Origin of the sequence: Polynucleobacter sp. HIN9, from assembly GCF_030297635.1 — a bacterium.
Taxonomy (GTDB): Bacteria; Pseudomonadota; Gammaproteobacteria; order Burkholderiales; family Burkholderiaceae; genus Polynucleobacter.
In genome coordinates this window covers 1-57,671 of sequence record NZ_AP028140.1, presented here as the reverse complement: position 1 = coordinate 57,671, position 57,671 = coordinate 1, and the positions used below count along the sequence as shown (strand labels likewise).

The following is a 57,671-nucleotide window of genomic DNA, read 5'->3' as shown; positions in this document are numbered from 1 at the left end:
TTAAGCGCTAAGCGTCGCGCCAGTGGTTTTTAAGTAACGCACTTTTTTGCCATCAACTAACTTAATGCCAACACGCGATGGTTTGCCGTTCGCATCAACCAATGCAATATTAGAAGCAGCGATTGGCATCGTCTTATCAACAGTTCCACCAGTAGTTCCATCATTAGGATTGGGCTTTACATTCTTTTTGTAAATATTGACGCCCTCAACCACAAATTTGTTTTCAAGAATTCCGGTGACCGTTCCTTTTTTACCTTTATCACGCCCAGTAATAACAATCACGGAGTCGCCTTTACGAATCTTTTTCATAGTGACCTCTTTAAATAACTTCTGGGGCAAGCGAAACGATTTTCATGAAACGCTCTGTACGGAGCTCACGCGTAACTGGTCCAAAAATACGGGTGCCAATTGGCTCAAGCTTTGCATTTAGCAAAACAGCGGCGTTTTCATCAAATTTAATTAAGGACCCGTCGGGACGACGAACGCCTTTTGCGGTACGAACAACCACGGCGTTGTAAATGTCACCCTTTTTTACACGACCACGAGGAGCGGCAGCTTTCACGCTAACCTTAATCACGTCACCAATATTGGCATAACGGCGCTTTGAGCCGCCCAATACCTTGATGCACAAAACTTCGCTCGCGCCAGTGTTATCGGCGACTTGCAACCTGCTTTCAGTCTGAATCATTTTGTCTAATCCCCAACTTGTACGCCAATGGCGTCAGTCTTGGTTCCGTCTATGAGCCTTTTGCATTGCTGCAAAATAGCTCGGATTTAATAAAAATTACTTATAAATCAACAACTTAATAAAACTTTATATTTCCGTCATTTAGTATTTTTAATCACGGAAAGCCTTTGATTCTACTACGAAAAACTCTGTTTTGACAATCTCTTGTCAAAATTTCAAGTTAAATTCCCTTGGAGGCCTCAACCAAGCGGGTCACCACCCAGGCCTTTGTTTTGGCCATTGGCTTGCCTTCCGTAATTTCCACGGTGTCGCCCATCTTGTATTGATTGGTCTCATCATGTGCGTGATACTTTTTTGATTTACCAACGTATTTACCAATTACAGGGTGCTTCACTTGGCGCTCAACTTGAACAGTCACAGTTTTTTGCATTTTGTCGCTAACAACACGACCAACCAAGGTGCGGCGCAAGGGTTTGGAGATTTCTGTCATATCTCGATCCTAATTATTTCTGAATAGTCTTTTGGGTGATAAAGGTTTTAACGCGAGCAATATCACGCTTGACCTGTCCCAATTGACTGGTATTTTGGAGTTGCTGAGTTGCTTTTTGCATACGCAGCTTGAAATGGGTTTTTAGCAATTCAGATAGCTCTTGATTAAGAGCACCTAAATCTTTACTTTGCAGTTCTTTGCTTTTCATGATGGATTCCTGATTAAGCGCCGATTTGACGAATCACAAACGTGGTTTGAATAGGCAACTTGGATGCGGCTAGACGGAATGCCTCTCTTGCCAGAGTTTCATCAACACCGTCCATCTCATACAAAACTTTGCCTGGCTGAATCTCGGCTACATAATATTCTGGGTTACCTTTTCCGTTACCCATACGAACTTCAGCAGGCTTTTGAGAAATGGGCTTGTCTGGGAAAATACGAATCCAAATTCGTCCGCCACGCTTAATATGACGCGTCATGGCGCGACGTGCAGATTCAATTTGACGGGCCGTTAAACGACCGCGGCCAACCGCCTTCAATCCAAAGTCTCCGAAGGCAACCGAACTGCCACGTGTTGCAACACCGGTGTTGCGACCCTTTTGTTCTTTACGATATTTGCGACGCTTTGGTTGCAGCATGCTTACTCTCCTGCCTTCTTCGTTTCTGTGCTAGCTGCAGCTTTACGAACCCGCTTTACAGTGGGCTTCACCGCTGGCTTCTCTTCACCGGGCTTCGCTGAGACATCAGCGCCGGCTGCACGTCGCACAGTCTTTGCTGGTGCACGACGTGGTTTTTTCTCTTCAGCAACTGGGGCTTCTGGTGCCGCATTTTGGGTCAATTGGGCGTCTGCGCCACGACCTAAGGTGTCGCCCTTATAAACCCAAACTTTAACGCCAATGATTCCATAAGTTGTTTCCGCCTCAGATGTAGCGTAATCAATATCCGCCTTCAAAGTATGGAGTGGAACGCGACCCTCGCGATACCATTCGCGGCGTGCAATTTCAGCACCGTTCAAACGGCCAGAGGACATAATCTTGATGCCTTGAGCTCCAAGACGCATTGCACTTTGCATTGCACGCTTCATGGCACGACGGAACATAATGCGCTTTTCAAGCTGTTGAGTGATTGAGTCTGCAATCAACTGGGCATCCACTTCGGGCTTGCGAATCTCTTCAATATTGACATGAACAGGTACGCCCATCCGCTTTTGTAATTCTTTACGGAGAACTTCAATGTCCTCACCCTTCTTACCAATTACAACGCCAGGACGCGAACTAAAAATGGTAATTCGTGCGTTCTTAGCAGGGCGCTCAATTAAAACCTTGCTAACAGAAGCATTCTTCAGCTTCTTCTTCAAATAATTGCGAACCTCAACATCCTCTTTGAGCATGTTGGCAAAATCATTGCTATTGGCATACCAACGGGATGTCCAGTTACGGCTTACCGATAGACGAAATCCATTTGGATTAATTTTTTGGCCCATGTCTTTCCTTAATTACTCAGGGTCACGCTAATGTGACAACTTTGTTTCTCGATACGATTACCGCGGCCCTTGGCCCGAGCAGTAAAACGCTTTAATGATGTTGCTTTATCAACAATCACAGCGGACACTTTGAGCTCATCAATGTCGGCACCTTTATTGTGTTCGGCATTGGCGATGGCGGATTCAACCACCTTCTTCATGATGAAAGCAGCTTTTTTGGGGCTGAAATTCAAAATGTTCATAGCACGAGAAATCGGCAAGCCACGAATTTGATCTGCCACTAAACGTGTTTTTTGTGCAGAAATTCGTGCGCCGCGGTGAATAGCTTTAACTTCCATCATCATCCCCTTACTTCTTCACTACTTTCTTGTCGGCAGAGTGTCCCTTGAACGTACGCGTCAAAGCAAACTCACCAAGCTTGTGTCCAACCATGTTTTCAGAAACATAGACTGGAACGTGCTGCTTACCGTTGTGAACAGCAATTGTTAATCCAATGAAGTCAGGAAGAATGGTCGAACGACGTGACCATGTCTTAATTGGCTTCTTATCTTTATTGGCCTGAGCAGTCTCAACCTTTTTCACAAGGCTGGCATCGCAGAAAGGGCCTTTTTTCGCAGAACGAGTCATTTATCTATTCCTTATCCATTAACGCTTTTGACGACGCTGAACAATCATGGTCGTTGTACGTTTATTGCGACGGGTACGATAGCCCTTCGTTGGGGTTCCCCATGGAGAGACAGGCACACGGCCCTCGCCAGTTCGTCCTTCGCCACCACCATGTGGGTGGTCGATTGGGTTCATGGCTACACCGCGAACTGTTGGACGAATACCGCGCCAACGGGTTGCACCTGCTTTACCAATCTGACGCAAGCTATGCTCTTCATTGCCAACTTCGCCAATGGTGGCACGGCAATCGATCAAAATACGACGTACCTCACCCGAGCGCAAACGAACCTGGCCATACACACCTTCGCGGGCCAACAATACTGCTGAGCTACCAGCAGAGCGAGCGATCTGCGCACCCTTTCCAGGCAACATCTCAACACAATGGATCGTGCTACCAATTGGAATATTGCGAATCGGTAAATTATTTCCTGCTTTGATGGGAGCCTCGGCACCATTCATCACTTGCTGTCCAACTGTCATTCCCTTAGAAGCAATGATGTAGCGACGTTCACCATCAGCAAAAACGAGAAGGGCAATATTTGCACTACGATTTGGATCGTATTCTAGGCGCTCAACCTTAGCGGCAATGCCATCTTTATCGTTGCGCTTGAAGTCAACCACGCGGTAGTGATGCTTATGACCGCCTCCCTTGTGACGTGTCGTAATGTGACCATTATTGTTACGACCAGCTTTTTGGAACTGTGGCTCAACCAATCCTGCAAAAGGTTTGCCTTTATGCAGATCAGGATTAACCACCTTGACCATTGAACGACGACCTGGTGAGGTCGGTTTAGTTTTCATGAGCGGCATAATTAATTTGCCTCCGCTTCAAAGTTAATTTCTTGGCCAGGCTTCAGATTGACATAAGCCTTCTTGGCGTGATCGCGTCGACCCTCAAATCGGCCAAAGCGCTTTGGTTTACCTTTTTGGTTGACGATTTGCACAGACTCGACTTGAACTTTGAAAAGCAATTCAACGGCTTGCTTCACATCAAGCTTGTTTGCGTCACGCGCAACTTGGAAAATCACTTGCTCATTCTTTTCGGCTACCATCGTTGCTTTTTCAGAAACAATGGGTCCAAGCAAAATTTGCATGAGACGATGATCGTTTTTACGTGTTTGGCTCATTTCAGCAACTCCTCCATCTTGGCGATCGCTGCTTTGCTCACCAATACTTTTTGAAACTGAACTAATGACAAGGGGTCTGCATGCTGAGGTTCAACCACAGCAACTTTGTGCAAATTGCGCGATGCAAGATAAAGATTCTCGCTAACCTCATCCAAAATAATTAATACCGACTCAAGACCCATACCCTTGACTTTCTCAGCCAACAACTTGGTCTTGGGCGCATCCAAATTAAATTGGTCGACCACATTTAAACGACCTTCGCGCGCCAACTGAGAAAGGATCGAGCGCATACCAGCGCGATACATTTTCTTGTTGACCTTGTGCGAAAAATTTTCTTCTGGAGAGTTCGGGAATATCCGACCGCCTCCACGCCACAATGGCGAAGAGCTCATACCAGCACGGGCACGGCCGGTACCTTTTTGGCGCCATGGTTTTTTTGTGCTGTGCTTTACTTGCTCACGATCTTTTTGTGCGCGATTACCACTTCGTGCATTTGCTTGATACGCAACCACGATCTGATGAACAAGTGCTTCGTTGTACTCACGCTCAAATACTTCGGGTGAAGCTTGTACACCAGCACCTAGCTGGCCGTTGTCTTGGAGAAGTTTCAGTTCCATGTCCTCTCCTTATTTCTTAGCTACAGCTTTAACAGCTGGAGTAACAAGTACTTTTCCACCAGGAGCGCCGGGAATAGCGCCCTTGACCATAATGAGATTGCGCTCCGCATCAATGCGAGCAATCACCAGATTCTGAACGGTACGGGTTACATCACCCAAATGACCGGTCATGCGCTTACCAGGAAAAACACGGCCTGGATCTTGCGCCATACCAATAGAGCCTGGAACATTGTGTGAACGGGAATTACCATGACTCGCACGACCAGACGCAAAGTGATAGCGCTTAATTGTTCCAGCGTAGCCCTTACCAATCGTTACACCTTGCACATCCACCTTTTGACCGGCAGCAAAAACATCAACGCCAACGACTTGACCAGGCTTCATCTCGGCCAATTTTTCAGCATCAACATGGAATTCATTTAAGGCATTGCCAGCCATCACACCTGCTTTTGCAAAGTGTCCAGCCATCGCCTTGGTTACGCGGCTAGCGCGGCGTGTTCCGTGAGCTAACTGAACAGCATCATAGCCATCCGTTGCCTGGGTTTTCACTTGAGCAACCCGGTTATCGCTCACATCAATCACGGTGACAGGGATAGCTTCCCCTTCATCCGTAAACAGACGGGTCATGCCGACCTTACGGCCGATCAAGCCTAAGCTCATATTCTTACTCCAATGCTGACTTCGATTGGTCAGCGGAAATTTAATTTAACCTGTTTTAAATAAAAATGTTTATATAAAACAAGCACTTACAATTTATGTACTACAAACCTAGCTTTTCAAAACTACGAAAAGCCTTCAATTCTAGCCTAAAAAGGCAAAACTAACAAACTTTTGCGCAATCTACCTTACTGCAACTTGATTTCAACATCCACGCCGGCAGGCAAATCCAACTTCATCAGGGCGTCCACCGTTTTCTCAGTTGGATCCACAATGTCCATCAAACGTAAATGGGTGCGGATCTCCATTTGATCGCGTGAAGTCTTGTTCACATGGGGCGAGCGCAACAAATCAAAACGCTCAATACGGGTTGGCAAAGGAATTGGGCCCTTGACAACAGCGCCAGTGCGCTTTGCAGTATCTACAATCTCAGCAGCAGATTGATCGATCAATCGATAATCAAACGCTTTCAAACGAATTCTAATTTTCTGGTTTTGCATATTTATTCCAAAGAGCAGTGCGGTGCTGCCGCGTTAATCATCCAACTAAAGAACAAGGGAATATCTGCAGCACAAATATTCCCAATCGTGCAAAACAATTAAGCCAAAATCTTCGCAACCACACCCGCACCGACGGTACGACCGCCTTCACGGATTGCAAAGCGCAAGCCCTCTTCCATCGCGATGGGGGCAATAAGCTTTACGGTGATGGTGACGTTATCGCCAGGCATCACCATCTCTTTGTCCTTAGGCAACTCAATTGAGCCGGTGACATCGGTGGTACGGAAGTAAAACTGAGGGCGGTAGTTGTTAAAGAAGGGGGTGTGACGACCGCCCTCATCTTTGGACAACACATAAACCTCAGCAGTAAAGTGGGTGTGGGGGGTAATCGAGCCGGGCTTAGCTAATACTTGGCCACGCTCGACTTCCTCGCGCTTGGTGCCGCGCAAGAGGATACCGACGTTATCACCTGCTTGACCTTGATCGAGCAGTTTACGGAACATCTCTACGCCAGTGCAGGTGGTTTTGAGGGTGGGCTTAATACCGACGATCTCAATCTCTTCACCGACTTTAATAATGCCGCGCTCAACACGACCGGTCACCACCGTGCCACGACCAGAGATCGAGAACACGTCTTCGACTGGCATCAAGAATGCGCCATCAATCGCACGCTCAGGATTGGGGATATAGCTATCTAAAGCTTCAGCAAGCTTCATGATGGCGCCTTCGCCCAACTCACCCTTGTCGCCTTCTAAGGCGAGCTTGGCAGAGCCCTTGACAATGGGGGTATCGTCGCCTGGGAACTCATACTTGGAGAGCAGCTCACGCACTTCCATCTCCACGAGCTCTAAGAGTTCAGCGTCGTCGACCATATCGCATTTGTTCATAAACACGATGATGTAAGGCACGCCTACTTGGCGGGCCAAGAGGATGTGCTCACGGGTTTGGGGCATGGGGCCATCGGCTGCCGAGACCACCAAAATAGCGCCGTCCATCTGGGCAGCACCAGTAATCATGTTCTTCACATAGTCGGCGTGACCTGGGCAATCGACGTGCGCGTAGTGACGGTTCTTGGTCTCGTACTCGACGTGGGCGGTATTAATCGTAATACCACGGGCCTTCTCTTCAGGGGCCGCATCGATCTGATCGTAGGCTTTTGCTTCGCCACCAAAGAGCTTGGAGAGCACGGTGGTGATTGCCGCGGTTAGCGTGGTCTTACCGTGGTCGACGTGACCAATGGTGCCAACGTTCACATGGGGTTTAGTCCGTTCAAATTTTTCTTTTGCCATTTTGGGTGCCTTTTATTTAGCTAATCAATGTTCAAAAATTTACTTTGCTTTTGCTGCAATCACAGCATCAGCCACGTTCTTCGGTGCTTCTGAATAATGCTTAAATTCCATGGTGTAGGTCGCGCGACCTTGGGTTAGTGAGCGCAAGCCGGTTGAATATCCAAACATTTCTGCAAGGGGAACCTCAGCGCGCACAATCTTGCCGCCACCAGGGATATCATCCATGCCTTGCATGATGCCGCGACGAGAAGATAAATCACCCATCACATTACCCATGAAATCTTCTGGCGTTTCAACTTCTACCGCCATCATTGGCTCAAGTAGAACTGGGCTTGCTTTACGCATACCGTCTTTGAATGCCATCGACGCCGCCATTTTGAATGCATTCTCATTCGAGTCAACATCGTGATAGGAACCAAAGAACAGGGTTGCCTTTACGTCAACCACTGGGTAGCCAGCAAGGACTCCGGCATTGAGCGTCTCCACGATACCCTTTTCAACCGCAGGAATGTATTCACGAGGAACAACTCCACCCTTGATCGCATCAACAAACTCAAAGCCCTTACCTGGGTCTTGTGGCTCAAGTTTCAATACCACATGACCATATTGACCACGGCCACCAGATTGCTTAACAAATTTGCCTTCGATTTCGTCGCAAACCTTACGAATGGTTTCACGATAAGCAACTTGTGGTTTACCAACCGTTGCCTCAACGCCGAACTCGCGCTTCATGCGATCAACAATAATCTCAAGGTGTAGCTCGCCCATTCCAGAAATAATCGTCTGACCAGATTCTTCATCGGTCTTGACGCGGAATGATGGATCTTCTTGTGCAAGGCGATTGAGCGCTAAGCCCATCTTCTCTTGGTCAGCCTTCGTTTTTGGCTCAACGGCCTGAGAGATCACGGGCTCTGGGAACACCATGCGCTCTAAGATCAAAATATTATCTGGGTCGCAAAGAGTTTCACCAGTGGTGGCTTCTTTTAAACCAACCGCTGCGGCAATGTCGCCAGCACGAACTTCTTTAATTTCTTCGCGCTGATTGGCATGCATCTGCAGTAGACGACCGATACGCTCTTTTTTGCCCTTGATGGGGTTATAAATCGTGTCACCAGAATTCACAACGCCAGAGTAGACGCGGAAGAAAATCAACTGGCCCACAAAGGGATCAGTCATGATCTTAAATGCAAGTGCCGAGAACTTTTCATCATCACTGGCTTTACGACTGGTTTCACTACCGTCTTCTTTTTCGCCTTTGACCGGAGGAATATCAACGGGTGAGGGCAAGAAATCAACAACCGCATCCAACATTGCTTGGACGCCTTTATTTTTGAAAGCGCTGCCACAAAGCATGGGAACGATTTCACCAGCGATGGTCCGTTGACGGAGTGCCTTCTTGATGTCTTCCTCTGTCAGAGTTTCGCCGCCAAGGTACTTGTCCATCATTTCCTCAGAGCTCTCAGCCGCAGCCTCAAGCATTTTCTCGCGCCACTCTTCAGCGATTTCTTTCAATTCAGCAGGGATATCACCGTACTCAAACTTAGTTCCCTGAGAAGCATCATCCCAAATGATGGCTTTCATCTTGATTAAGTCAATCACGCCCTGGAAGTTTTCCTCGGCACCAATTGGAACCTGAATTGGAATCGGGTTTGCCTTTAGGCGCGATCTCATCTGGTCGTAGACCTTAAAGAAGTTAGCACCGGTACGATCCATTTTGTTCACAAAGGCTAAACGTGGCACTTTGTATTTATTTGCTTGGCGCCAAACGGTCTCAGACTGTGGCTGAACACCGCCCACCGCACAGTAAACCATGCAAGCACCATCCAATACACGCATTGAGCGCTCCACTTCAATCGTGAAGTCAACGTGTCCTGGTGTATCAATGATGTTGATGCGATGCTCTGGATAATTACCAGCCATACCTTTCCAGAAAGCGGTGGTAGCAGCTGAGGTGATGGTAATCCCTCGCTCTTGCTCTTGCTCCATCCAGTCCATCGTGGCAGCGCCATCATGAACTTCGCCGATTTTGTGATTTACGCCGGTATAAAACAACACGCGCTCGGTTGTGGTTGTTTTGCCAGCATCGATGTGTGCAGAGATACCAATATTTCGATAGCGCTCAATGGGGGTTTTACGTGCCACTTTTTCCTCTTTCGGTTAGAGCGTTAGAAACGGAAATGCGAGAAGGCTTTGTTGGCTTCAGCCATACGATGAACCTCTTCACGCTTCTTCATTGCGCCGCCACGACCTTCAGCGGCTTCTAGTAATTCGTTTGCCAAACGCTGTGCCATAGACTTTTCACCACGCTTCTTGGCAGCCTCTCTTAGCCAGCGCATTGCCAAGGCAGATCGACGCGATGGACGAACTTCAACGGGCACCTGATAGTTAGCGCCACCAACCCGGCGACTTTTGACCTCAACCATGGGTTTTACATTTCCCATCGCGGTCGAGAAAATCTCGAGGGGCTCTTTATTGGCTTTTTTCTCAATGTGTTCAAAGGCACCATAGACGATGCGCTCTGCAACGGACTTTTTACCGTCAAGCATTAAGACGTTCATGAACTTAGCTACTTCCACATTCCCAAATTTTGGGTCAGGAAGAATTTCCCGTTTCGGGACTTCGCGACGACGCGGCATAACAACTCCTATCTATTCAGTTAGGGAACATTCCCTTGGTTACCTAACAACTTTGCAAACAAAGCGAAGTAACCACTTACTTGCCAAAATGGCCTTTACTACAAAACTACTACTTCAAATTACGCTTTCTTAGCACGCTTTGCGCCATACTTAGAACGAGCTTGCTTACGATCTTTAACGCCCTGCAAGTCAAGAGATCCGCGAACAATGTGATAGCGCACACCAGGCAAATCCTTCACACGACCACCACGAATCAGCACAACCGAGTGCTCCTGAAGGTTATGGCCTTCACCGCCGATATATGAGATCACCTCAAAACCATTGGTTAAGCGCACCTTTGCCACTTTACGCAATGCCGAATTTGGCTTTTTTGGCGTCGTCGTGTAAACACGGGTGCAAACACCGCGGCGCTGGGGGCTATTCTGCAACGCTGGGCTTTTGCTCTTAACCACTAGACGTGAGCGCGGCTTTCGCAGCAGCTGATTAATTGTTGGCATAAATTTATACTCGCTTATTACTTTTATCTTTAAAATCAATAACTTATAAAATTAACCTGCTATTTTCTTAAGTAATTGATTTTCTTATGAATTAGTAGAACTCAGCATTCTAACTTGACCAGCCCTTCCCGTCAACTTCCAGGAGAAAGACTGGTCAATGTGTTGAATTACAACCCCTAACTTTGTTCGGCCTCACCTTCAGGCGTTGCTGCAGCCTCAACTTGCTCCGCTACGGCGCCAGCCTCCAACGCTAAAGCCTCCTCGGCTGCAATCATCTGAGCACGATCGCGCTCAAATTGCTCACGTACTTTTCTAGCACGACGATAGGCCAAGCCAGTTCCGGCAGGAATCAAACGCCCAATAATGACGTTTTCCTTGAGGCCTCTCAAGGTATCAACTTTGCCCATAATGGCAGCTTCTGTTAATACACGAGTGGTTTCTTGGAAGGATGCCGCTGAAATAAAGCTGTCGGTTGACAAGGATGCCTTGGTAATTCCGAGCAGAATGTTTTCGAACTGAGCAGGTTGCTTGCCTTCAGCAATCACACGATCGTTTTCGTCATAAAGCTTGGAACGCTCCACTTGCTCACCAGTAATGAAGTTGGTGTCGCCAGGATTGGTGATCTGAACACGACGCAACATTTGACGCACGATTACTTCAATGTGCTTGTCATTAATCTTTACGCCTTGCAGTCGATAAACGTCTTGCACCTCATCAACGATGTAGATCGCTAACTCTTCGATTCCCTTGAGATGCAAAATATCGTGTGGATCTGCTGGACCCTCCACAATCATCTCGCCCTTGTTCACGACTTGGCCGTCATGAACCAGAACCTGCTTCTCTTTTGGAATGAGGAACTCGCTGCTTTCACCATCCATATCAGTAATCACCAAACGCTGCTTACCTTTGGTTTCCTTACCGAACGAAACTGTTCCAGTTACCTTGGCCAAAATCGCCGCATCTTTGGGTGAACGGGCTTCAAATAATTCAGCAACTCGTGGCAAGCCACCGGTAATGTCGCGAGTCTTCTGCGACTCAATTGGAATACGCGCCAACACCTCACCAACTTCGATCTTCTGACCATCTTTTACGGTGATCAATGCGCCGACCTGAAGACCGATCGTTACGGGATGATCAGTACCAGCAATCTTGGTTTGATTTCCCTGCTCATCGAGTAACTGGATTACAGGACGCAAACCTTTGCTTGCTGCTGAACGGCGCTTACCATCGATCACCACCAAGGTTGATAAGCCGGTGACTTCATCAACTTGCTTGGCAACGGTGACGCCCTCTTCAACATTCTCAAAGCGTGCAATGCCTGCATACTCAGAAATAATTGGGCGAGTTAAAGGATCCCAGGTTGCAATACTGGTACCGGCTTTTACGCTTGCGCCTTCCTTCACGAGCAAGGTCGCTCCGTACGGAATCTTGTGACGCTCGCGCTCGCGACCGTTGTCATCCAAGACCAAGGCCTCGCCTGAACGAGATATCACCACTGGCTCGCCCTTCGCATTCGTTACAAATCGCATAGTGGAGGAGAACTTCAATGAACCGTTTGACTTCACCTCAACATTACTTGCAACCAATGCACGTGATGCGGCTCCACCAATGTGGAAAGTACGCATCGTTAACTGGGTACCGGGCTCACCAATCGACTGAGCCGCGATTACTCCAACTGCCTCACCCACGTTAACGAGACCGCCACGACCTAGATCACGTCCATAGCACTTAGCACATAGTCCATAGCGCGTCTCACAGGTTAGAACAGTACGAACCTTGACTTCATCAATACCTAAATCAACGATTTGATCGACATGATCTTCTTCTAGCAAGGTATCGTGGGGAACAATGACCTCTTGAGTGTCTGGATGCAAGATATCGCCAATGCATACGCGGCCTAAAATGCGATCGCGCAGGGCTTCAATAATTTCGCCACCTTCCACTAGGGCACGCATCGTTACACCATTACTTGCGCCACAATCTTCTTCAACCACAACCAGATCTTGCGTCACATCGCACAAACGACGCGTCAAGTAGCCAGAGTTTGCAGTCTTCAACGCAGTATCTGCGAGGCCCTTACGAGCACCGTGGGTGGAAATGAAGTACTGCAACACATTCAAGCCTTCACGGAAGTTCGCTGTAATCGGTGTTTCAATGATTGAGCCATCGGGCTTCGCCATCAAGCCTCGCATACCAGCAAGCTGACGAATCTGTGCTGCTGAACCACGCGCTCCAGAATCAGCCATCATGTAAATGGAGTTGAAGGACTCCTGGCGTACCGGCTTGCCGTTGCGATCAGTTACATCAACATGCGACAACTCGTCCATCATCGCCTTGCCAACCTGATCACCAGCGGCACCCCAAATATCAACCACGTTGTTGTAACGCTCTTGATTGGTTACCAAGCCTGACATAAATTGCTTGTCATACTCTTTCACTTTGCCGGCAGCTTCGTTAATGATTCCGTCTTTCGAGCTTGGAATCAGCATGTCATCGATCGCAATCGAAATACCTGCCTTGGTTGCCAAACGGAAACCTGCCTGCAACAAACGGTCGGCAAAAATAACGGTTTCACGCAAGCCGCACTTCCGGAAGGAAGTATTAATCAGCCGTGAGATTTCTTTTTTCTTCAGCGGCTTATTAATTTCCGCAAATGCCATACCTTTTGGCAAAATCTCAGACAAAATTGCCCGGCCTACCGACGTATGCTGAACCGATGTCTTGGCAACAAAGCGCTCATCGCCCTCGGCATTTTTGTTCACTACTTCATACTCAGTGACGCGTACCGCAATCCGCGATGCAAGCTCAACAGTTCCAGCCTCATACGCCCGAATCACTTCTGGAATATTGGCAAATACCATGCCTTCGCCCTTACCGTTAATCTTATCGCGCGTCGCGTAATATAAACCTAGCACTACGTCTTGGGACGGAACAATGGATGGCTCGCCGTTCGCAGGGAAAAGCACATTGTTAGAGGCCAACATTAAGGTGCGGGCTTCCATTTGCGCCTCGAGAGAGAGCGGGACGTGAACAGCCATTTGGTCGCCGTCAAAGTCAGCATTGAACGCAGCGCATACCAGGGGGTGCAACTGAATTGCTTTGCCCTCAATTAACATCGGTTCAAACGCTTGAATACCAAGACGATGCAAGGTCGGCGCACGATTTAACAGAATCGGATGTTCCCGAATGACCTCTTCCAAAATATCCCAAACGATTGGGGTTTGGCTTTCGACCTCTTTCTTGGCGGCCTTAATGGTGGTTGCAATGCCGAGTGTCTCAAGCTTATTAAAAATAAATGGCTTGAATAACTCCAATGCCATCAATTTTGGCAGACCGCACTGATGCAATTTCAGCGTTGGGCCCACTACGATCACCGAACGACCGGAGTAGTCAACACGCTTACCTAATAAGTTTTGACGGAAACGACCGCTCTTACCTTTAATCATCTCAGCAAGCGACTTCAACGGACGCTTATTCGCACCCGTCATTGCCTTACCGCGACGACCGTTATCCAATAAGGAGTCAACCGCTTCTTGCAACATGCGTTTTTCGTTACGAACGATAATCTCGGGGGCGCGCAACTCCAAAAGGCGGCGTAGACGATTATTACGATTAATAACGCGACGATACAGATCGTTCAAATCGGAGGTTGCAAAACGACCGCCATCCAATGGCACCAATGGACGCAACTCAGGAGGCAATACTGGCAAGACCTCCATGATCATCCAATCAGGCTTGATGCCCGAACTTTGGAAGGCCTCTAGTACCTTGAGACGCTTGGCGTACTTTTTAATCTTAGCGTCGCTGCCGGTTGCCTTCAACTCTGAACGAATCGATTCAACCTCACGATCAATATTGATGGTGCGCAATAGCTCCCGAATACCTTCGGCCCCCATAATGGCAGTAAAGGCGCCCTCGCCAAATTCTTCGACCTTAGCGTTGTACTCATCCTCGGACATAATTTGACCGCGCTTCATCGCGCCCTCAGGCGTTAAGCCTGGATCAACAACGACATATGCTTCAAAGTACAGAACGCGCTCAATATCACGCAAGGTCATGTCTAATACCATTCCCAAACGGGATGGCAAGGACTTCAAAAACCAAATATGCGCAACCGGGGCAGCGAGTTCAATATGCCCCATGCGCTCACGGCGCACCTTGGCCAGTGTGACCTCGACGCCGCACTTTTCACAAATAACACCGCGGAATTTGAGACGCTTGTACTTACCACACAAGCACTCATAGTCTTTAATGGGTCCAAAGATCTTGGCACAAAAAAGGCCGTCTCTCTCTGGTTTGAAGGTACGGTAATTAATCGTCTCAGGCTTACGAACTTCTCCGAAAGACCACGAACGAATCTTCTCGGGAGAGGCTAAGCCAATTTTGATAGCATCAAATTGCTCCTCGCCAGAGGTTTGCTTAAATAGATCGAGCAATGCTTTCATATCAGTTACGCTCCATGTCAATGTCAATACCCAACGATCGGATTTCCTTCACCAGAACGTTGAACGATTCGGGCATGCCAGCATCAATCGTGTGCTCACCCTTGACGATGTTTTCATAAACTTTGGTTCGGCCAGTGACGTCGTCAGACTTCACAGTGAGCATCTCTTGCAAGACATAGGAGGCGCCATACGCTTCTAGGGCCCAAACTTCCATCTCACCAAAGCGCTGTCCACCAAACTGGGCTTTTCCGCCCAGAGGTTGCTGGGTGACCAAGGAGTACGGACCAGTTGAGCGAGCATGCATCTTGTCATCCACTAAATGGTGCAATTTCAAGACATGCATCACACCAACGGTGACTGGGCGCTCAAAAGCATCACCAGTTCGCCCGTCATACAAGGTGATTTGCTGACGCGAGGGAGTCATGTGCAAGCTCTTAGCTTGATCATCGGGATAAGCAAACTCCAGCATCTTGCCAATCTCGTTTTCTGTAGCCCCATCAAAAACAGGGGTTGCAAATGGCAAGCCATTCTTCAGATTGCTCGCAAGCTCCAGAATCTGCTCATCACTAAACTCATCAATGTTTTCTTGACGACCAGTCTCGTTATAGAGAGTCTTAAAGAACTTCCTGAGATCGGCTACCTTGGCTTGCTCTTTGAGCATGGCATCAATGCGCTTACCAATTCCCTGCGCAGCCCAACCCAAGTGAGTTTCCAAAATCTGACCAACGTTCATCCGTGATGGGACGCCCAAGGGATTCAGCACGATATCAACCGAACGACCATCGGCCATATATGGCATATCTTCGACTGGAACAATCTTGGATACAACACCCTTATTGCCATGACGTCCTGCCATCTTGTCGCCAGGCTGCAAGCGGCGCTTAACCGCCAAATACACCTTAACCATCTTGGTAACGCCTGGAGGCAATTCATCGCCTTGGGTCAGCTTCTTCCGCTTTTCCTCAAACGCTGCATCAAACTGCTTACGCTTTGCCTCAATCGAGGCTTTAATGGCTTCGATTTGGGTTGCTACCTCCTCATCAGCTGGACGAATATCAAACCAGTGATAACGATCCAATTCCGACAAATACTCTTTCGTAATCTTGCTACCTTTGGCCAATTTCTTAGGGCCGCCATTCGCAGTTTTGTTTAAGAGTAATTTTTGCAAACGATCAAACGCATCGCCCTCAACAATACGCAACTGATCATTCAGATCTAAACGATAGCGTTGGAGCTCTTCAGCAATAATCGATTGAGCACGTGCATCACGCTCGATACCCTCGCGGGTAAATACCTGAACGTCGATAACAGTTCCGCTCATGCCCGATGGTACACGCAGGGAAGTATCTTTAACGTCAGAGGCTTTTTCACCAAAGATTGCGCGTAATAGCTTCTCTTCTGGAGTTAAGGTGGTCTCGCCTTTTGGCGTTACCTTACCGACCAATACGTCGCCAGCCTCAACTTCAGCACCGATGTAGACAATACCGCTTTCATCGAGGCGCGCCAATTGCGATTCGGCCAAATTGGAAATATCTCTTGAAATCTCTTCCGAGCCCAGCTTGGTATCTCGCGCTACAACCGATAGCTCCTCAATATGAATCGAGGTATAGCGATCATCCGCCACAACCTTCTCAGAAATCAAAATAGAGTCTTCGAAGTTATAACCGTTCCAAGGCATAAAGGCGACGGTCATATTTTGACCCAAAGCCAATTCACCTAAATCGGTTGAGGCACCGTCCGCAACCACATCACCACGTTTGACATGATCGCCCACTTGTACGATTGGACGTTGATTAATGTTGGTATTTTGATTCGAGCGAGTGTATTTAGTGAGGTTATAAATATCCACACCCACTTCACCGGCTGCGGTCTCATCATCATTCACGCGAATCACGATGCGGTTTGCATCCACATAATCAACCACACCACCACGCGTTGCCATCACAACAGTGCCTGAGTCCAAAGCCACAATGCGCTCGAGGCCCGTTCCAACCAGTGGCTTATCAGGACGCAAACAAGGAACCGCTTGACGCTGCATGTTTGCACCCATCAATGCGCGGTTTGCATCGTCATGCTCCAAGAATGGCACGAGGGAAGCTGCCGCAGAAACGATTTGGCTTGGTGCGACATCAATGTAATCAATACGCTCTGGTCCAACCATCATGGTCTCGCCCGCTTGGCGTGCAGAAACCAATTCATCCGCTAACTTACCGTTTTTATCGATGGTCGCATTCGCCTGAGCAATCGTGTACTTCGCTTCTTCAATCGCCGACAAATATTCCACTTGATCGGTTACCTTGCCATTGCTTACCTTACGGTATGGCGTCTCAAGAAAACCATGCTCATTTAATCGAGCAAATAGAGCGAGTGAGTTAATCAACCCAATGTTTGGTCCCTCTGGGGTTTCAATTGGGCAAACACGGCCATAATGAGTTGGATGCACGTCGCGTACCTCAAAGCCGGCACGCTCACGTGTTAATCCACCCGGTCCCAATGCTGAGATACGGCGCTTATGGGTAATCTCAGACAATGGATTAGTTTGATCCATAAATTGCGATAGCTGCGATGAGCCAAAGAATTCACGAATTGCCGAGGAAATTGGTTTGCTGTTGATTAAATCATGAGGCATCAAATTCTCGGTCTCGGCCTGACCAAGGCGCTCTTTAACAGCGCGCTCAACACGCGATAAACCGGCACGAAACTGATTTTCTGCCAATTCACCAACACAGCGGACACGACGATTACCAAGGTGATCGATATCGTCAACCTCGCCCTTACCATTACGCAGATCAACCAAAATCTTGATGGTATCCATGATGTCTTCATTCGAGAGCACCATGGGGCCTTCCATATCGCTGCGACCCAAACGACTATTGACCTTCATGCGACCAACTCGCGAGAGGTCATAAGAGTCTTCGCTGTAGAACAAGCGTTGGAACAAAGCCTCAACAGCATCTTCGGTGGGCGGCTCACCAGGACGCATCATGCGGTAAATGGCAATGCGAGCAGCGGTTTGATCAACTGTCTCATCCATGCGCAAGGTCTGCGAGATATAAGCACCGCAATCTAAGTCATTGGTATAAATGGTCTCAAATTGCTTGATGCCACTTTCACGAAGTTTGGCCAACAGGTCTTCGGTAATCTCGTCATTCGCGCTTGCTAATACTTCGCCAGAATCCGGATCGACAATATTTTTAGCGACCACACGACCAATTAAAGAATCATCCGGGACGGTAATAATTTTGGTTTTAGCAGCCTCAAGCTCACGAATATGCTTTGCATTGATGCGCTTGTCTTTTTGAACAACTACAACGCCGTTCTTGTCCACAATATCAAATCGAGCAACTTCACCACGCAAACGCTCTGGGACAAATTCCATCGATGCGCCGGATTGCGAGAGTGTGAAGTGGTCAAAATTAAAGAAGTTCGCCAAAATTTGCTCATTGTTTAAGCCAATCGCTTTGAGCAAAATGGTGACCGGCATCTTACGCCGACGGTCTACCCGGAAGTACAAAATATCTTTAGGGTCGAACTCAAAATCCAACCACGATCCACGATAAGGAATAATGCGCGCGGAGAACAAAAGCTTCCCTGAGCTATGAGTTTTGCCTTTGTCATGTTCAAAAAATACACCGGGTGAACGATGCAACTGAGAAACGATCACGCGCTCGGTGCCGTTGATCACAAATGAGCCGGTATCGGTCATCAAAGGGATTTCACCCATGTAGACTTCTTGCTCTTTAACCTCTTTTACCTTGTGCGGCGCTTCACGGTCATTAATGATTAAGCGAACTTTGGCGCGCAAGGCGGAGTGATAGGTCAAGCCACGCTGTTGACACTCTTTGACGTCAAATGGTGGTGGCGATAATTGATACGAAACATATTCCATGCGCGCATATCCATTGTTAGATACGATCGGGAATATTGACGTAAATGCAGACTGAAGTCCTTCGTTCGCTCTTGCAGTTGCAGGTTTATCAGCCTGCAAAAATTTGGCATAGGACTCGAGCTGGGTTGTAAGCAGGTATGGAACCTGGTGATTATTGGGTCGCTTAGCAAAACTCTTACGGATGCGCTTGCGTTCGGTGAAGCTATAGTTCATTTCATCTCCGATGGCAGCGACTGAGCAAAGATTTGGCGGCTGGCCTCTACCAGCCTCTGGCGGACAGCAAAACAATATAAATTGTTATGCCCGACCAAACTTGTCTTCTGCAGTCGTATCAGAAGGCAAACCAGATTTCAGACTTACATTTGTAAATATGAGATCTGGTTTGACCACTGAGGATCAAACCGCGGAGAGCCCGTGAGCCCTCCGGCAATCTCAAAATTACTTGAGTTCGGCTTTTGCGCCAGCGTCTTCGAGCTTTTTCTTAGCCTCTTCCGCTGTTTTCTTATCAACACCTTCTTTAATTGGTTTTGGTGCACCATCGACCAAGTCTTTGGCTTCTTTCAAGCCAAGGCCGGTGATCTCACGAACCGCCTTAATGACACCAACCTTGTTGGCACCAGCCTCGAGGAGATTTACAGTGAACTCAGTTTTTTCTTCAGCAGCAGCTGCACCACCGCCGCCGCCAGCAGGTCCTGCTACAGCCATTGCTGCTGCAGAAACACCAAACTTCTCTTCGAATGCTTTGACCAAGTCATTCAAATCCATTACGGACATATTGCCAACTGCTTCAATAATTTCTTCTTTAGTAATTGCCATTTTTAGCTCCTAAACTGTATTGGTTAATCCTGCGCATTAAGCAGCAGGAGTTGGGTTGTCTTGCTCGGGTGCAGCACTGACCTCAGGCGCTGGCTCTGCGGTGGCTTCGGCAACCGGTGCAGCGGCCGCAGCCGGCGCTCCACTTGCTTTTTGCTCTGCCACAGCACCAAGAACACGAGCCATTGCCGATACAGGCGCCTTCATCACTCCCAATAACTTCGAGAGCAATTCTTCGCGTGACGGAATTGTCGCTAGTTCTTTAACACCGTTTACATCTAGTACTTTGCCGTTATAAAAGCCTGCCTTGATGACCAACTGGTCTTGGCCTTTGGAAAACTGATGCAGTACCTTTGCCGGAGCAACAGGATCTGCAGAGATTCCATAAATCAAAGGTCCAACCATTGAGTCGCCAAGTTGCTCAAACGGTGTTCCCTGCGCAGCACGACGCGCCAAGGTGTTCTTCAATACACGAAGATAAACACCTTGGGATCGTGCGTTCGCACGCAAGGTGGTTAACTCGCCCACGGGAATCCCGCGATACTCGGCAAGCACCACTGTTTGAGCCGCAGCCAATTGAGCGCCGACATCAGCCACAATCGCTTTTTTGTCTTCTACATTCAAAGGCACGGTTTAACTCCTTCTCATTCCGACTGTTTCCAATCGGGGTTACACACCAGCGTCTGATTTGTCTATCACGGGGTGTGCCCGAAATATCCTTACAGGGTCGCCATCTAGGTTGGTTATCGCTCTCGCAACAATTAAGAACTCGTAAACGACACTTTGTTCACCAACGGTCTTTGATGTTCGAGTGCCAAGGCACTCGACCCAAAGTTTGTTTACTACAGACTTATGCGGCCTGCAGTGAAGCTTGATCGACACGCACACCAGCACCCATCGTGCTGCTCAGTGCGATCTTTCTTAAATAAATCCCCTTTGATGCGCTTGGCTTGGCCTTATTTAAGGCATCAAGCAAGGCTAGCAAATTGGTCTTGAGTGCGGTTGGCTCAAAAGAACGACGGCCAATCGAAGCATGCACAATTCCGGCTTTATCAACTCGGAACTGGACCTGGCCAGCCTTGGCGTTCTTAATGGCAGTAACCACATCAGGGGTCACAGTGCCCACCTTTGGATTGGGCATCAAACCACGTGGGCCTAACACCTGTCCTAAGGTACCAACAATCTTCATCGTGTCTGGGGATGCAATCAGCACATCAAAGTTGATGTTGCCACCCTTGATCTGTTCTGCCAAATCTTCCATGCCTACGATTTCGGCTCCAGCCGCTTTTGCTTGCTCGGCTTTTTCACCTTGAGCAAATACGGCAACACGCACATGCTTACCGGTACCCGCTGGCAGCACAACTGCGCCACGAACAACCTGGTCAGATTTCTTTGCATCAATGCCTAGCTGAACAGCAACATCGATTGACTCATCAAACTTTGCCGTTGCACACTCTTTCACCAATGCTAAAGCATCATCTAATGGATAAAATTTATTACGATCAACCTTGGACTGAATCGCTTTCACGCGCTTTGATAATTTAGGCATGTTTAGACTCCTTCCACAGTAATGCCCATCGAACGGGCGCTGCCTGCCACAGTGCGAACAGCAGCATCTAAATCAGCGGCTGTTAAGTCAGGCATTTTTAACTTGGCAATCTCTTCTGCTTGTGAACGAGTAATCTTGCCAACCTTATCGGTATGAGGCCGGGGTGAACCCTTCTCAATTTTCGCTGCCTTCTTAATCAAAATGGTTGCGGGGGGAGTCTTCATCACAAATGAGAAGCTCTTGTCCGCAAAAGCAGTAATTACAACTGGAATTGGTAAGCCGGGCTCCATGCTCTGAGTTTGAGCATTAAACGCCTTACAGAACTCCATGATATTGAGGCCGCGCTGACCCAGAGCGGGACCAACGGGTGGGGATGGATTTGCTTTACCAGCAGGAATCTGCAACTTGATAAAGCCAATAATTTTCTTTGCCATACTTGCTCCAAAAAAGCGCGCTAACCAATTGTGTTAACCGCTGTTGAGTAAACGCTTCACCAGAATTGGCGTGTTCTGGATCCGCTCCTCGCTAACTACTTGATACTTCTACAAATTACATCTTCTCCACTTGGCCGAATTCAAGCTCAACGGGAGTACCACGACCAAAAATTGTAACAGAAACGCGGAGTTTTGACTTCTCATAGTTCACTTCTTCCACATTTCCATTGAAATCGGTAAATGGGCCTTCTTTGACACGAACCATCTCACCCACCTCAAATAGGGTCTTAGGCTTAGGCTTATCTACCCCGGCCTGCATTTGATCCATGATTTTGCTGACTTCTGCAGTCGAAATTGGGGATGGGCGATTGCGAACACCGCCCACGAAACCGGTAACCTTGGGCGTATTTTTGACTAAATGCCAGGTTTCATCGGTCATTTCCATCTCAATTAATACATAACCGGGGAAAAAACGACGCTCAGAAACAGCCTTTTGGCCTGATTTAACTTCTACCACTTCCTCGGATGGAACCAATATACGGCCAAACTTTTCAGCCATTCCGGAGCGCGCAATGCGCTCTTCGAGCCCCTTCTTTACACTCTTTTCCATACCAGAATAGGCGTGGATTACATACCAGCGCATATTGCCAGTTGCCTGAGGGTTGGAAACCATATCAGTATCAACCATATTGCCTCACTTCCAGCCTAAAAAGATTGAGAACACGAGCCATTCGACCAATTTATCAATTAACCATAAAAAAAGCGCCATGATTAGAACAAAGCCGAATACAACGAGAGTCATGCGAGTTGATTCTTGGCGGGTCGGCCAAACTACTTTTTTTACCTCTAGCCAAGAGTCTTTGCTATAAGCTATAAAACGCTTACCATCGGCTGAAAATGCCATCAAAATAACCGCGAGAGCAATTCCGCCCAATAACGCAGCAAGACGAACCCAATAGCCTTGGTCAATCAGGGTGTAATAAAGAACCAGCGCAGCGATCACAATAGCAACCGCTACAAGGCTGACCCAACCTGATTTCTGCTCCGAGCTATCTATCGTTTGTTGTGACATTTACAAATCCACTTACAAAAAAATGCTGGCAGGGGCGGAGGGCATCGAACCCCCAACCTTTGGTTTTGGAGACCAACGCTCTGCCAATTGAGCTACGCCCCTAATTCCTTCTTAAGCCAAAATCTTCGCAACCACACCCGCACCGACGGTACGACCGCCTTCACGGATTGCAAAGCGCAAGCCCTCTTCCATCGCGATGGGGGCAATAAGCTTTACGGTGATGGTGACGTTATCGCCAGGCATCACCATCTCTTTGTCCTTAGGCAACTCAATTGAGCCGGTGACATCGGTGGTACGGAAGTAAAACTGAGGGCGGTAGTTGTTAAAGAAGGGGGTGTGACGACCGCCCTCATCTTTGGACAACACATAAACCTCAGCAGTAAAGTGGGTGTGGGGGGTAATCGAGCCGGGCTTAGCTAATACTTGGCCACGCTCGACTTCCTCGCGCTTGGTGCCGCGCAAGAGGATACCGACGTTATCACCTGCTTGACCTTGATCGAGCAGTTTACGGAACATCTCTACGCCAGTGCAGGTGGTTTTGAGGGTGGGCTTAATACCGACGATCTCAATCTCTTCACCGACTTTAATAATGCCGCGCTCAACACGACCGGTCACCACCGTGCCACGACCAGAGATCGAGAACACGTCTTCGACTGGCATCAAGAATGCGCCATCAATCGCACGCTCAGGATTGGGGATATAGCTATCTAAAGCTTCAGCAAGCTTCATGATGGCGCCTTCGCCCAACTCACCCTTGTCGCCTTCTAAGGCGAGCTTGGCAGAGCCCTTGACAATGGGGGTATCGTCGCCTGGGAACTCATACTTGGAGAGCAGCTCACGCACTTCCATCTCCACGAGCTCTAAGAGTTCAGCGTCGTCGACCATATCGCATTTGTTCATAAACACGATGATGTAAGGCACGCCTACTTGGCGGGCCAAGAGGATGTGCTCACGGGTTTGGGGCATGGGGCCATCGGCTGCCGAGACCACCAAAATAGCGCCGTCCATCTGGGCAGCACCAGTAATCATGTTCTTCACATAGTCGGCGTGACCTGGGCAATCGACGTGCGCGTAGTGACGGTTCTTGGTCTCGTACTCGACGTGGGCGGTATTAATCGTAATACCACGGGCCTTCTCTTCAGGGGCCGCATCGATCTGATCGTAGGCTTTTGCTTCGCCACCAAAGAGCTTGGAGAGCACGGTGGTGATTGCCGCGGTTAGCGTGGTCTTACCGTGGTCGACGTGACCAATGGTGCCAACGTTCACATGGGGTTTAGTCCGTTCAAATTTTTCTTTTGCCATTTTGGGTGCCTTGTAATCTACTTAAATCAAATTGAGTCACACTAAAAAATTAACCACAAAAACTGGTGCCCATGGGCAGGATCGAACTGCCGACCTCTCCCTTACCAAGGGAGTGCTCTACCACTGAGCCACATGGGCAGCGCTCTTACATCACACTGCGTCAATACTGCACATGAACTACAAAAGCTGGAGCGGGTGAAGGGAATCGAACCCTCGTCATAAGCTTGGAAGGCTTCAGCTCTACCATTGAGCTACACCCGCAGTAAATACTGCTTAATTACATCCACTCATACTTCACTTATTCCGCTCTTACTTCTTTTACTACCAATTCATCTGGTGGAGAGAGTTGGATTCGAACCAACGTAGGCGTAAGCCAACAGATTTACAGTCTGCCCCCTTTAGCCGCTCGGGCATCTCTCCGAGAACCGTACATTTTCTCTTGTTCGGTCACTGCTGTCAATCTGCAAGTCCTTCTTCCACAAGTGAAAACGCCCAGACCGTAGGGGTCTGGGCGTCACACATTGGTGCCCGGCAATTACCTACTTTCACACGGGTAATCCGCACTATCATCGGCGTTGAGTCGTTTCACGGTCCTGTTCGGGATGGGAAGGGGTGGTTCCAACTCGCTATGGTCACCGGGCGTAGAGGATAGGCTGTTTCAAAAGAAACAACCCAATTTGAGCAAGCAATGTATTACTTAATATCGATAGTGACTTGAATCACGCAAACTTCAGCACAATGGTGCTGGTTATAGGATCAAGCCTAACGGGCAATTAGTATCAGTTAGCTTAACGCATTACTGCGCTTCCACACCTGACCTATCAACGTTGTGGTCTTCAACGACCCTTTATGGAGGTTAAACCTCCGGGAGATCTTATCTTCAGGCAAGTTTCCCGCTTAGATGCTTTCAGCGGTTATCTCTTCCGTACATAGCTACCCTGCGATGCTTCTGGCGAAACAACAGGTACACCAGCGGTACGTCCACTCCGGTCCTCTCGTACTAGGAGCAGCCCCCGTCAAATCTCCAACGCCCACGGCAGATAGGGACCAAACTGTCTCACGACGTTTTAAACCCAGCTCACGTACCTCTTTAAATGGCGAACAGCCATACCCTTGGGACCGGCTACAGCCCCAGGATGAGATGAGCCGACATCGAGGTGCCAAACACCGCCGTCGATATGAACTCTTGGGCGGTATCAGCCTGTTATCCCCAGAGTACCTTTTATCCGTTGAGCGATGGCCCTTCCATACAGAACCACCGGATCACTATGACCTGCTTTCGCACCTGCTCGACTTGTCGGTCTCGCAGTTAAGCACGCTTTTGCCATTGCACTTTAGGCACGATGTCCGACCGTGCCAAGCGTACCTTCGTACTCCTCCGTTACACTTTGGGAGGAGACCGCCCCAGTCAAACTGCCTACCATGCACTGTTCCCGACCCGGATAACGGGCCAAGGTTAGAACCTCAAATAAATCAGGGTGGTATTTCAAGGTTGGCTCCACCAGAACTAGCATCCTGGTTTCAAAGCCTCCCACCTATCCTACACAGACCGATTCAAAGTCCAATGCAAAGCTACAGTAAAGGTTCATGGGGTCTTTCCGTCTAGCCGCGGGTAGATTGCATCATCACAAACATTTCAACTTCGCTGAGTCTCAGGAGGAGACAGTGTGGCCATCGTTACGCCATTCGTGCAGGTCGGAACTTACCCGACAAGGAATTTCGCTACCTTAGGACCGTTATAGTTACGGCCGCCGTTTACTGGGACTTCAATCAAGAGCTTGCACCCCATCATTTAATCTTCCAGCACCGGGCAGGCGTCACACCCTATACGTCCACTTTCGTGTTTGCAGAGTGCTGTGTTTTTATTAAACAGTCGCAGCCACCATTTTATTGCAACCCTTTTGCCCTTCTGTTGTTCACAGTCAAGCTACTTGGGCGTACCTTATCCCGAAGTTACGGTACCAATTTGCCGAGTTCCTTCTCCTGAGTTCTCTCAAGCGCCTTAGAATACTCATCTCGCCCACCTGTGTCGGTTTGCGGTACGGTCTCGTTAGACTGAAGCTTAGAGGCTTTTCTTGGAACCACTTCCAATTGCTTCGTGAGCAAGCTCACTCGTCCCACACCCTTGATTTACGCTACCGGATTTACCTAATAGCCATCTCCAATGCAGGAACCGGGACATCCAACACCCGGACAACTCTCCGCGATCCGTCCCCCCATCGCATCTAACGACGGTCAAGGAATATTAACCTTGTTCCCATCAGCTACGCATCTCTGCCTCGCCTTAGGGGCCGACTCACCCTACGCCGATGAACGTTGCGTAGGAAACCTTGGGCTTACGGCGAGGGGGCTTTTCACCCCCTTTATCGCTACTCATGTCAGCATTCGCACTTCTGATACCTCCAGCATGCTTTACAACACACCTTCGCAGGCTTACAGAACGCTCTCCTACCATCACTTACGTGATTCGCAGCTTCGGTAACTGGCTTAGCCCCGTTACATCTTCCGCGCGGGACGACTCGATCAGTGAGCTATTACGCTTTCTTTAAAGGGTGGCTGCTTCTAAGCCAACCTCCTGACTGTTTTAGCCTTCCCACTTCGTTTCCCACTTAGCCAATTTTAGGGACCTTAGCTGGCGATCTGGGTTGTTTCCCTCTTGACACCGGACGTTAGCACCCGATGTCTGTCTCCCGTGCTGACACTCAAAGGTATTCGGAGTTTGCTATGGCGCGGTAATCCGCAATGGACCCCACAACCATTACAGTGCTCTACCCCCTTTGGTGATACACGAGGCACTACCTAAATAGTTTTCGGAGAGAACCAGCTATTTCCAGTTTTGTTTAGCCTTTCACCCCTATCCACAGCTCATCCCCTAACTTTTCAACGTTAGTGGGTTCGGTCCTCCAGTACGTGTTACCGCACCTTCAACCTGGCCATGGATAGATCAACTGGTTTCGGGTCTACACCCAGCAACTAACGCCCTATTCGGACTCGCTTTCGCTACGCCTTCCCTATGCGGTTAAGCTTGCTACTGAATGTAAGTCGCTGACCCATTATACAAAAGGTACGCAGTCACCCCTTGCGGGGCTCCTACTGTTTGTATGCATGCGATTTCAGGATCTATTTCACTCCCCTCCCGGGGTTCTTTTCGCCTTTCCCTCACGGTACTTGTTCACTATCGGTCGATTACGAGTATTTAGCCTTGGAGGATGGTCCCCCCATATTCAGACAGGATTTCACGTGTCCCGCCCTACTTGTCTCTAGCCTAGTACCACACATCACCTTTCGCATACGGGGCTATCACCCTTTATTGCCGGACTTTCCATTCCGTTCTGCTAAATGTTGTGTTATCACTAGAAGGCTGCTCCCATTTCGCTCGCCACTACTTTGGGAATCTCGGTTGATGTCTTTTCCTCTCGCTACTTAGATGTTTCAGTTCACGAGGTTCGCTCCACACACCCTATGTATTCAGATGTGGGTGCCGCAAAAGCGGCGGGTTTCCCCATTCGGAAATCTTCGGATCAAAGCTTGTTTGCCAGCTCCCCGAAGCTTATCGCAGGCTACAACGTCCTTCATCGCCTGTAATCGCCAAGGCATCCATCACATGCACTTATTCACTTGATCCTATAACGAGCACCATTACTGATACCTGTTACAGGTTTTACTTCTGACATGTTTGCCGTAATCCAAACTTGATAAAACTCATTTGTATTACTGATGATTCAATCACTACCCATACTACTTGTTGTTTGATGCACTCTCAAAGATGCATCAAACGCATTGCTTACTCAAATTGTTAAAGAACAGCCATAAATGGCAAAACAAAACACTGCATCAATGCTTTGTTTTGACATTTAATGATGGTGGAGGATGACGGGATCGAACCGACGACCCCCTGCTTGCAAAGCAGGTGCTCTCCCAGCTGAGCTAATCCCCCATCGACCGCAGTCTGTACCGCCGCTTGATGGTGGGTCTGGTAGGACTTGAACCTACGACCCCCGCCTTATCAAGACGGTGCTCTAACCAGCTGAGCTACAGACCCGTGGCGTTTTTCGTCAACCGATAAGTGTGGGTACTAAAGTTTTAGCATCATTCTCTAGAAAGGAGGTGATCCAGCCGCACCTTCCGATACGGCTACCTTGTTACGACTTCACCCCAGTCATGAACCCTGCCGTGGCAATCGCCCTCCTTGCGGTTAGGCTAACTGCTTCTGGCAAAACCCACTCCCATGGTGTGACGGGCGGTGTGTACAAGACCCGGGAACGTATTCACCGCGACATGCTGATCCGCGATTACTAGCGATTCCAGCTTCACGTAGTCGAGTTGCAGACTACGATCCGGACTACGATGCGTTTTAAGAGATTAGCTCCCCCTCGCGGGTTGGCAACCCTCTGTACGCACCATTGTATGACGTGTGAAGCCCTACCCATAAGGGCCATGAGGACTTGACGTCATCCCCACCTTCCTCCGGTTTGTCACCGGCAGTCTCTTTAGAGTGCTCTTGCGTAGCAACTAAAGACAAGGGTTGCGCTCGTTGCGGGACTTAACCCAACATCTCACGACACGAGCTGACGACAGCCATGCAGCACCTGTGTTCACTTTCCCTTACGGGCACCTAATGTATCTCTACTTCGTTAGTGACATGTCAAGGGTAGGTAAGGTTTTTCGCGTTGCATCGAATTAATCCACATCATCCACCGCTTGTGCGGGTCCCCGTCAATTCCTTTGAGTTTTAATCTTGCGACCGTACTCCCCAGGCGGCTGACTTCACGCGTTAGCTACGTTACTGAGAATGTAAATTCCCAACAACTAGTCAGCATCGTTTAGGGCGTGGACTACCAGGGTATCTAATCCTGTTTGCTCCCCACGCTTTCGTGCATGAGCGTCAGTGTTATCCCAGGGGGCTGCCTTCGCCATTGGTGTTCCTCCACATATCTACGCATTTCACTGCTACACGTGGAATTCCACCCCCCTCTGACACACTCTAGCTATACAGTCACAGACGCCATTCCCAGGTTAAGCCCGGGGATTTCACGCCTGTCTTGTATAACCGCCTGCGCACGCTTTACGCCCAGTAATTCCGATTAACGCTCGCACCCTACGTATTACCGCGGCTGCTGGCACGTAGTTAGCCGGTGCTTATTCTTCAGGTACCGTCATTCGCAAACTGTGTTAGAGCTGCTGTTTCTTCCCTGACAAAAGAGCTTTACAACCCGAAGGCCTTCTTCACTCACGCGGCATTGCTGGATCAGGGTTGCCCCCATTGTCCAAAATTCCCCACTGCTGCCTCCCGTAGGAGTCTGGGCCGTGTCTCAGTCCCAGTGTGGCTGATCGTCCTCTCAGACCAGCTACTGATCATCGCCTTGGTGAGCTTTTACCTCACCAACAAGCTAATCAGACATCGGCCGCTCTAATCGCGCGAGGCCTTACGGTCCCCCGCTTTCCCCCTCAGGGCGTATGCGGTATTAGCGCAACTTTCGCTGCGTTATCCCCCACGATAAGGTACGTTCCGATGTATTACTCACCCGTTCGCCACTCGCCACCAGGTGCAAGCACCCGTGCTGCCGTTCGACTTGCATGTGTAAGGCATGCCGCCAGCGTTCAATCTGAGCCAGGATCAAACTCTTCAGTTCAATTCCTGTGAACCTTGCGGTTCGTCGCACTCATTTAAGAAATTGACTTGGTAAAAAACCAAATCATTTTTACTGTCTATGAGTACTGTTTATTTACATCTGTCCCGAAGGACTGGATGCCTCTACTCAGTACCCACAATTATCGGTTGACTAATTTTTAAAGAAGGCTGTCCCCAGAGACAATTCATGGGAATTCAGCGAAGTCCATAACTATGACATACCCTTAGAAGGATGTCAACACCTTCTTACAAATATTTTTATGCCGCCGGACCCCCAAATTAGCCCCATCAATTTGGGCTACAATAAAATCAATGGCTTAGAAAGCCCCCTAGGCCAATTCTTTAAACTCATATAAGGCGCTAGCTCTAGATATTAGGGTAAATACTAATTAATTGGGATCAAAAAGCATCCGAATTTAGTTTGGGGCAGGATTCGTATCTGGTTGCGAGGTTCTTGCCTTGCCTTCTTGCTCAAGGCGCTGCTTCTCAGCCTCCGAAATAATGTCAAAGAAGGCAAATACCTGCTTCACGCCGCTTACCTTGCTGACAATTTGCTTGGCTTTGTCAGCTTCTTGCTGAGTCAATATGCCCATTAGGTAAACCCTGCCACTCTCAACCGAAATGTTCATAGAATTTGAGGGAACATCAGGGCTAAAAATAAGTTGGGTTTTAATGTTTGAGGCTAAATAAGCATCGCTTGCCCGTTGACCCAATGAGCTATTGGGCCCGATCACAATTTCATTAAATAAAGAGCGAACGTTCTTCATCGCCTTCACATCGTTACCTGCCTGAGCTTTGATGGTCTCGTCTTTCGCCTCGCCGATTAGGAGAACTTTTTGGTTAAAAGAAACAACGACAATGTGCGCAGAGTCCCCGAACTTTCTGGAGAGCTGACTATTGGCCTCAATCTCAATTCCCAAATCAATTGCCTGAACTGCGGGCGTTCTGCGATCAGCCAGTATTGTTACGCCACCGACCATGCCGCCAACCACTAACACGCCGCAAGCAGATAGTTGCAGGGCAATTAAGGCGGTACAAACTATTTTGATGAGTCGCATCATTTCAATCCTCGTTAAACAAAACGTGATCAACGCCATCGCAAAGGCAGTGCAATAAAAGTAGATGAGTTTCTTGGATGCGTGCAGTACGGGTCGCTGGAACACATAAATGAACATCTTCTCCGCTGAGTAGCACAGCAATCTTTCCCCCGCCATTACCTGTCATCGCAACAATATGAATGCCAATCTTTTTCGCTGCTTCAATCGCTTTGACGACATTCTTTGAGTTCCCAGATGTTGATATAGCAATCAATACATCGCCCGGGCGCCCGATGCCGCGCACCTGCTTGCTAAATACTTCCTCATAGCTGTAATCATTTCCGATGGCTGTCAATATGGATGAGTCGGTTGTGAGTGCAAGCGCAGCAAGCTCGCGGCGCTCACGTTCAAAGCGACCCATTAGTTCGGCTGCAAAATGTTGTGCGTCTGCCGCAGATCCACCATTTCCGCAGGCCATTATTTTTCCGCCCGCTTCAATCGATTGCGTGATCAAAAGAATGGCGCGCGCAATTTCTGAAGGCAGGGCCTTGGCCCCTAACTGCTTTGTCGCAATACTATCAACAAAATGCTGTTGTGCTCTGGCTTTTAGCTCATCGATTGGTTTTGTTTTCATCACAATATTATGCTCTGTTTTGCCATCCCCAAATGCTGCTCCATATGGTTTCATTTCAATACATTTGCAGGGATAATTAATTCTAAAGGGGTTCTTCATGCTGGAAATACCATCACTCGATGCATTGCAAAAGCAAGACTTTCCAATCGCCAGTTTGTATGTCGTAGCAACCCCGATCGGAAATCTAGGGGATATCACACTAAGGGCGTTACATGTGCTGAACCTTGTCGACGGCATTGCCTGTGAAGACAAACGTCATAGCCTATTGCTTCTCAAGCATTATGGAATTAGCAAACCAATGATGGCCATTCATGAGCACAACGAACTTGAGGCATCAAAAAAACTAATAGATCGTCTTAAAGCGGGAGAGCGTTGGGCCTATCTATCAGACGCTGGCACCCCGGGAGTCTCGGATCCTGGGGCTCGTTTGGTCGCCGAAGTTCAAAAGAACGGTTATCGAACCATTCCCATTCCAGGAGCAAGCGCACTGACAGCAGTTCTTTCGATTGCCGGGGGTGTACTACAAGCAGCCCATGGGCAATTTCAGTTTCTTGGTTTTTTGCCTAGCTCAAAAAATGAGGTGGAAGAGACACTTCGTTTAATGATTGAGAGCCCGATTCCAACTGTGTTTTACGAAAGCCCCCATCGCCTAACCAAGACCTTAACTCGATTGAGTGAGCTTCTGAGTAATGATCGACGATTAATCATTGGGCGGGAGCTTAGTAAAAAATTTGAGAGTCTTTTTTTATTACGGCCCAACGAAATCTCGGCCTGGCTAGACAACCCTAATCACCTAAAGGGGGAATTTGTCTTTGTTCTTGAGGGCAGGGATCGCAAAATCGTCATTGAAAGCAATGCGCCTTTACGCTTAGCTCAATTGCTTAGCAAGCAATTGAGCAGCAAAGATCTCTCAGCAGTTTTGCAGTCGATGTATGGCCTACAAAAAAATGAGGCCTACGAACTTGCCCTTGCAGTGAAGAAGGGGGGCGAGTAATTACTTCGCTGGCTCTGCTGCTGGCGTAGGAGCGGGGGCCTTGGGCTCAGCAAATTTTCCACCCGCTGAATTCGCTAGATAAACAACCGATCGAGCAATTTCATAATCGCTCACATCTGCAGGACTTGCGCCGCCACGAGCGGGCATCGCGCCCTTGCCCTTCATAACCGATGCATAGAGCGCATCATAGCCCTTGGCGATTCTGCCACCCCAGGTAGATGGATCGCCATACTTGGGAGCGCCAGCAGCGCCCGAATTATGGCAAGAAGCGCACACTGCTTTGTAAACTGCCTCACCCGTTTGAACTTCGCGAGGAGCGCTTGCATCTTTGAAATTCAATTTACCAACTGGCTTGATCAAGGTCTCCGTACTCTTCTCTGAGGCCACATTTTCTTTATTTTTCCCACTGCTGACATAAACAATCAACAGGAAAATGATGATTAGGGGTACAAAAAAACTAGCAATTACCGCAATACTTAATTGCTTTGTATTTTTGATTAAATTACCGTGCTCTTCACTCATAATGGCTCGAAAAAAGGGTGGTTAATTAAGAATGCATTGAATTATACCGAGAGCAACCTGGTTTCAGGCACTTACAATACATACTGAATTATTTTGATTGCGCCCGTAGCTCAGTGGATAGAGTATTGGCCTCCGAAGCCAAGGGTCGCAGGTTCGATTCCTGCCGGGCGCGCCACTTTCATCATTCTGTAATACCGAAATCCCAAAAAACCACTATGATTCAAGGATCTTAAGAAAGTCACTGTGTCAGAGCTAAATAGCGCCCTCCAATCCAATCAAGTATTGGTTAATCCGGCACCCCTAAGCCCAGATCTTCCCCTTCCTCACCGCAAGGTTATTCGCTCATGGTTGAGCCCAATGACCGAGGGAAACACGGTTCGGGCCATTTCTCTTTTGATCCTAGATTCGTTCTTGTGGGTTCTTAGTATTGCCGCTACGGTTTACTTTGAGAACATTCTGATCAAAATTCTATTTGGTGTGATCGCCGGTTTTGTGACTGGACGAATCTTTATCTTGGGCCATGATGCCTGTCACCAGAGCTTTACCCCTCATCGAACCTTAAACAAAGTGCTTGGTCGGATTGCCTTCTTACCATCCCTTACCCCGTACAGCCTTTGGGATATCGGGCACAACGTAGTTCATCATGGACAAACCAATCTCAAAGGCTTTGATTTCGTTTGGGCGCCCCTTTCAAAATCAGAATATGACGCCCTTCCCAAATGGCGTCAATTTCTAGAGCGGCACTATCGGAGTGGTTGGGGGCCCATCGCCTACTATTTGATTGAAATTTGGTGGAACAAAATGTTCTTCCCCAATAAAAAATACCGCCCTGCGGACCGTTCTATTTTTCTAAAAGATAACCTTCTGGTGAGCGCATTTGCCCTGATCTGGATTGGGCTTTTGAGCTTTTTTGCCATCAACACGGGGCAATCTGTTCTGGTCGCATTGTTATGCGGCTTTGTCCTTCCTTATTTATTCTGGAACGGGATGATTGGGTTTGTAGTCTATGTCCACCATACCCACCCAGCAGTTTGTTGGTACGACAATAAATCAGAGTGGTTAAGGGCACAGCCTTTTGTATCGACCACGGTTCACTTGACCTTTGGTTTCTATTGGGGAGCCCTGATGCATCACATCATGGAACATACGGCGCATCACGTTGATATGAGCGTTCCCCTGTATAACCTTCCGGCCGCCCAAAATCGCCTGGAAACCCTTCTACCAGAGAGAATTATTGTTCAGCCGTTTTCTTGGAAGTGGTATTTTGATACCGCCAAAGCCTGCAAACTCTACGACTTTAATGAGAAAGCCTGGCTCGATTTTGATGGCAATAAAACCGCGAACTCCGTTCGGGTTCTGCTTACCCCCTCTAACAATGGGGAAACAAGGTAAAATAATGGTTTCGAGAAGATTTATCAGATTCCGTTATGACCACGTCAACCACTCCAACCCCTACCCAAGATACTTCTCCTAGCCTTAAGTTTTGCTCTTCATGCAGCCGGGAAAAAAGGCTAGAAGGGGGCACCTGGATCCCTACGAGCAATCGTAAACAGCGTTGGATTTGCGCAAGCTGCCTTTACAATCGCACACACCGCACTGGTTCAGCTAAAACCTAAGCCCTATCCCCAACATAGGGGTTATTTTGTCTCTCGCGGCCAAAAGTCGACATGGGGCCATGGCCTGGCACAAAATGTACATCGTTGCCTAAAGGCCATAACTTTGTTTTGATGGCGTGTATTAGGTCTGCGTGATTACCTTTTGGAAAATCTGTGCGGCCAATCGATCCAGCAAATAAGACATCGCCAACAAAAGCAAGGCGAGTAGGCTCGTCATAGAACACGATGTGCCCAGGCGTGTGTCCTGGGCAATGAAATACCTTTAATTCATGCTCTCCAAGAGAAACCGTATCCCCGTCGAGTAACCAACGATCCGGCTCAAAAGGTTCGGCCTCCCCAAAACCAAAACGGACGGTTTGCTCTGGAAGTTGATCAAGCCAAAATTTTTCAAGAGGGTGGGGGCCCTCAATGGGAACCTGCCATTTCTTAGCAAGCTCTTTCGCCCCAGCGCAATGATCCAAATGGCCATGAGTTAATAGGACTTTACGAAGTTTGACATTCAGCTTCGATAAGGCGTCTTCGATTTTTTCTAAATCTCCACCTGGATCAACAACTGCCGCCTCTTTAGTTTTCTCACAAAACACGATTGAGCAATTTTGCTCAAATGGGGTCACAGGAACAATTGAGAGCTTTAAGGTCATGTCGATATGATCAAATTCTTGGTTAGTGTCGTTAAAATATTCTAATGAATATTCCAAACGATCTTTTGTTTGCACAAACCCATGAATGGGTAAGGCATGGTGATGACGGTCAATATTGGGTTGGCATTAGTAATCATGCTCAAGAGGCCTTGGGGGATATTCTTTTTCTAAAGCTTCCTGAACCTGGGTCTTCATTGAAACAGGGTCAGGCTTGCGCTACGATTGAATCGCTCAAAGCAGCAAGCGATATTCATGCGCCAATTAGTGGGATCATTAGCGAAATTAATGTAGCGGCAGTAGAAAAACCAGAAAGCATCAACACCCAACCCTATGATGTTTGGCTTTTCAAAATTCAGACAAAAGATGAGGCGCTGTCTGTTAACGAGCTTGCGTTATTACAAAGCCCCGATCAATACGAGACTGGCGTTAGTGGCTAAATAAATAGCGGGTCGCGCTCAATTGACCAGCGCACTTTGCCCACTTTTGAAATTCGTCCGACTGACTGTTGCCGCAAATAATGCTCAAGCTCATTAAGCAGGGCTTGGAGCGGTGCCCGTTGACGCGACTCAATTAATAATTGTGAACGCTCCCATCCTCCTAGGCGAGCGATGGACTTCGGAACTGGATCAAAGACGGTGATTCCGGTTTGTAAATGAGCGGTTTTCTGCAAAAATTGTTTTGCATGATTTAGCCATGTCAATACTTCTTTCTTCTGCTTTGCTTCCGCATGCACTAACGCTTGATAACTAAATGGCGGCAGACCTGCCTCTTGACGAGCAGCCATTAAATGCTCCATGAATCCAGCTAGATCGAATGTTTTTATATATTGATACACGGGATCATCGGGATATCGAGTTTCAATCAATATCTGGGTGGACTCACCACTAAAACGCCCAGCCCGCCCAGCCACCTGAACAAGTTGAGCAAATAAATGTTCTGGCGCCATATAGTCATTGGAATACAACCTTGCATCGGCATCCAGAACACAAACTAGGCCGATATTTTGATAATCGTGCCCCTTCGCAAGCATTTGTGTACCAACAATAATTTGTGCTGAACCAGCATGTATCTCTTGAAACAGCGCCTCGGTCTTTTTGCTCGTGCGTGCAGTATCGGCGTCAACGCGTAGTACCGTTGCTTGTGGGAACAGTGCTTGTAATTGATCCTCGACTTTTTGGGTTCCCCTCCCGAGCGGCTGCAAATCAACATCACCACACCTTGGGCATCCTTGTGGAACAACTTTCATCAGGCCGCAATGATGGCAGCACAACATAGGCTTTTTAAAGTGCCCTAACTGTCGATGCATCACCATATAACTGGAACACTGGTCACACTCACTTAACCAATTACACGATGAACAACTAAGAACGGGCGCCAATCCCCGCCGGTTGATCAATATTAGACTCTGTCGACCTTTGTGAAGATTCTGTTCAAGCGCCCTGATCATTAAAGGACTGATGGTGATTGAACGCGAGGACTTACTAGGGGCTACCAGCTCGACATTGGGCATTTGAAAACCCCCGGCTCGATTGGTCAATTGAATTTCCTGATACCGACCTTCTTTTACTGCCTGCCAGGTTTGCGAGGAGGGGGTTGCTGAAACTAAAACAATTGGCAGGCGTTCGTTTTTAGCACGCCACACGGCTAAGTCGCGCGCTGAATAGGCCATACCTTCTTGCTGCTTAAAGGAGCTGTCATTTTCCTCATCGACCACAATCCCTACCAATTTTGGTAGGGGGGTCATAATCGATAGTCGCGTACCCAATACGATGCGGGCAAGCCCCGTCATTGCAAGGTACCAAGCAATGCCACGCTGCTTCTCCGTTAATCCACTGTGAAGAACGGCCAGAATCTCTTGGGGGAAATATTCTTGAATCCGCCTTTGTAATTGCGGAGTTAGATTAATTTCGGGCAGCATGATTAAAACTTGAGCCGCGGGGTCTTGCTTGAGCAAAGTTTCGATAAACGTAAGGTAAACGGCTGTTTTGCCACTACCGGTCACCCCGTTGAGAAGGAATGTATTAAATGTCCCCTGCTGATGGCCGTTTAGGATCTGAATTGCTTGTCTTTGATCATCATTGAGCTCCTCAAGAGAGAGTTTTTTCTCCTTGGCTTTTGATTCGGTTGCGTCCTTTGTTTTGAGATTTAAATAATCAAGTGGCTTATTCCAGTTGCTGGCAGTGCGCCACCATTTCGGTATCGCTGACACAATTGTTTCGCCAAGCCCATGAAGATAATATTGGGAAGCAAAATGCGCTAATTCCATCAAGCGATTATCGATCGGGTTTAGGGGCGCAATCTGAAGTACTTTCTTTAATTTTGAATCATTTAAATGAGAGTAAGTAGTTACTTCAATAACTATACCTGGTAGATTTGTTCGTCCAAAGGGAACCTCAACCAACATCCCGACCTGGGGTATGGCGCGAAGCGTTTCTTTATCCCATAGGTAATCAAAGGCCTCCGGAAGAGGCCGATCGACAACAACTTTAACGATGATTGGCGCTGATTGATTCAATAAAGTAGTGTATTGATTAGTCTGTGGATAACTTTGTGGACAACCGCTACTTAGGCTAATAAATAACAAGAGTGATAGCGGGCCCTAACTTTCTTATATCCATTGAAAATTAAAAAATATTTAACCAAATCAATAGCTTATAGGATAAAGTCAAACTATGATCTGCGGTATATTGATAATCTCCATGAAATCCAATAGACCGACACTATTTGTGCATAAGTCTACCCCTAAACCTACTGAAGCAAAGGGATAAAACGGGTTAATTAAGCCTTACGTAGATATTCTGAATACTCGATAACGGTCTTGGCCAGTACAGTTACGCTATCTGGATTTGTGAACTGAGAGATTCCGTGCCCCAAATTGAAAATGTGTGCATCAAGGGGGTGGAGGTCCGCCTTCAAAGCGGGAGCCTTGTTGAGGCCATCCAAGATTTTCTTGGCCTGAGCCTCAATTTGTTCCGGGTTAGCAAATAAAGCGAGCGGGTCAAGATTGCCTTGAAGCGCAATGGACTTATTTTTTTCGACTAAGCGAGCTCTTGCCTTGGCGACCGACATTGTCCAATCGAGCCCAATCACATCAGCTCCAGATTCTGCCATGTCATCGAGCCACAGACCGCCGCCCTTAGTAAAAATAATGATTGGCACCTTTTGCCCATTTAATTCCTGAGGAAGCTGGTCAATCACCTTACGCATACTTGCCAATGAGATTTCTTGGTACCAACCATCAGGCAATAACCCACCCCAAGTATCAAAAATCATGAGCGCCTGAGCGCCTGAGCGTAATTGTTCCGTCAAATATGCAGCTACCGATTGAACGTTAATGTCGAGAATGTGCTTGAGCAAATCCGGGCGATTAAACATCATGGTCTTTGCATGTCGAAAATCATCCGAACCTGAGCCATCTATCATGTAACAAGCTAAGGTCCATGGACTGCCCGAGAATCCAATTAGCGGAACGCGCTGCTTGCCGTCTTGGATCAACGATTTCCTAATTTGGGCCACCGCATCAAACACATATTGCAGTTGATGAAGGTCTGCAGGCCTTAAATTTTTAACAGCCTCCTCCGTGCGCAAGGGGTGAGTAAAGCTTGGGCCTTCGCCCGCAGCAAACTGGAGGCCCAAACCCATCGCATCAGGGATGGTCAAAATATCAGAAAACAAAATGGCCGCATCTAAGGGATAGCGGTCTAATGGCTGTAAAGTAACCTCTGTTGCATACGCAGGATTTTTAGCAAGGCCCAAAAAACTACCAGCCTTTGCACGCGTTGCATTGTATTCAGGTAGATACCGACCTGCCTGACGCATGAGCCACAAAGGGGTGCGGTCTGTTTTTTGACCCAAACAGGCCCGAAGGAAGCGATCGTTTGCTAACAATTGAGCTTACTTCTTACGACGCAAGCGCGCAATTGCAGCCAATTGAGCTGCGGCCATTGCAAATTCAGACTGGGCGTAGGCAATATCAAAATCACCGGCACGATTTTGCATGGCTTCTTCAGCACGCCTTTTTGCCTCAAGCGCCTTAGCCTCATCCAGATCATGGCCACGGATTGCGGTATCAGCCAAAACCGTAACGCAATCTGGCTGAACCTCTAAATAACCGCCGGCAACAAAGACAAACTCTTCATCGCCATCCGCCTTTTCAATTCGCACCGAACCAGGCCGAATGCGAGTAATTAAAGGGGTGTGGCCATGCAGAATTCCAAGCTCACCTGATTCGCCTGGAAGGGCTACAAATTTAGCCTCGCCACTAAAAATTGACTGCTCTGCACTCACGACATCAACATGAATGGTTGCCATTAGAGTTTCTTCGCTTTCTCAATGGCCTCATCAATTGAACCAACCATATAAAAGGCCTGCTCTGGCAAATGGTCAAGTTCACCACTAACAATCATCTTAAAGCCACGAATTGTCTCTTTTAGTGGAACGTATTTTCCAGGTGAGCCGGTGAAAACTTCAGCAACGTGGAAAGGCTGGGACAAGAAACGCTGAATCTTACGAGCACGGGCAACAGCTAACTTATCTTCGGGAGAGAGCTCGTCCATACCCAAAATCGCAATGATGTCTCGCAATTCTTTATAACGTTGCAAGGTCATTTGCACACCGCGCGCAACTTCATAATGCTCAGCTCCCACCACCTGCGGGTCAAGCTGTCGGCTTGTTGAGTCCAAAGGATCAACCGCCGGATAAATACCCAAAGCTGCGATGTCACGGGATAACACGACCGTGGAATCCAAGTGCAAGAAGGTAGTGGCTGGCGATGGATCGGTTAAGTCGTCAGCTGGAACATAAACGGCCTGAATCGACGTAATCGAGCCTGTTTTAGTTGAGGTGATTCGCTCTTGGAGCTTTCCCATCTCTTCAGCCAAGGTGGGCTGATATCCCACAGCGGATGGCATTCGGCCTAATAGAGCGGATACTTCGGTACCCGCAAGGGTATAGCGGTAAATATTGTCAACGAAGAACAGAATGTCACGGCCTTCGTCACGGAATGCTTCAGCCATTGTCAGGCCTGTTAAAGCGACACGCAAACGGTTGCCTGGGGGCTCGTTCATCTGACCAAAAACCATGGCCACCTTATCGATCACGTTTGACTCTTTCATTTCATGATAGAAGTCGTTACCTTCACGAGTGCGCTCACCGACTCCCGCAAACACCGACAAACCGGAGTGTTGTTTTGCAATATTGTTGATGAGTTCCATCATGTTCACGGTTTTTCCAACGCCCGCGCCACCGAAGAGTCCGACCTTACCACCTTTAGCGAATGGGCAGACGAGGTCAATCACCTTAATACCGGTTTCAAGCAAATCCACCGATGGCGATAACTCATCAAACTTTGGTGCGGATTGATGAATGGAGCGCCGCTCTTGGGTCGCAATTGGACCGGCGTCATCGATCGGACGACCTAATACATCCATGATGCGGCCCAAGGTTGCGGGGCCAACTGGTACAGAAATTCCCGCGCCGGTCGCCTTCACCTCCATGCCCCGACGTAGGCCGTCACTAGCGCCCATCGCAATCGCGCGAACCACGCCGTCGCCAATTTGCTGTTGAACTTCAAAGGTCAATCCTTTTTCGGCAAATGAAGCCTCATCGCTTTCGACCAAAGTTAATGCGTCATAGATATTGGGCATCTTATCTCGGGGGAACTGAATATCCACCACCGCACCAATACACTGAACAATATTTCCGATGCTCATCACATTTCTCCGCTATTTAATCTTTAAAAATCTTTACTTAAACCGCCGCCGCTCCGCCGACGATCTCGGAAAGCTCCTTGGTAATCGCTGCTTGACGGGTTTTGTTATAAATCAGCTGCAATTCACCGATCACATTCTTTGCGTTATCAGACGCGGCTTTCATGGCCACCATCCTCGCTGATTGCTCTGACGCCATATTCTCTGCCACCGCCTGATAAATCAACGCCTCAATGTAGCGCTTCAAAAGGCCATTCAATACTGATTCCGCATCAGGCTCATAGATGTAATCCCAACCATGGCCTGTATTTGCTCCTTGGCTTAAGTCGTCAGACTCAAGCGGCAAGAGCTTTTCTAAGACTGGCTCTTGTTTCATGGTGTTGATAAATCGGGTATAGGCCAAATACACCGCATCCACCTCGCCGCGCTCAAATGCATCAAGCTGTGCAGTAATTGCACCGATTAAGCTATCCATATGCGGGGTGTCGCCCAACAAAATAGATTGAGATAAAAGCTTAGCCTTGGTTCGGTTTAAAAATTGCAAGCCCTTTGAACCAATTGCAGTGAACTCAACAGAAATATTCTTCTCGCCAAAGTCCCGCATCTGATTCGTGACCAAACGAAGGACGTTGGTATTTAAACCGCCGCACAATCCCTTATCAGTGCTTACTAAAATCAGGCCCACCTTCTTAATCTCACGCACAGCCATATACACCGGACGGTATTCTGGATTTGCTTTTGATAGATTGGCGGTGATTGCCCGAATTTTTTCAGAGTAAGGTCTTGCTGAGCGCATGCGCTCTTGAGCACGCCGCATCTTGGAAGCGGCGACCATTTCCATCGCTTTAGTGATCTTGCGCGTATTCTGAACGCTCTTGATCTTGGTGCGTATTTCTTTTGTGCCGGCCATGATTGCCTATCTTAAAAAGTGCCAGCGCGTTTAAAGTCTTCAATGGCAGAGCGAAGAGCAGCCTCATCGTCTTTACTCAAATCTTTGGTGTCCTCAATGCGGCCAACCAAATCAGCGTATTTTGACTTTAAATGCTCGTGCAGACCCTTTTCGAATGGCAGAACCTGTTTAATCTCTAAGTCGTCAAAAAAGCCATTGTTCACTGCATATAAGGAGGCGGCCATTTGCCATACTTGCATGGGCAAATACTGGGGCTGCTTTAGCAATTCAGTAACTCGACGACCGCGCTCTAATTGCTTACGGGTTGCTTCGTCAAGATCGGAAGCAAATTGGGCAAAAGCTGCTAATTCACGATATTGGGCAAGGTCTGTACGAATACCACCCGATAATTTTTTAATCACTTTGGTTTGTGCCGCGCCACCTACGCGCGATACTGAAATACCGGCATTAATTGCTGGACGAATACCTGCATTAAACAAATCAGTTTCTAGGAAGATCTGACCGTCCGTAATCGAAATCACATTGGTTGGCACGAAAGCCGATACGTCGCCAGCTTGGGTCTCAATCACCGGCAAAGCGGTTAAAGATCCCGTTTTTCCTTTAACGGCGCCGTTGGTGAATTTCTCCACATAATCTGCGTTCACGCGGGCAGCGCGCTCTAACAAGCGGGAGTGTAAATAGAAAACATCGCCAGGATATGCTTCGCGACCTGGGGGACGACGTAACAAAAGAGAAATTTGACGATAAGCAACCGCCTGCTTCGTTAAATCGTCATAAATAATCAGGGCATCCTCACCGCGATCACGGAAATACTCGCCCATCGTGCAGCCGGCATAAGCCGATAAATACTGCATCGCTGGGGACTCTGACGCGCTTGCCGCAACCACGATGGTGTATTCCATCGCACCAAGCTCGGTCAACTTGCGAACCACGTTTGCAATTGTCGACGCCTTCTGACCGATCGCAACATAAATACAGAAAACGCCCTTACCCTTTTGATTGATGATGGCATCGACAGCAACGGCGGTTTTACCAGTTTGACGATCGCCAATAATGAGCTCGCGTTGACCGCGACCAATTGGCACCATCGCATCAATCGCCTTTAGGCCAGTTTGCACCGGCTGACTAACCGATTGACGTGCAATCACGCCGGGAGCAACTTTTTCAATAAAGTCAGTCAGCTTAGTATTGACGGGGCCCTTGCCGTCGATAGGCTGGCCGAGAGCATTAACAACTCGACCGAGGAGCTCTGGTCCAACGGGAACCTCAAGAATACGGCCAGTACATTTAACGGCATCACCTTCTTTAATATGAGTGTATTCACCCAATACCACGGCACCGACGGAATCGCGCTCTAGGTTTAATGCCAAACCAATGGTGCCACCAGGAAACTCAAGCATCTCACCTTGCATGACCCCAGATAAACCATAAATACGACAAATGCCGTCGGTTACCGAAATCACGGTTCCCTCGTTACGAATCTTTGAATCAACGCCTAATTCGTTAATTCGGCTTTTGATCAGTTCGCTGATCTCGGAAGGGTTTAGTTGCATCAATTACTCCTAGATATAAATCGAATATTCTTAATAAATCCCTGCGTTAAGCAATCAACCGATCGTGCATATGGCTAAGCTGTGCTCTCACGGAGCCATCCAACACCTCGTCGCCCACTTGGACACGAACGCCGCCAATTAAATTAGGATTGATCACCACCGTTGGGCGTAATTCTTTTCCACCAAAACGTTTTTTTAGGGCGGAGAGCAAATCATTTAGTGCGGCGCCCTCGAGAGGAAAGGCCGAGGTAATGAGAGCTTCTGCGGCACCCTCGCTTTTGTTTTTCATCGCCGAAAACTGCTTCGCAATCTCGGGCAAGACGATGAGGCGATGATTATTCGCTAAAAGCTTAATAAAAGAGCTAATTGACTCATCGGGTTTTGATTTAAGAAAACCTAAAACTAGCTTAGCAAGCTCGTCAGCACCTAATTTTGGGTTGCTAACAAGCGTTAGAAGCTCGTTGTTTTCTAAATATCTAGCAAGCTCATTGAGCTGCTTTTCCCATGATGACAAATCATTTGGCTTGGCGCTTGCAAACAAGGCCTCAGCGTAAGGGCGGGCAATGGTGGCAATATCAGCCATTTATAGTTCTGCCTTTAGTTGGTCAAGCAATGCAGCATGCGCTTTGGGATCAACCTCGCGTCGTAAAATTTGCTCTGCACCTCTGACAGCTAAGCTGGCGACCTGATTGCGTAACTCGTCACGAGCCTTACCGACCTGTTGCTCCGCGTCAGCCTTAGCCTGGACAATAATCCTAGCTGCTTCCGCCTGGGCATTCGCCTTAATTTCTTCCGCCGCTAACTGAGCGCGCTTTTCAGCTTCTGCAACACGCTGAATACTTTCTTGACGAGCAGAGCTCATAGCCTCTTCTGCCTTTTTCGTCGCATTCTCAAGATCTAATTTTCCCCGCTCAGCGGCGGCAAGACCTTCTGCCACTTTAGCGGCTCGCTCATCAAGCGCCTTCACCAATGGGGGCCACACAAAACGAGCCACGACCCACCATAAAACGAAGAAAACGATCATTTGCGCGAATAGAGTCGCGTTTAAATTCACGATATTCCTTTCAAAACTTGTTGCAGTAATGGGTCATCGACCCACAACTAAATTACTTAATAACAGCAAGCAATGGATTGGCAAATGCGAACAACATCGCAACACCAACACCGATCAGGAAGGCCGCGTCGATCAAGCCGGCCAATAAAAACATTTTGGTTTGTAATGGCTCCATGAGCTCAGGCTGGCGAGCACAAGCTTCAATATATTTTCCACCCATTAGGGCGATACCCAAACAGGCTCCGATTGCGCCTAGGCCAATAATGATGCCGATTGCAATGGCGGTTAATCCTTGAATGTTGGCGAGAAATTCTTGCATGTTGCTAACTCCTAAGTTTAAGTGTGTAAAAAATAAAAATTAATGATGGCTGTGCGCCTGACCAATGTAGACCAATGTCAACATCATAAAAATAAAGGCCTGCAAAAGGATGACCAAAATATGAAAAATGGCCCAAGCAGATCCTGCAATCACATGCCCAACCAAGCCAAAAACACTGAGGTCAAGACTAAAGGTCCAGATGCTACCGAGCAATGCGATTAACAAGAACAGGAGCTCACCTGCATACATATTGCCAAAAAGTCGCATCCCAAGAGAAACGCCCTTGGCAACAAATTCAATCATGTTAAGAACGAGATTAAATGGGGCTAAATACCACTTCGCACCAAAGGGGGCTGAAATCAATTCGTGAAGGAAGCCGCCAACGCCCTTGATCTTAAAACTGTAGAAAAAAACCAGCAAAATAACAGCAAAGGACATTCCCAAGGTTGCGTTCAAATCCGTAGTGGGTACTAATTTGTGATGCGGCACGTGCACGCCAAAATTTTCTAAGAAGTGGTTAAATCCAACCACCCAATCCACCGGCACCAAATCGAGCGCATTTAACAAAATAATCCAGCAAAAAACGAGCAAAGCCAAAGGTGCAATATAGCTACGGTCTCCATGAACAATGGTTTTTGATTGCGTCTCAACCATGTCGACCATCATCTCTACAAATGCCTGAAAGCGCCCTGGAACACCAGAGGTTGCGCGTCGAGCAGCAATCAATAAAAAAGTGACCACAATCAGGCCCATCAAAATCGACCAAAACAAGGTGTCAAGATTAATAACACTAAAGTCAACGACGGAGCTCTGCGCACCACCGATATTGTTTAAATTCTGTAAATGCTCGGCAATATATGCGGTCGGGGTTAGAGGCTCTGTTGATGCCCCGTGTGCTGCGCTAGCCATTTCTAGATCATTCCTTCTCTACGCCAATTAAAGCTGCTCACCGCAACACCCACGCCAACCAATAGCTCATTAGCGTAAGCACGTATGTGACCAGCAACGGTAACCACTGCAGGTTGGGAATAACAAGTGCTACCCCCAAAAACAACCCGATTGTTAAGGCGATCTTCATCAGTTCGCCAGACACAATCGCCGACAACATTCTTCCAGGGCTTGGGTTTTTCATGCTTCGCGACATTCGAACGCGCAGAGCAAATACCAGTACCGGAAAAAATCCGATAAACCCACCCCAAAAAGCCGAATAAGTATAAAGGGTTCGCCCCTCCATCGGATCTGCAAATATTGACCAAAAAAGGATGCAAATACCGGTCATTAGCAGCTGAATACGCACAACTAGCCACGGCGAAATCGTTGCAAATGCCTTTTTATTGTTGCCAAAAAGGGCTTTTGCCTCGTCTCGACTGAGGGTTCGATACACATCTACTTCTTGATCGTCCTCTTCCCAAGACCGGGATTGCATTGATTGATCTTTTTTGGGAATCAATTAAGCCTCAAGATTTTAGTATTTACCCTAGTGAAGGTCAATTGTTTTAGACACTTTTATTAAGAATGATCCTTAATTCCCAGTTTTTTTATCAGCGAATCAAGCTCATCAAAGTGGCTAAAGTAAAAGCGTAACTCTCCGCCCCTTTTATTGGTCTTAAAAACAGCCTCTAGCCCAACTAAATCAGCCAGAGCTTGAGCAAGGCGTTTGTAATCTTGGTCTTGGCTGATTAAGTGCTTCTTTTTTCCCTTTGTGGGAGTATTTCGGGATAAATCGCCCGCAGCCAGGGCCGCCGAACTCGCCAATCGCTCTGCCTCACGAACTGAAAGGCCTTGGGCAACAATTTTTTGGGCCAAGGCAACTTGGCTTGCGCCCGGCAGGGACAAGAGCGCCCTTGCATGGCCCATATCCAAATCACCAGATAAAAGCATCGCTTGAACCGCTCCGGAGAGTTGCGATAGGCGAAGCAGGTTAGTAATGGCGCTTCTCGATTTACCAACGGCTTTTGCGGCCTGCTCATGAGTAAAGCTGAATTCATGAATCAGACGAGATAGTCCTCGCGACTCTTCTAGGGGATTTAAATCCTCCCGCTGCATGTTCTCAATGAGGGCAATCGCAGCTGCGGCCTGGTCGTCGACCTCTAAGATTCGTACGGGCACCTCATCAAGACCCGCTAGTTTTGCAGCTCGAAATCGTCGTTCACCCGCAATAATTTCGTAGCGACCACCTTCAATTTCACGAACCAAGAGGGGCTGCATCACACCGCGCTCTCGAATACTGTCAGCCAATTCTTTTAGTGGCTCATCAGCCATAATGGTTCGAGGCTGATATTTACCCGCCTGCAAACGCTGCAGTACTAGCGACTGCAGTGCCTTGTCGGCAACAGGGTCCGCATCGCCCGCCTTGCTACTAGCACTCAATAACGCGTCAAGGCCGCGCCCCAATCCCTTTTTCTTATTCACACCCATTGTTCACCTACATCGTTTTAATTCGTTGAACCATTTCACCCGCAAACTCAATATAGGCCTGAGCGCCTCGAGATGATTTGTCAAAAATTACGCCCGGCAAGCCAAATGAAGGGGCCTCGGCTAAGCGCACATTACGAGGAATAATGGTCTTAAACACCTTGTCGCCAAAATGTGAATTGAGCTGCTCTGAAACCTGTTGCTGTAAGGTAACCCGGGTATCAAACATAACCCTTAGAAGCCCAATGATTTTCAAGTCTGGGTTTAAGTTGGCATGAACTTGTTTAATGGTATTAACCAAATCAGAAAGTCCCTCTAGAGCAAAGTATTCACACTGCATGGGGACCACTACGCCATTAGCTGCGCATAAACCATTTAGGGTCAACAAAGACAGCGCGGGAGGGCAATCAATCAATATGAAATCGTATTGATCAGCAACCTCATTTAATGCGTTTTTTAGTCTTGCCTCCCGACCCTCCAAATCAACCAATTCAACCTCGGCTCCGGCCAATTCGCGATTTGCAGGCAAAACACTGTAACCAGATTCTTTTGCGAACTGAATTGCTTCGCTTGCAGAAGCCATTCCGATCAGCACGTGATAAACGCCGCTTGTGATCGTCGACTTATCAATTCCTGAGCCCATGGTGGCATTTCCTTGGGGGTCCAAATCCACCAAAAGCACGCGCTGTCTCTGGGCAACCAGTCCGGCGGCCAGATTAACTGCGGTAGTTGTTTTTCCAACCCCGCCCTTTTGATTTGCGATGCAAAAAGTTTTAGCCATAGTAACTATTGTTGGTACTGAAAAACCAAGAGTCGGCGATCAAGAGTTTGCCCGGGCAAGGATAATTCACACTCCTCAAGTAGCGTCCAGTCTTTGCTCGATACCTCAGAAATTTCCTCTTCGCTTTGTTGACTCTTCATCGCAAATACAAACCCCGATGATTTTAATAAAGGGGCTGAAAGGTCTAGCAGTTTATGAAGACGCGTAAATGCTCTTGCAGTAATGGCATCAAAAAATGCCCGGTGGGTCTTGGCCACATTTTCAACACGACTTGCCATAATTTGAAGATGACCTAGGCCCAAACCGCCACGAACATGCTGTAAAAATGCGGCCTTTTTCTTGCTTGACTCAATCAAACTAAAAAACCATGTGGGCTGAAGGATTGCCAGCGGAATGCCCGGCAAGCCGCCCCCCGACCCCAGGTCAGCAATTTGAATCGGCGCCCCACTGGTCCGCGAGTGAGCCTGTAAATATCGCCGCAATATCGGCAAAACGACAATTGAATCAATAAGATGCAAATGAAATGCGGCCTCAGTCTCATCAATAGCGGTGAGGTTATGGACCCGATTCCAGCGTAGCAGCTCGCCTAAAAAATATTGCATTGCAGCAGCCTCCTCCGGGGAAAGGCCGGCCGCCTTTAGGCCCTCACCAACCTCAGGGCTCATGACACTATTTGGGTTTTGCCAATACCCTTTTTTAAGTGGACCAAAAGCAAGGATATGGCGGCCGGCGTTACCCCTGAAATTCGCGATGCCTGGCCTAAGGTTTCCGGTTGATGCAAATTCAGCTTTTGCCAAACCTCAACTGACAGGCCCTTAACCAAGGAATAGTCCAGGTCCCCAGGCAAACGAAGTGTTTCGTAATGCTCATGTCGCTCGATTTCAACGCGTTGGCGCTCAATATAGCCCTCGTATTTAATGGAAACCTCTACCTGATCAAAAACCTGGCGCCCCAAATGAGGGTCTTCAAGGCTTGGGGAGTCCTGCACAAAAACCGGATCAACTTTCATTAACGAGCGGTAATCAACCTCGGGTCGTCTTAAGATCTCTGCCAAGCTACACTCATGCGCCAAGGCTTGCCCAAGAAATGCCTCCAGTTGTTGAGCGGTGTGATGCTTTGGCCCAACCCGGAAGGAGCGTAAGCGCGATGTTTCACGTGAAACATGCTCCTGCTTTCGTTGAAAAAACTCCCACTGCTCATCACCCACCAGACCAAGGCCTCGTCCAATTTCGGTAAGCCGCGTATCGGCATTATCCTCCCGCAAACTCAAACGATATTCGGCGCGGCTAGTGAACATGCGATAGGGCTCTTGCACGCCCCTTGTAATTAAATCGTCAACTAAAACACCAATGTATGACTCGCTTCTCTTGGGCAGCCAGGGCTCCTGGTCTTGTGCTGAAAGGCTTGCATTAATACCCGCCAGCAGGCCCTGGGCCGCAGCCTCCTCATACCCAGTTGTTCCATTAATCTGCCCGGCAAAATATAGGCCATTAATCGCCTTGGTTTCTAGGCTATGCTTTAGCTGCCGCGGATCGAAATAGTCATACTCAATGGCATATCCTGGGCGGACGATATCAGCACTCTCAAGCCCACGAATGCTGTGAACCAGAGCCATTTGAACATCAAATGGCAAGCTCGTTGAAATTCCGTTCGGATAAAACTCGTTGGTTGTTAAGCCCTCTGGCTCTAAGAAGATTTGGTGGCTCTCTTTAGCAGCAAAGCGATGGATTTTGTCTTCAATCGAAGGGCAATAGCGCGGGCCAACCCCCTCAATGACCCCCGTATACATCGGCGAACGGTCCAATCCGGAACGAATAATGTCGTGCGTTTGGCTATTAGTATGGGTTATCCAACAGGGCGCCTGGGGCGGGTGCTGTTCGGGTCTGCCCATAAACGAAAAACATGGAATAGGATCTAAGTCTCCGGCCTGCTCCTGCATTACTGAGAAATTAATGGTCCTACCATCAATGCGGGGTGGAGTTCCGGTTTTTAAGCGCCCCTGCGGTAATTTCAGCTCTTTTAGACGAGCGGAAAGGGTGGTTGCAGCAGGATCTCCAGCCCGGCCACCACTATGGTTCATTAGGCCGATATGAATTTTTCCATCCAAAAAAGTGCCCGCGGTTAATACAACACTTTTTCCTTCAAACTGGAGGCCGCTTTGGGTTCTAACCCCACGAACCCGATCTCCAACCACAATCAAATCATCAACGGCCGCCTGAAATAGGGTCAAGTTTGCTTGGTTCTCGAGGCGCCGACGAATCGCAGCCTTATATAGAATTCGATCGCCCTGAGCCCGGGTTGCCCGAACCGCTGGGCCCTTGCTTGAGTTCAAGATCCGAAATTGAATGCCAGCCTCATCGGTTGCGACCGCCATGGCTCCGCCCAAGGCATCAATCTCTCTTACTAGATGACCCTTGCCAATACCCCCGATTGAAGGGTTACAGCTCATTGCCCCAAGTGTTTCGATGCTGTGGGTAATTAATAAGGTGTTTGATCCTCTCCGAGCAGACGCAAGTGCGGCTTCGGTTCCTGCATGACCGCCGCCGACCACAATCACATCAAATTTCTTAAAATAAAACATGGATTTGCCCAATTAGGGCGTTGATCATAGCATTTTTACTGTTTCACGTGAAACAATCCGGTGGCCGGGGATACAAAAAAATTTAAGTTGTTGATTTAATTGGAAAAAAATGCTGAGTAGGTCGATCGAGCGATAAGGGCTAACACCACAATTAAGAATATTTTCCGAACAAATTGGCTGCCATGCGCAATCGCCAACATGCTTCCCACCTGACTGCCAAGAATATTGGCCACCATGAGGCTCAAGCCGAGGGGCCAATCAATGAAACCAAGACTTGTAAGCATGATGATCGTGGCCAGATTAGTGGTGACATTAACTAATTTGGTCGCGGCAGATGCGTGCAGAAAGTCAAAGTAAAAGATTCGGACAAAAGCGAACAGAAAAAAACTTCCGGTTGCTGGGCCAAAAAATCCGTCATAAAACCCGATGACCAAGCCCATCGCCACCGCCTTAGGAGCCTCGTAGCGACCTATTTTGTGGGCGGGGCGATTCTCAAGGCCCATGTTCGGGGCAAACCAGGTGTAGGCCAACAAAATCGCCAACATAAATGGCAAAGCCTTTCGAAGAGGCTCGGGCGGAAATACACTTACCGCCAGAGCCCCCAAAAGCGCCCCAATAAAACCGGCAACAATGGCTGGGCCCAAGATATTCCAAGGTAACTTTGCATGACGCAAATAGCGCCTTGCTGCGTTGATAGTTCCGCCAATCGAGGAAACCTTATTGGCGCTCAGAAGCGTTGCTGGATGAGTGTCTGGGTAGGCAGCAAATAAAGCTGGCACCTGTATTAATCCTCCACCACCAGCAATTGCATCAACAAAACCCGAAGCAAACGCAGCCACTAAAAGCAAAAGCCATAAATATGAACTGAAATCGACTACGGTTTCCATGGCTTGGCTTAAGAAATTGCCAATTATTTAGTCTGCGACTTCCAGGCCACAAACTTGGCAAACGATTCTTTACTAAGCTCGTCGAGCATATCAAGCGGAATTCGTTGTGCGCCCTGGATAATCATGAGTGCATAAGGCTTTGCTAACGCACTAGCCTCTTTAGACAAAATCAGTTCATCGCCGCGAGAGGGTGACTGGGAGCGCCAATAATTAATGGCGGCCTCTAACTCTTGAATGGAAACGAAGAGCATGTCGACAACCGATCAATCGATGTCGAGCATCGTGCCTCGGCACTTTTTATGGCCACAATAACAGGCATATTCCTTCAGTAACTTTTTGGTTGGCTTTTCGTCTAAATTTAAGGAATAGTCATAGAAAAGCTCTTCGCCGGGAAGAAGCTTGCGTTTTGCAAAAATAAATACGCGCCCCTCGCCGTCGACCGAAATTTCGTCTGCCTTGCAATTTGGTTTACAGGAGTGGTTAATCCAGCGCGCCGCATTACCGCCAACATTCGCATCAATGACCCGACCGTCTTCCAAAGAAAAATAAAAGGTGTGGTTCGGTTGTTCTGGATCATGTGGATGGCGACGCAGAGCCTCCTTCCAGCTAATCCGCTCCCCAATGTACTCAATGATTGCCGAGCCCTTTGGAATTTCTTTTTTTACAAAAACCCCACGACCGTGGATTTTCGAGTTTTTAACGGCAATGGATGATTTGGCCACGGTTTTCGGGGCTTTGTTATTTTTCATGAGGCTAGATATCTAAATTGCGTGCGATTAAAGCATTCTTTTCAATAAAAGCACGTCGAGGATCAACCTCATCGCCCATTAAAGTTGTAAACACCTGATCGGCCATGATGGCGTCTTCGATTTGTACGCGCAACAGTCTTCTGGTGCTTGCGTCCATTGTGGTTTCCCAGAGCTGCTGGGGATTCATTTCACCCAAGCCTTTATACCGTTGACGACTAATCGAGCGCTCGGCCTCGGAGAGAAGCCACTCAAATGCTCCGCGGAAATCAGCAATCACACTCTCTTTGTTGGATTTCTCGGGATCTCCGCGCCGCACGCGGCTGCCCGGGGGAACCTTCCCGGCAAGCGATAGGGCGGCATTCATTAGGCTTTGATAATCATCGCTTGCCACAAAGTCAGAACTAATCACCGAGATTTTTAAATTACCATGGACTCGTTTAGATAACAGCAGTCGATAGCGCTCGGTTCTCTCTTCCTTTTGAACCACAATATCGGTGGGAATCGATAAGAGATTTGCGTTTTGTGAGAATGCCTCTTGTAGGCGACGGGCTGAATCGTTGGCTAGGGCTTCTGTATCAAAATTGAGGGTTACGCCCGCGGCAACCGCTCTGAGGGCATCTTCGTCCATCGTTCTTGATAATCGGTCAACCACTGCTTGAATATTTTGATAGTGTTTTGCAAGATCCTCTAGCTCTTGGCCAACGATCTTCTCACCTGTTGGGGTCTCAATAGAGGCTTGCTCAAGCGCAACCCTAAACAACAATTGATTTAATTCAGCATCATCTTTAATGTACTGCTCGCTCTTACCAAACTTCACTTTATAAAGAGGGGGCTGAGCTATATAAACATGTCCGCGCTCAATTAGTTCTGGCATTTGGCGGTAAAAGAAAGTTAGGAGCAGGGTGCGGATATGGCTGCCATCTACATCGGCGTCGGTCATGATAATGATGCGGTGATAGCGCAATTTATCGGCTTTGTATTCTTCGGCACCAATGCCGGTACCCAAAACCGTAATTAAGGTAACCACCTCTTGGCTTCCTAGCATCTTGTCAAAACGCGCTTTTTCCACATTTAGAATCTTGCCCTTTAGCGGTAAGATTGCTTGGAACTTTCGATCGCGCCCCTGTTTGGCCGAGCCGCCGGCAGAGTCTCCCTCGACAATAAACAACTCCGATTTGGCGGGGTCCTTTTCTTGGCAATCGGCAAGCTTGCCCGGTAGACCAATGCCGTCGAGCGCCCCTTTGCGACGGGTCATCTCACGAGCCTTACGTGCAGCCTCGCGCGCCTTTGCGGCATCCACAATTTTGCCGCACAGGATTTTTGCATCCTGTGGTTTTTCGGCTAAATATTCTGCAAGTGCCTGGGCTACTACCTCCTCGACAGGACCCCGGACCTCACTTGACACCAACTTATCTTTGGTTTGGCTTGAAAACTTAGGTTCCGGAACCTTCACCGAAAGAACGCATGTAAGGCCCTCGCGCATATCATCGCCAGAAATCTCGACCTTTGCTTTTTTCGCAATCTCATTTTCATCGATATATTTATTGATGACACGAGTCATTGCCGCGCGTAGCCCCGTTAGATGTGTGCCGCCATCGCGCTGAGGAATGTTGTTGGTAAAACATAAAACTTGTTCGTTGTATCCATCATTCCACTGCATCGCAACCTCAACGGTGATTTGGCCACCCAAATCCGATGGGCGCTCAGCAAGCGCATGGAAAATGTTTGGGTGCAAAACAGTTTTGGTTTGGTTGATGTACTCAACAAAGCCCCGCACACCGCCAGAAAAAGCAAAGTCCTCTTCTTGGCCGCTACGCTGATCAACAAGACGAATATGAACGCCGTTATTTAAGAACGAAAGTTCGCGTATTCGTTTTACAAGAATTTCATAGTGATACTCAATGTTGCCAAAAATCTCTTCATCTGCAAGAAAGTGAACCTCTGTGCCTCGAAGATCCGTTTCACCTGTTATTGAAATTGGGGAAACCTCAACCCCGTTTTCTGTTTGGATGTTCCGGTTTTGAACAACGCCGCGCACAAACTCCATGTGATGAATCTTGCCGTCACGTCGAATGGTTAAGCGCAGCCATTTTGAAAGGGCGTTTACACAACTAACTCCAACGCCATGAAGCCCACCTGAGACCTTATAGGAATTCTGATCAAATTTGCCACCCGCATGAAGTTCTGTCATTACGATTTCTGCGGCGCTACGTTTTGGCTCATGCTTATCATCAAACTTAATGCCGGTTGGAACACCTCGGCCATTGTCGATAATTGAAATAGAGTTGTCGGTGTGAATCACAACCGAAATTTCGGTACAGTACCCTGCTAGAGCTTCATCAATTGAATTGTCAAGAACCTCAAATACTAGGTGATGTAAGCCCGTACCATCGGAGGTATCACCAATGTACATCCCCGGACGCTTACGAACCGCCTCTAAGCCCTCTAATATCTGGATCGAAGAGGCGCCATATTGCTCGTTAGTTTGATTTTCTAAAGACATGAGTTTTCTTCTTTGAACTTATTGGGCATCAAAACTTAAATGCGCATTGGCATTACAACGTATTTAAACGCCTCTGATCCGGGTAATGTAATAACAGCACTACTGTTAGCATCACCAAGACTGATTTGAATTTCTTCGTTTTTAATATTAGCCAAGACATCAAGAAGATAGCTAACGTTAAACCCAATCTCAACGGCGTCGCCAGCATAATTGGTTTCAATTTCCTCTTGGGCCTCTTCTTGCTCCGCGTTTGTAGACTGTATCGTAATTTTGTTAGTTGTTAGTGAAAAGCGAACACCTTTAAACTTTTCGGTTGTCAAAATAGCCGCCCGCTGCAACGCTGCCTGCAAAACTTCACGATTTACAGAAAGTGTATTTTTGTGCCCCTTTGGAATTACTCTCTGATAGTCTGGAAACTTACCCTCGACCAACTTCGAGATTAATTCGATATCCCCAAAAGTGAATTTGATTTGATTATTGCTAATACTAATGTCAACCGCCTCGTCTGTATCCAGCAACAAATGTTGACACTCTAAAATCGTTTTACGAGGAATAATAATTTCTTGTTTTTGACCATTTCCTGTGGGGCTCGCATCAAGCTCGGTGTGGCTATAAGCAAGACGATGACCATCGGTTGCAACCGCAATCAAATCCTTGCCATCCACAACTAAAAGCATTCCGTTTAAGTAATAGCGTATATCTTGCTGAGCCATTGCGAAATACACTTGACTGATGAGTTGACGGAATTTTCTTTGACTCATCCCCCAGCTTGTCTGAGCTTCAGAGTGGGTTTGCATCACAGGAAATTCGGAGGCGGCTAAGGTTTGAAGAGAAAACCGGCTCTTACCACTTTGCACCACCATTTTGTTATCTTTAAGATTAAGGCTTACAGGGCCCTCCGGTAGAGCTCGCAAAATATCTAAAATTTTTCGAGCGCCAACTGTTGTGGTGACATCATCATCACCAACCCCAAAATTCGCCTTAGTCGTAATTTGTATTTCGATATCGGTAGAAACAAACGAGACCGAAGACCCCGTCTTTTTAAAAAGTAAATTCGCCAAAATTGCTAAGGTATGACGGCGCTCAACAATACCACTAACCACCTGTAATGGTTTTAGCAATTCATCTCGGGTAGCGTTGATTAGTTGCATTGTTTTTAAATTCCTTTTTATATTTATATCGTAGTAATAATAAGGCCGATTTTTTCTGTTGATAAGTTAAATTTTATAGTGAAATCAGGCTCTTTTTGAGAAAAATTGGTGTGGATAAGTTCGGTATAAGGTATGGATAAATTGTGAACAAGGGTTTGGTTCAAAAAAGACAAACTGCTTATTCACAAACTTATCAATCACCTATTAACAGGGTTATCCCATTTGCCTTCCACAGGCTTATCCACAGGCTAGTTTTTCAAACTCTGCTCAAGGACATGCAGTTCGTGGTTAAGGTGAGAGTCGTGTTGGCGCTCCTCAGCAATTTTGCGAACCGCATGCAAAACCGTAGTATGGTCTCTGCCGCCAAAAAGTTCACCAATTTCAGGCAGACTTTTTTGGGTTAGCTCCTTGGCAATAAACATCGCGATTTGCCTGGGTCGGGCAATATTGGCGGGCCGCTTTTTGGAGTACATGTCGGCAACCTTGATGTTATAGAAGCTGGCAACCACTTTTTGGATACTTTCAACCGAAATTTGGCGGTTCTGAATTGATAAAAGATCCTTAAGGGCGCTGCGGGCCACCTCAATATTGACTTCTTTGCCATGAAAATGAACGTAAGCCAAAATTTTTCTTAGTGCCCCCTCTAGCTCCCGAATGTTGGAGCGTAGGTGTTTAGCAACAAAAAATGCAACATCCTCACCCATTGGAATGCCTTCGGCTGCGGCTTTCTTCATCAAAATTGCTACTCGCATTTCAAGTTCTGGGGGTTCAATAGCGACAGTTAGTCCGGAATCAAAACGAGAAATCAACCGCTCATCGATGCCCTCCATTTCTTTTGGATAGGTATCGCTAGTAATAATGACCTGTGCCCCATTGCTAATGAGGGCTTCAAAGGCATAAAAGAACTCCTCTTGGGTGCGCGACTTGCCACCAAAAAACTGGATGTCATCAATTAACAAAAGGTCTAAGGAGTGGTAATAGCGCTTAAACCGATCAAACGCCTTTTGTTGATATGCTCTAACGACATCTGACACATACTGTTCGGCGTGTATGTACCGAATTTTGGCATCCGGCTTTTCTTTTAGAAGATGGTTGCCAATTGCGTGGATTAAATGGGTTTTTCCTAAACCAACGCCGCCATACAAAAACATTGGGTTATAAGATGCCCCAGGATTGTGGGCAACCTGAATGGAAGCTGCGCGAGCCAGTTGATTTGCTTTGCCAGTAACAAAGCTCTCAAAGGTTAGACCAGGATTCAGCTTGGAGTGTTCGCGGTCAGCAAGCGCGGCACCAAGGTTGGTTTCCGAAGCCTCATCAGGCTCAGCCCCCAAACCCTCAGCAATTAATGTGGGCCCTGTCGATACGGCGGTGCCAGCGGCGCCCTCAGTTAAACCTTCGGGGCGAAAGCCGGGACCAGGTATTTTGGTGATGTTTTTTGATGGATCGGCACCGAGTGTAAATTGAAGGTTAATCGGCCCCCCAAAATAAGAAGAGGCGATTTCATGGAGCCTTGTAGAAAAGGTCCGTTTGATCCAGTCAAGCTTAAAGGGGTTGGGCGCGCCAATTAATAGTAACCGCTCACTTTCGTCGTAACCCTTTATTTTAAGAGGTTGAATCCAGGTTTTGAATTGTTGTGGCGAGAGCTCTTTGGCCAGGGTTTCCAGAGCTAAATCCCAAAAACCTAAGGGATTTGGGTGCATAAGAAGGGGGGGTAGATCGGGTTTGCTCATACGAAATTAGGTATCGATTGTAGCCAGTGTTAAAAGTTATCCACAAGCAAAAGTACAGGGGATAAGCTGTGGATAAGTTGTGTGTAAACATAGTTTCTCT

Annotated in this window: 54 protein-coding genes, 7 tRNA genes and 3 rRNA genes; 4 read left to right on the top strand and 60 right to left on the bottom strand. The window is 47.9% G+C overall.

Annotated elements, in window-relative coordinates:
• From rplX to QUE62_RS00140, 37 genes are all read right to left on the bottom strand, one after another.
• Positions 1 to 309, bottom strand: coding sequence for a 50S ribosomal protein L24 (gene rplX, locus QUE62_RS00320; protein ID WP_215370820.1), 309 nt, complete (start codon positions 307 to 309; stop codon positions 1 to 3).
• 10 nt (positions 310 to 319) lie between these two features.
• On the bottom strand, positions 320 to 688 hold the full coding sequence (gene rplN / locus QUE62_RS00315) for a 50S ribosomal protein L14 (protein WP_108507591.1): 369 nt from the start codon (positions 686 to 688) through the stop codon (positions 320 to 322).
• 220 nt (positions 689 to 908) lie between these two features.
• A complete protein-coding gene (gene rpsQ, locus QUE62_RS00310) occupies positions 909 to 1,178 on the bottom strand; it encodes a 30S ribosomal protein S17 (RefSeq protein WP_108507590.1) in 270 nt (89 codons plus the stop codon).
• Positions 1,179 to 1,191: 13 nt separating this feature from the next.
• Positions 1,192 to 1,386, bottom strand: a complete 195-nt coding sequence (gene rpmC, locus QUE62_RS00305) for a 50S ribosomal protein L29 (protein ID WP_108507589.1) — start codon at positions 1,384 to 1,386, stop codon at positions 1,192 to 1,194.
• A gap of 13 nt (positions 1,387 to 1,399) precedes the next feature.
• Positions 1,400 to 1,816: a 50S ribosomal protein L16 gene (gene rplP, locus QUE62_RS00300; RefSeq protein WP_108507588.1), complete on the bottom strand. Its 417-nt coding sequence runs from the start codon at positions 1,814 to 1,816 to the stop codon at positions 1,400 to 1,402.
• 2 nt (positions 1,817 to 1,818) lie between these two features.
• Entirely contained in the window at positions 1,819 to 2,661 is an 843-nt protein-coding gene (gene rpsC / locus QUE62_RS00295; RefSeq protein ID WP_286226833.1) for a 30S ribosomal protein S3, read from the bottom strand.
• 8 nt (positions 2,662 to 2,669) lie between these two features.
• A complete protein-coding gene (rplV, locus tag QUE62_RS00290) occupies positions 2,670 to 3,002 on the bottom strand; it encodes a 50S ribosomal protein L22 (RefSeq protein WP_199908528.1) in 333 nt (110 codons plus the stop codon).
• A gap of 7 nt (positions 3,003 to 3,009) precedes the next feature.
• Positions 3,010 to 3,288, bottom strand: coding sequence for a 30S ribosomal protein S19 (rpsS, locus tag QUE62_RS00285; RefSeq protein ID WP_108507586.1), 279 nt, complete (start codon positions 3,286 to 3,288; stop codon positions 3,010 to 3,012).
• Positions 3,289 to 3,306: 18 nt separating this feature from the next.
• On the bottom strand, positions 3,307 to 4,137 hold the full coding sequence (rplB, locus tag QUE62_RS00280; RefSeq protein ID WP_286225436.1) for a 50S ribosomal protein L2: 831 nt from the start codon (positions 4,135 to 4,137) through the stop codon (positions 3,307 to 3,309).
• A gap of 2 nt (positions 4,138 to 4,139) precedes the next feature.
• A complete protein-coding gene (gene rplW / locus QUE62_RS00275) occupies positions 4,140 to 4,454 on the bottom strand; it encodes a 50S ribosomal protein L23 (protein ID WP_108507584.1) in 315 nt (104 codons plus the stop codon).
• A complete protein-coding gene (gene rplD, locus QUE62_RS00270; protein WP_108507583.1) occupies positions 4,451 to 5,071 on the bottom strand; it encodes a 50S ribosomal protein L4 in 621 nt (206 codons plus the stop codon). Before rplD ends, rplW begins: the two co-directional genes overlap by 4 nt.
• Before the next feature lie 9 nt (positions 5,072 to 5,080).
• Positions 5,081 to 5,731, bottom strand: coding sequence for a 50S ribosomal protein L3 (gene rplC / locus QUE62_RS00265; protein ID WP_286223774.1), 651 nt, complete (start codon positions 5,729 to 5,731; stop codon positions 5,081 to 5,083).
• Between the two features lie 185 nt (positions 5,732 to 5,916).
• The gene (gene rpsJ, locus QUE62_RS00260; protein WP_108507581.1) at positions 5,917 to 6,228 is read right to left on the bottom strand and encodes a 30S ribosomal protein S10; all 312 of its coding nucleotides are present in this window, start codon (positions 6,226 to 6,228) and stop codon (positions 5,917 to 5,919) included.
• A gap of 98 nt (positions 6,229 to 6,326) precedes the next feature.
• Positions 6,327 to 7,517 carry an elongation factor Tu gene (gene tuf, locus QUE62_RS00255; protein WP_286223765.1) on the bottom strand — a complete coding sequence of 397 codons (1,191 nt, stop codon included), beginning with the start codon at positions 7,515 to 7,517 and terminating at the stop codon, positions 6,327 to 6,329.
• A gap of 39 nt (positions 7,518 to 7,556) precedes the next feature.
• The gene (gene fusA, locus QUE62_RS00250; protein WP_286223773.1) at positions 7,557 to 9,659 is read right to left on the bottom strand and encodes an elongation factor G; all 2,103 of its coding nucleotides are present in this window, start codon (positions 9,657 to 9,659) and stop codon (positions 7,557 to 7,559) included.
• Positions 9,660 to 9,682: 23 nt separating this feature from the next.
• The gene (gene rpsG, locus QUE62_RS00245; RefSeq protein ID WP_108507579.1) at positions 9,683 to 10,153 is read right to left on the bottom strand and encodes a 30S ribosomal protein S7; all 471 of its coding nucleotides are present in this window, start codon (positions 10,151 to 10,153) and stop codon (positions 9,683 to 9,685) included.
• Positions 10,154 to 10,272: 119 nt separating this feature from the next.
• Entirely contained in the window at positions 10,273 to 10,650 is a 378-nt protein-coding gene (gene rpsL, locus QUE62_RS00240; RefSeq protein WP_286223772.1) for a 30S ribosomal protein S12, read from the bottom strand.
• A 176-nt stretch (positions 10,651 to 10,826) separates the two neighbouring features.
• A complete protein-coding gene (rpoC, locus tag QUE62_RS00235; RefSeq protein WP_286223771.1) occupies positions 10,827 to 15,095 on the bottom strand; it encodes a DNA-directed RNA polymerase subunit beta' in 4,269 nt (1,422 codons plus the stop codon).
• A 1-nt stretch (position 15,096) separates the two neighbouring features.
• Positions 15,097 to 19,197 carry a DNA-directed RNA polymerase subunit beta gene (gene rpoB / locus QUE62_RS00230; protein WP_286223770.1) on the bottom strand — a complete coding sequence of 1,367 codons (4,101 nt, stop codon included), beginning with the start codon at positions 19,195 to 19,197 and terminating at the stop codon, positions 15,097 to 15,099.
• 225 nt (positions 19,198 to 19,422) lie between these two features.
• Positions 19,423 to 19,800 (bottom strand): 50S ribosomal protein L7/L12, encoded by a 378-nt coding sequence (gene rplL / locus QUE62_RS00225; protein ID WP_108507575.1) that lies wholly within the window; start codon positions 19,798 to 19,800, stop codon positions 19,423 to 19,425.
• 36 nt (positions 19,801 to 19,836) lie between these two features.
• Positions 19,837 to 20,427 carry a 50S ribosomal protein L10 gene (gene rplJ, locus QUE62_RS00220; protein WP_286223769.1) on the bottom strand — a complete coding sequence of 197 codons (591 nt, stop codon included), beginning with the start codon at positions 20,425 to 20,427 and terminating at the stop codon, positions 19,837 to 19,839.
• 220 nt (positions 20,428 to 20,647) lie between these two features.
• Positions 20,648 to 21,346 carry a 50S ribosomal protein L1 gene (gene rplA, locus QUE62_RS00215; protein ID WP_286223768.1) on the bottom strand — a complete coding sequence of 233 codons (699 nt, stop codon included), beginning with the start codon at positions 21,344 to 21,346 and terminating at the stop codon, positions 20,648 to 20,650.
• A 2-nt stretch (positions 21,347 to 21,348) separates the two neighbouring features.
• Entirely contained in the window at positions 21,349 to 21,780 is a 432-nt protein-coding gene (gene rplK / locus QUE62_RS00210) for a 50S ribosomal protein L11 (protein WP_286226832.1), read from the bottom strand.
• A gap of 115 nt (positions 21,781 to 21,895) precedes the next feature.
• Positions 21,896 to 22,453: a transcription termination/antitermination protein NusG gene (gene nusG, locus QUE62_RS00205; protein ID WP_407675552.1), complete on the bottom strand. Its 558-nt coding sequence runs from the start codon at positions 22,451 to 22,453 to the stop codon at positions 21,896 to 21,898.
• Between the two features lie 21 nt (positions 22,454 to 22,474).
• Positions 22,475 to 22,852, bottom strand: a complete 378-nt coding sequence (gene secE, locus QUE62_RS00200) for a preprotein translocase subunit SecE (protein ID WP_286223766.1) — start codon at positions 22,850 to 22,852, stop codon at positions 22,475 to 22,477.
• Between the two features lie 26 nt (positions 22,853 to 22,878).
• A tRNA-Trp gene (locus tag QUE62_RS00195) sits at positions 22,879 to 22,954 on the bottom strand.
• A gap of 9 nt (positions 22,955 to 22,963) precedes the next feature.
• Entirely contained in the window at positions 22,964 to 24,154 is a 1,191-nt protein-coding gene (gene tuf, locus QUE62_RS00190) for an elongation factor Tu (RefSeq protein WP_286223765.1), read from the bottom strand.
• 63 nt (positions 24,155 to 24,217) lie between these two features.
• A tRNA-Thr gene (locus tag QUE62_RS00185) sits at positions 24,218 to 24,292 on the bottom strand.
• 49 nt (positions 24,293 to 24,341) lie between these two features.
• Positions 24,342 to 24,415 (bottom strand) — tRNA-Gly (locus tag QUE62_RS00180).
• A gap of 73 nt (positions 24,416 to 24,488) precedes the next feature.
• Positions 24,489 to 24,574, bottom strand: a tRNA-Tyr gene (locus tag QUE62_RS00175).
• A 106-nt stretch (positions 24,575 to 24,680) separates the two neighbouring features.
• Positions 24,681 to 24,794 (bottom strand): 5S ribosomal RNA (gene rrf, locus QUE62_RS00170).
• 112 nt (positions 24,795 to 24,906) lie between these two features.
• Positions 24,907 to 27,778 (bottom strand): 23S ribosomal RNA (locus tag QUE62_RS00165).
• A gap of 237 nt (positions 27,779 to 28,015) precedes the next feature.
• Positions 28,016 to 28,091, bottom strand: a tRNA-Ala gene (locus QUE62_RS00160).
• A gap of 28 nt (positions 28,092 to 28,119) precedes the next feature.
• A tRNA-Ile gene (locus QUE62_RS00155) sits at positions 28,120 to 28,196 on the bottom strand.
• Positions 28,197 to 28,254: 58 nt separating this feature from the next.
• Positions 28,255 to 29,787, bottom strand: a 16S ribosomal RNA gene (locus QUE62_RS00150).
• The 16S, 23S and 5S rRNA genes sit together here with 5 tRNA genes alongside, the layout of an rRNA operon.
• A gap of 415 nt (positions 29,788 to 30,202) precedes the next feature.
• A complete protein-coding gene (locus QUE62_RS00145) occupies positions 30,203 to 30,847 on the bottom strand; it encodes a BON domain-containing protein (protein WP_286226830.1) in 645 nt (214 codons plus the stop codon).
• 1 nt (position 30,848) lies between these two features.
• A complete protein-coding gene (locus QUE62_RS00140) occupies positions 30,849 to 31,457 on the bottom strand; it encodes a phosphoheptose isomerase (RefSeq protein ID WP_286226217.1) in 609 nt (202 codons plus the stop codon).
• A gap of 97 nt (positions 31,458 to 31,554) precedes the next feature.
• Here QUE62_RS00140 and rsmI point away from each other — a divergent pair, with 97 nt between their 5' ends.
• Positions 31,555 to 32,451, top strand: coding sequence for a 16S rRNA (cytidine(1402)-2'-O)-methyltransferase (gene rsmI, locus QUE62_RS00135; protein WP_286226828.1), 897 nt, complete (start codon positions 31,555 to 31,557; stop codon positions 32,449 to 32,451).
• Here rsmI and QUE62_RS00130 read toward each other — a convergent pair whose 3' ends face one another.
• Entirely contained in the window at positions 32,452 to 32,973 is a 522-nt protein-coding gene (locus QUE62_RS00130; protein WP_286225429.1) for a c-type cytochrome, read from the bottom strand.
• A 99-nt stretch (positions 32,974 to 33,072) separates the two neighbouring features.
• Here QUE62_RS00130 and QUE62_RS00125 point away from each other — a divergent pair.
• A tRNA-Arg gene (locus QUE62_RS00125) sits at positions 33,073 to 33,148 on the top strand.
• Positions 33,149 to 33,330: 182 nt separating this feature from the next.
• Positions 33,331 to 34,365 carry a fatty acid desaturase gene (locus tag QUE62_RS00120; RefSeq protein ID WP_286227519.1) on the top strand — a complete coding sequence of 345 codons (1,035 nt, stop codon included), beginning with the start codon at positions 33,331 to 33,333 and terminating at the stop codon, positions 34,363 to 34,365.
• 220 nt (positions 34,366 to 34,585) lie between these two features.
• Here the strand turns inward: QUE62_RS00120 and QUE62_RS00115 are convergent, their stop codons facing one another.
• Complete coding sequence (locus QUE62_RS00115; RefSeq protein WP_286223760.1) at positions 34,586 to 35,230, bottom strand: MBL fold metallo-hydrolase; 645 nt, start codon at positions 35,228 to 35,230, stop codon at positions 34,586 to 34,588.
• Positions 35,231 to 35,274: 44 nt separating this feature from the next.
• Here QUE62_RS00115 and gcvH point away from each other — a divergent pair, with 44 nt between their 5' ends.
• Positions 35,275 to 35,667, top strand: coding sequence for a glycine cleavage system protein GcvH (gene gcvH, locus QUE62_RS00110; protein WP_286223759.1), 393 nt, complete (start codon positions 35,275 to 35,277; stop codon positions 35,665 to 35,667).
• On the opposite strand, the gene priA is transcribed toward gcvH, so the two are convergent.
• From priA to dnaA, 21 genes are all read right to left on the bottom strand, one after another.
• Positions 35,664 to 37,745: a replication restart helicase PriA gene (gene priA, locus QUE62_RS00105; RefSeq protein ID WP_286226826.1), complete on the bottom strand. Its 2,082-nt coding sequence runs from the start codon at positions 37,743 to 37,745 to the stop codon at positions 35,664 to 35,666. The two genes, gcvH and priA, sit on opposite strands and share 4 nt — an antisense overlap.
• A gap of 263 nt (positions 37,746 to 38,008) precedes the next feature.
• Positions 38,009 to 39,118 (bottom strand): uroporphyrinogen decarboxylase, encoded by a 1,110-nt coding sequence (gene hemE, locus QUE62_RS00100; protein ID WP_286223757.1) that lies wholly within the window; start codon positions 39,116 to 39,118, stop codon positions 38,009 to 38,011.
• Positions 39,119 to 39,124: 6 nt separating this feature from the next.
• Positions 39,125 to 39,541, bottom strand: a complete 417-nt coding sequence (locus QUE62_RS00095; RefSeq protein WP_108507563.1) for a F0F1 ATP synthase subunit epsilon — start codon at positions 39,539 to 39,541, stop codon at positions 39,125 to 39,127.
• Entirely contained in the window at positions 39,541 to 40,941 is a 1,401-nt protein-coding gene (gene atpD / locus QUE62_RS00090; protein ID WP_286223756.1) for a F0F1 ATP synthase subunit beta, read from the bottom strand. Before atpD ends, QUE62_RS00095 begins: the two co-directional genes overlap by 1 nt.
• A 37-nt stretch (positions 40,942 to 40,978) precedes the next feature.
• Entirely contained in the window at positions 40,979 to 41,848 is an 870-nt protein-coding gene (gene atpG / locus QUE62_RS00085) for a F0F1 ATP synthase subunit gamma (RefSeq protein ID WP_286261652.1), read from the bottom strand.
• Positions 41,849 to 41,859: 11 nt separating this feature from the next.
• Entirely contained in the window at positions 41,860 to 43,401 is a 1,542-nt protein-coding gene (atpA, locus tag QUE62_RS00080; protein WP_286223754.1) for a F0F1 ATP synthase subunit alpha, read from the bottom strand.
• A gap of 46 nt (positions 43,402 to 43,447) precedes the next feature.
• Positions 43,448 to 43,984 (bottom strand): F0F1 ATP synthase subunit delta, encoded by a 537-nt coding sequence (locus QUE62_RS00075; protein ID WP_286223753.1) that lies wholly within the window; start codon positions 43,982 to 43,984, stop codon positions 43,448 to 43,450.
• Positions 43,985 to 44,455 carry a F0F1 ATP synthase subunit B gene (locus QUE62_RS00070; RefSeq protein WP_286261650.1) on the bottom strand — a complete coding sequence of 157 codons (471 nt, stop codon included), beginning with the start codon at positions 44,453 to 44,455 and terminating at the stop codon, positions 43,985 to 43,987.
• 52 nt (positions 44,456 to 44,507) lie between these two features.
• Positions 44,508 to 44,774, bottom strand: coding sequence for a F0F1 ATP synthase subunit C (atpE, locus tag QUE62_RS00065; RefSeq protein ID WP_286223751.1), 267 nt, complete (start codon positions 44,772 to 44,774; stop codon positions 44,508 to 44,510).
• 39 nt (positions 44,775 to 44,813) lie between these two features.
• Positions 44,814 to 45,683, bottom strand: coding sequence for a F0F1 ATP synthase subunit A (gene atpB, locus QUE62_RS00060; protein WP_286223750.1), 870 nt, complete (start codon positions 45,681 to 45,683; stop codon positions 44,814 to 44,816).
• 37 nt (positions 45,684 to 45,720) lie between these two features.
• Positions 45,721 to 46,200, bottom strand: coding sequence for an ATP synthase subunit I (locus tag QUE62_RS00055; protein ID WP_286261648.1), 480 nt, complete (start codon positions 46,198 to 46,200; stop codon positions 45,721 to 45,723).
• 83 nt (positions 46,201 to 46,283) lie between these two features.
• Positions 46,284 to 47,192 carry a ParB/RepB/Spo0J family partition protein gene (locus QUE62_RS00050; RefSeq protein WP_286261647.1) on the bottom strand — a complete coding sequence of 303 codons (909 nt, stop codon included), beginning with the start codon at positions 47,190 to 47,192 and terminating at the stop codon, positions 46,284 to 46,286.
• 7 nt (positions 47,193 to 47,199) lie between these two features.
• Positions 47,200 to 47,970, bottom strand: coding sequence for a ParA family protein (locus QUE62_RS00045; protein WP_286223747.1), 771 nt, complete (start codon positions 47,968 to 47,970; stop codon positions 47,200 to 47,202).
• 5 nt (positions 47,971 to 47,975) lie between these two features.
• Entirely contained in the window at positions 47,976 to 48,635 is a 660-nt protein-coding gene (rsmG, locus tag QUE62_RS00040) for a 16S rRNA (guanine(527)-N(7))-methyltransferase RsmG (RefSeq protein WP_286223746.1), read from the bottom strand.
• Positions 48,632 to 50,551, bottom strand: a complete 1,920-nt coding sequence (mnmG, locus tag QUE62_RS00035) for a tRNA uridine-5-carboxymethylaminomethyl(34) synthesis enzyme MnmG (protein WP_286261644.1) — start codon at positions 50,549 to 50,551, stop codon at positions 48,632 to 48,634. The genes rsmG and mnmG overlap by 4 nt, the downstream gene beginning before the upstream one ends.
• 95 nt (positions 50,552 to 50,646) lie before the next feature.
• A complete protein-coding gene (locus QUE62_RS00030; RefSeq protein ID WP_286223744.1) occupies positions 50,647 to 51,438 on the bottom strand; it encodes a sulfite exporter TauE/SafE family protein in 792 nt (263 codons plus the stop codon).
• A 23-nt stretch (positions 51,439 to 51,461) separates the two neighbouring features.
• Positions 51,462 to 51,689 (bottom strand): DUF3717 domain-containing protein, encoded by a 228-nt coding sequence (locus tag QUE62_RS00025; RefSeq protein WP_286223743.1) that lies wholly within the window; start codon positions 51,687 to 51,689, stop codon positions 51,462 to 51,464.
• 12 nt (positions 51,690 to 51,701) lie between these two features.
• Entirely contained in the window at positions 51,702 to 52,160 is a 459-nt protein-coding gene (locus tag QUE62_RS00020; protein ID WP_286227518.1) for an SET domain-containing protein, read from the bottom strand.
• Between the two features lie 31 nt (positions 52,161 to 52,191).
• Positions 52,192 to 54,690, bottom strand: a complete 2,499-nt coding sequence (gene gyrB, locus QUE62_RS00015) for a DNA topoisomerase (ATP-hydrolyzing) subunit B (RefSeq protein ID WP_286261642.1) — start codon at positions 54,688 to 54,690, stop codon at positions 52,192 to 52,194.
• A 35-nt stretch (positions 54,691 to 54,725) separates the two neighbouring features.
• Positions 54,726 to 55,841 (bottom strand): DNA polymerase III subunit beta, encoded by a 1,116-nt coding sequence (gene dnaN / locus QUE62_RS00010; protein WP_286261641.1) that lies wholly within the window; start codon positions 55,839 to 55,841, stop codon positions 54,726 to 54,728.
• Positions 55,842 to 56,089: 248 nt separating this feature from the next.
• Positions 56,090 to 57,541: a chromosomal replication initiator protein DnaA gene (gene dnaA / locus QUE62_RS00005; protein WP_286261639.1), complete on the bottom strand. Its 1,452-nt coding sequence runs from the start codon at positions 57,539 to 57,541 to the stop codon at positions 56,090 to 56,092.
• Between the last annotated feature and the right edge of the window lie 130 nt (positions 57,542 to 57,671).

What these genes read in the sequence shown, in the direction of transcription:
- rplX (WP_215370820.1), bottom strand. Translation starts at nt 309, where the DNA reads ATGAAAAAGATTCGTAAAGGCGACTCCGTGATTGTTATTACTGGGCGT.
- rplN (WP_108507591.1), bottom strand. Translation starts at nt 688, where the DNA reads ATGATTCAGACTGAAAGCAGGTTGCAAGTCGCCGATAACACTGGCGCG.
- rpsQ (WP_108507590.1), bottom strand. Translation starts at nt 1,178, where the DNA reads ATGACAGAAATCTCCAAACCCTTGCGCCGCACCTTGGTTGGTCGTGTT.
- rpmC (WP_108507589.1), bottom strand. Translation starts at nt 1,386, where the DNA reads ATGAAAAGCAAAGAACTGCAAAGTAAAGATTTAGGTGCTCTTAATCAA.
- rplP (WP_108507588.1), bottom strand. Translation starts at nt 1,816, where the DNA reads ATGCTGCAACCAAAGCGTCGCAAATATCGTAAAGAACAAAAGGGTCGC.
- rpsC (WP_286226833.1), bottom strand. Translation starts at nt 2,661, where the DNA reads ATGGGCCAAAAAATTAATCCAAATGGATTTCGTCTATCGGTAAGCCGT.
- rplV (WP_199908528.1), bottom strand. Translation starts at nt 3,002, where the DNA reads ATGATGGAAGTTAAAGCTATTCACCGCGGCGCACGAATTTCTGCACAA.
- rpsS (WP_108507586.1), bottom strand. Translation starts at nt 3,288, where the DNA reads ATGACTCGTTCTGCGAAAAAAGGCCCTTTCTGCGATGCCAGCCTTGTG.
- rplB (WP_286225436.1), bottom strand. Translation starts at nt 4,137, where the DNA reads ATGCCGCTCATGAAAACTAAACCGACCTCACCAGGTCGTCGTTCAATG.
- rplW (WP_108507584.1), bottom strand. Translation starts at nt 4,454, where the DNA reads ATGAGCCAAACACGTAAAAACGATCATCGTCTCATGCAAATTTTGCTT.
- rplD (WP_108507583.1), bottom strand. Translation starts at nt 5,071, where the DNA reads ATGGAACTGAAACTTCTCCAAGACAACGGCCAGCTAGGTGCTGGTGTA.
- rplC (WP_286223774.1), bottom strand. Translation starts at nt 5,731, where the DNA reads ATGAGCTTAGGCTTGATCGGCCGTAAGGTCGGCATGACCCGTCTGTTT.
- rpsJ (WP_108507581.1), bottom strand. Translation starts at nt 6,228, where the DNA reads ATGCAAAACCAGAAAATTAGAATTCGTTTGAAAGCGTTTGATTATCGA.
- tuf (WP_286223765.1), bottom strand. Translation starts at nt 7,517, where the DNA reads ATGGCAAAAGAAAAATTTGAACGGACTAAACCCCATGTGAACGTTGGC.
- rpsG (WP_108507579.1), bottom strand. Translation starts at nt 10,153, where the DNA reads ATGCCGCGTCGTCGCGAAGTCCCGAAACGGGAAATTCTTCCTGACCCA.
- rpsL (WP_286223772.1), bottom strand. Translation starts at nt 10,650, where the DNA reads ATGCCAACAATTAATCAGCTGCTGCGAAAGCCGCGCTCACGTCTAGTG.
- rpoC (WP_286223771.1), bottom strand. Translation starts at nt 15,095, where the DNA reads ATGAAAGCATTGCTCGATCTATTTAAGCAAACCTCTGGCGAGGAGCAA.
- rpoB (WP_286223770.1), bottom strand. Translation starts at nt 19,197, where the DNA reads ATGAACTATAGCTTCACCGAACGCAAGCGCATCCGTAAGAGTTTTGCT.
- rplL (WP_108507575.1), bottom strand. Translation starts at nt 19,800, where the DNA reads ATGGCAATTACTAAAGAAGAAATTATTGAAGCAGTTGGCAATATGTCC.
- rplA (WP_286223768.1), bottom strand. Translation starts at nt 21,346, where the DNA reads ATGCCTAAATTATCAAAGCGCGTGAAAGCGATTCAGTCCAAGGTTGAT.
- rplK (WP_286226832.1), bottom strand. Translation starts at nt 21,780, where the DNA reads ATGGCAAAGAAAATTATTGGCTTTATCAAGTTGCAGATTCCTGCTGGT.
- nusG (WP_407675552.1), bottom strand. Translation starts at nt 22,453, where the DNA reads ATGGTTTCCAACCCTCAGGCAACTGGCAATATGCGCTGGTATGTAATC.
- secE (WP_286223766.1), bottom strand. Translation starts at nt 22,852, where the DNA reads ATGTCACAACAAACGATAGATAGCTCGGAGCAGAAATCAGGTTGGGTC.
- tuf (WP_286223765.1), bottom strand. Translation starts at nt 24,154, where the DNA reads ATGGCAAAAGAAAAATTTGAACGGACTAAACCCCATGTGAACGTTGGC.
- QUE62_RS00145 (WP_286226830.1), bottom strand. Translation starts at nt 30,847, where the DNA reads ATGATGCGACTCATCAAAATAGTTTGTACCGCCTTAATTGCCCTGCAA.
- QUE62_RS00140 (WP_286226217.1), bottom strand. Translation starts at nt 31,457, where the DNA reads ATGAAAACAAAACCAATCGATGAGCTAAAAGCCAGAGCACAACAGCAT.
- rsmI (WP_286226828.1), top strand. Translation starts at nt 31,555, where the DNA reads ATGCTGGAAATACCATCACTCGATGCATTGCAAAAGCAAGACTTTCCA.
- QUE62_RS00130 (WP_286225429.1), bottom strand. Translation starts at nt 32,973, where the DNA reads ATGAGTGAAGAGCACGGTAATTTAATCAAAAATACAAAGCAATTAAGT.
- QUE62_RS00120 (WP_286227519.1), top strand. Translation starts at nt 33,331, where the DNA reads ATGACCGAGGGAAACACGGTTCGGGCCATTTCTCTTTTGATCCTAGAT.
- QUE62_RS00115 (WP_286223760.1), bottom strand. Translation starts at nt 35,230, where the DNA reads ATGACCTTAAAGCTCTCAATTGTTCCTGTGACCCCATTTGAGCAAAAT.
- gcvH (WP_286223759.1), top strand. Translation starts at nt 35,275, where the DNA reads ATGAATATTCCAAACGATCTTTTGTTTGCACAAACCCATGAATGGGTA.
- QUE62_RS00095 (WP_108507563.1), bottom strand. Translation starts at nt 39,541, where the DNA reads ATGGCAACCATTCATGTTGATGTCGTGAGTGCAGAGCAGTCAATTTTT.
- atpD (WP_286223756.1), bottom strand. Translation starts at nt 40,941, where the DNA reads ATGAGCATCGGAAATATTGTTCAGTGTATTGGTGCGGTGGTGGATATT.
- atpG (WP_286261652.1), bottom strand. Translation starts at nt 41,848, where the DNA reads ATGGCCGGCACAAAAGAAATACGCACCAAGATCAAGAGCGTTCAGAAT.
- atpA (WP_286223754.1), bottom strand. Translation starts at nt 43,401, where the DNA reads ATGCAACTAAACCCTTCCGAGATCAGCGAACTGATCAAAAGCCGAATT.
- QUE62_RS00075 (WP_286223753.1), bottom strand. Translation starts at nt 43,984, where the DNA reads ATGGCTGATATTGCCACCATTGCCCGCCCTTACGCTGAGGCCTTGTTT.
- atpE (WP_286223751.1), bottom strand. Translation starts at nt 44,774, where the DNA reads ATGCAAGAATTTCTCGCCAACATTCAAGGATTAACCGCCATTGCAATC.
- atpB (WP_286223750.1), bottom strand. Translation starts at nt 45,683, where the DNA reads ATGGCTAGCGCAGCACACGGGGCATCAACAGAGCCTCTAACCCCGACC.
- QUE62_RS00055 (WP_286261648.1), bottom strand. Translation starts at nt 46,200, where the DNA reads ATGCAATCCCGGTCTTGGGAAGAGGACGATCAAGAAGTAGATGTGTAT.
- QUE62_RS00050 (WP_286261647.1), bottom strand. Translation starts at nt 47,192, where the DNA reads ATGGGTGTGAATAAGAAAAAGGGATTGGGGCGCGGCCTTGACGCGTTA.
- QUE62_RS00045 (WP_286223747.1), bottom strand. Translation starts at nt 47,970, where the DNA reads ATGGCTAAAACTTTTTGCATCGCAAATCAAAAGGGCGGGGTTGGAAAA.
- rsmG (WP_286223746.1), bottom strand. Translation starts at nt 48,635, where the DNA reads ATGAGCCCTGAGGTTGGTGAGGGCCTAAAGGCGGCCGGCCTTTCCCCG.
- mnmG (WP_286261644.1), bottom strand. Translation starts at nt 50,551, where the DNA reads ATGTTTTATTTTAAGAAATTTGATGTGATTGTGGTCGGCGGCGGTCAT.
- QUE62_RS00030 (WP_286223744.1), bottom strand. Translation starts at nt 51,438, where the DNA reads ATGGAAACCGTAGTCGATTTCAGTTCATATTTATGGCTTTTGCTTTTA.
- QUE62_RS00025 (WP_286223743.1), bottom strand. Translation starts at nt 51,689, where the DNA reads ATGCTCTTCGTTTCCATTCAAGAGTTAGAGGCCGCCATTAATTATTGG.
- gyrB (WP_286261642.1), bottom strand. Translation starts at nt 54,690, where the DNA reads ATGTCTTTAGAAAATCAAACTAACGAGCAATATGGCGCCTCTTCGATC.
- dnaN (WP_286261641.1), bottom strand. Translation starts at nt 55,841, where the DNA reads ATGCAACTAATCAACGCTACCCGAGATGAATTGCTAAAACCATTACAG.
- dnaA (WP_286261639.1), bottom strand. Translation starts at nt 57,541, where the DNA reads ATGCACCCAAATCCCTTAGGTTTTTGGGATTTAGCTCTGGAAACCCTG.